General features: G+C 69.1%; 50 protein-coding genes (1 of these 50 running past the window's edge). 21 read left to right on the forward strand and 29 right to left on the reverse strand.

Going from position 1 to position 56,551, the window contains the following annotated elements:
- Nucleotides 1–40 precede the first annotated feature (40 nt).
- On the reverse strand, nucleotides 41–1,066 hold the full coding sequence (locus WS64_RS24060) for an ABC transporter substrate-binding protein (RefSeq protein WP_059580061.1): 1,026 nt from the start codon (nucleotides 1,064–1,066) through the stop codon (nucleotides 41–43).
- A 237-nt stretch (nucleotides 1,067–1,303) separates the two neighbouring features.
- On the opposite strand from WS64_RS24060, the gene WS64_RS24065 reads away from it, so the two are divergent.
- Together WS64_RS24065 and WS64_RS24070 are read left to right on the forward strand one after the other, a co-directional pair.
- Entirely contained in the window at nucleotides 1,304–1,969 is a 666-nt protein-coding gene (locus WS64_RS24065) for a response regulator transcription factor (protein ID WP_060967921.1), read from the forward strand.
- Nucleotides 1,956–3,377 carry a sensor histidine kinase gene (locus WS64_RS24070; protein WP_060967922.1) on the forward strand — a complete coding sequence of 474 codons (1,422 nt, stop codon included), beginning with the start codon at nucleotides 1,956–1,958 and terminating at the stop codon, nucleotides 3,375–3,377. The genes WS64_RS24065 and WS64_RS24070 overlap by 14 nt, the downstream gene beginning before the upstream one ends.
- A 54-nt stretch (nucleotides 3,378–3,431) precedes the next feature.
- Here the strand turns inward: WS64_RS24070 and WS64_RS24075 are convergent, their stop codons facing one another.
- Entirely contained in the window at nucleotides 3,432–3,881 is a 450-nt protein-coding gene (locus tag WS64_RS24075) for a hypothetical protein (RefSeq protein ID WP_060315796.1), read from the reverse strand.
- Nucleotides 3,882–3,929: 48 nt separating this feature from the next.
- On the opposite strand from WS64_RS24075, the gene WS64_RS24080 reads away from it, so the two are divergent.
- Nucleotides 3,930–4,178: a DinB family protein gene (locus WS64_RS24080; protein ID WP_230961935.1), complete on the forward strand. Its 249-nt coding sequence runs from the start codon at nucleotides 3,930–3,932 to the stop codon at nucleotides 4,176–4,178.
- A gap of 6 nt (nucleotides 4,179–4,184) precedes the next feature.
- Here the strand turns inward: WS64_RS24080 and WS64_RS24085 are convergent, their stop codons facing one another.
- The 4 genes from WS64_RS24085 to WS64_RS24100 are packed head-to-tail and all read right to left on the reverse strand — an operon-like array spanning nucleotide 4,185 to nucleotide 8,859.
- On the reverse strand, nucleotides 4,185–4,949 hold the full coding sequence (locus WS64_RS24085; RefSeq protein ID WP_059580051.1) for an ABC transporter ATP-binding protein: 765 nt from the start codon (nucleotides 4,947–4,949) through the stop codon (nucleotides 4,185–4,187).
- Nucleotides 4,946–5,803, reverse strand: a complete 858-nt coding sequence (locus WS64_RS24090) for an ABC transporter ATP-binding protein (protein ID WP_060967923.1) — start codon at nucleotides 5,801–5,803, stop codon at nucleotides 4,946–4,948. Before WS64_RS24090 ends, WS64_RS24085 begins: the two co-directional genes overlap by 4 nt.
- 11 nt (nucleotides 5,804–5,814) lie before the next feature.
- Nucleotides 5,815–7,626: an ABC transporter permease gene (locus tag WS64_RS24095; protein ID WP_060967924.1), complete on the reverse strand. Its 1,812-nt coding sequence runs from the start codon at nucleotides 7,624–7,626 to the stop codon at nucleotides 5,815–5,817.
- 39 nt (nucleotides 7,627–7,665) lie between these two features.
- Nucleotides 7,666–8,859, reverse strand: a complete 1,194-nt coding sequence (locus WS64_RS24100; RefSeq protein ID WP_060967925.1) for an ABC transporter substrate-binding protein — start codon at nucleotides 8,857–8,859, stop codon at nucleotides 7,666–7,668.
- Nucleotides 8,860–9,214: 355 nt separating this feature from the next.
- Between WS64_RS24100 and WS64_RS24105 the strand changes: the two genes are divergently transcribed.
- The 4 genes from WS64_RS24105 to WS64_RS24120 are packed head-to-tail and all read left to right on the forward strand — an operon-like array spanning nucleotide 9,215 to nucleotide 12,802.
- Nucleotides 9,215–10,228, forward strand: coding sequence for a LysR family transcriptional regulator (locus tag WS64_RS24105; protein ID WP_060967926.1), 1,014 nt, complete (start codon nucleotides 9,215–9,217; stop codon nucleotides 10,226–10,228).
- A complete protein-coding gene (locus tag WS64_RS24110; protein WP_060967927.1) occupies nucleotides 10,225–11,685 on the forward strand; it encodes an NAD(P)-binding domain-containing protein in 1,461 nt (486 codons plus the stop codon). Before WS64_RS24105 ends, WS64_RS24110 begins: the two co-directional genes overlap by 4 nt.
- Nucleotides 11,682–12,212: a CMD domain-containing protein gene (locus WS64_RS24115; RefSeq protein WP_060967928.1), complete on the forward strand. Its 531-nt coding sequence runs from the start codon at nucleotides 11,682–11,684 to the stop codon at nucleotides 12,210–12,212. Before WS64_RS24110 ends, WS64_RS24115 begins: the two co-directional genes overlap by 4 nt.
- The gene (locus tag WS64_RS24120) at nucleotides 12,209–12,802 is read left to right on the forward strand and encodes a peroxidase-related enzyme (RefSeq protein WP_060967929.1); all 594 of its coding nucleotides are present in this window, start codon (nucleotides 12,209–12,211) and stop codon (nucleotides 12,800–12,802) included. Before WS64_RS24115 ends, WS64_RS24120 begins: the two co-directional genes overlap by 4 nt.
- A gap of 266 nt (nucleotides 12,803–13,068) precedes the next feature.
- On the opposite strand, the gene WS64_RS24125 is transcribed toward WS64_RS24120, so the two are convergent.
- The 4 genes from WS64_RS24125 to WS64_RS24140 all read right to left on the reverse strand — a co-directional run bounded on the left by WS64_RS24125 (nucleotide 13,069) and on the right by WS64_RS24140 (nucleotide 18,950).
- On the reverse strand, nucleotides 13,069–15,825 hold the full coding sequence (locus WS64_RS24125; RefSeq protein WP_060967930.1) for an Hsp70 family protein: 2,757 nt from the start codon (nucleotides 15,823–15,825) through the stop codon (nucleotides 13,069–13,071).
- 5 nt (nucleotides 15,826–15,830) lie between these two features.
- Nucleotides 15,831–17,672: an Hsp70 family protein gene (locus WS64_RS24130; RefSeq protein ID WP_059640351.1), complete on the reverse strand. Its 1,842-nt coding sequence runs from the start codon at nucleotides 17,670–17,672 to the stop codon at nucleotides 15,831–15,833.
- The gene (locus tag WS64_RS24135) at nucleotides 17,669–18,259 is read right to left on the reverse strand and encodes a DUF2760 domain-containing protein (protein WP_060967931.1); all 591 of its coding nucleotides are present in this window, start codon (nucleotides 18,257–18,259) and stop codon (nucleotides 17,669–17,671) included. The genes WS64_RS24130 and WS64_RS24135 overlap by 4 nt, the downstream gene beginning before the upstream one ends.
- Nucleotides 18,260–18,509: 250 nt before the next feature.
- Nucleotides 18,510–18,950 (reverse strand): Rrf2 family transcriptional regulator, encoded by a 441-nt coding sequence (locus WS64_RS24140; protein WP_060967932.1) that lies wholly within the window; start codon nucleotides 18,948–18,950, stop codon nucleotides 18,510–18,512.
- Between the two features lie 141 nt (nucleotides 18,951–19,091).
- Between WS64_RS24140 and WS64_RS24145 the strand changes: the two genes are divergently transcribed.
- From WS64_RS24145 to WS64_RS24165, 5 genes are all read left to right on the forward strand, one after another.
- Nucleotides 19,092–20,006 (forward strand): NAD(P)/FAD-dependent oxidoreductase, encoded by a 915-nt coding sequence (locus WS64_RS24145; protein ID WP_060967933.1) that lies wholly within the window; start codon nucleotides 19,092–19,094, stop codon nucleotides 20,004–20,006.
- A 108-nt stretch (nucleotides 20,007–20,114) separates the two neighbouring features.
- Nucleotides 20,115–21,074, forward strand: a complete 960-nt coding sequence (locus WS64_RS24150) for a LysR substrate-binding domain-containing protein (protein WP_060967934.1) — start codon at nucleotides 20,115–20,117, stop codon at nucleotides 21,072–21,074.
- Between the two features lie 129 nt (nucleotides 21,075–21,203).
- Nucleotides 21,204–22,334: a DSD1 family PLP-dependent enzyme gene (locus tag WS64_RS24155; RefSeq protein WP_060967935.1), complete on the forward strand. Its 1,131-nt coding sequence runs from the start codon at nucleotides 21,204–21,206 to the stop codon at nucleotides 22,332–22,334.
- A gap of 109 nt (nucleotides 22,335–22,443) precedes the next feature.
- Entirely contained in the window at nucleotides 22,444–23,415 is a 972-nt protein-coding gene (locus WS64_RS24160) for an ornithine cyclodeaminase family protein (protein WP_060967936.1), read from the forward strand.
- Nucleotides 23,416–23,439: 24 nt separating this feature from the next.
- A complete protein-coding gene (locus WS64_RS24165) occupies nucleotides 23,440–24,162 on the forward strand; it encodes an HAD family hydrolase (RefSeq protein WP_060967937.1) in 723 nt (240 codons plus the stop codon).
- A gap of 60 nt (nucleotides 24,163–24,222) precedes the next feature.
- On the opposite strand, the gene WS64_RS24170 is transcribed toward WS64_RS24165, so the two are convergent.
- Both WS64_RS24170 and WS64_RS24175 read right to left on the reverse strand, forming a co-directional pair.
- Entirely contained in the window at nucleotides 24,223–24,840 is a 618-nt protein-coding gene (locus WS64_RS24170; protein ID WP_059580010.1) for a glutathione S-transferase family protein, read from the reverse strand.
- 93 nt (nucleotides 24,841–24,933) lie between these two features.
- Nucleotides 24,934–25,302 (reverse strand): YciI family protein, encoded by a 369-nt coding sequence (locus WS64_RS24175; RefSeq protein ID WP_060967938.1) that lies wholly within the window; start codon nucleotides 25,300–25,302, stop codon nucleotides 24,934–24,936.
- 81 nt (nucleotides 25,303–25,383) lie between these two features.
- Here WS64_RS24175 and WS64_RS24180 point away from each other — a divergent pair, with 81 nt between their 5' ends.
- Nucleotides 25,384–25,851 (forward strand): MarR family winged helix-turn-helix transcriptional regulator, encoded by a 468-nt coding sequence (locus tag WS64_RS24180; RefSeq protein WP_059640363.1) that lies wholly within the window; start codon nucleotides 25,384–25,386, stop codon nucleotides 25,849–25,851.
- 146 nt (nucleotides 25,852–25,997) lie between these two features.
- Nucleotides 25,998–26,759, forward strand: coding sequence for an isocitrate lyase/PEP mutase family protein (locus WS64_RS24185; protein WP_059640365.1), 762 nt, complete (start codon nucleotides 25,998–26,000; stop codon nucleotides 26,757–26,759).
- 152 nt (nucleotides 26,760–26,911) lie between these two features.
- On the opposite strand, the gene WS64_RS24190 is transcribed toward WS64_RS24185, so the two are convergent.
- A complete protein-coding gene (locus WS64_RS24190; RefSeq protein WP_060967939.1) occupies nucleotides 26,912–27,811 on the reverse strand; it encodes a LysR family transcriptional regulator in 900 nt (299 codons plus the stop codon).
- A gap of 101 nt (nucleotides 27,812–27,912) precedes the next feature.
- On the opposite strand from WS64_RS24190, the gene WS64_RS24195 reads away from it, so the two are divergent.
- A complete protein-coding gene (locus tag WS64_RS24195; RefSeq protein ID WP_060967940.1) occupies nucleotides 27,913–28,791 on the forward strand; it encodes an aldo/keto reductase family oxidoreductase in 879 nt (292 codons plus the stop codon).
- A 50-nt stretch (nucleotides 28,792–28,841) separates the two neighbouring features.
- Here the strand turns inward: WS64_RS24195 and WS64_RS24200 are convergent, their stop codons facing one another.
- Nucleotides 28,842–30,044, reverse strand: a complete 1,203-nt coding sequence (locus WS64_RS24200) for an MFS transporter (protein ID WP_059640369.1) — start codon at nucleotides 30,042–30,044, stop codon at nucleotides 28,842–28,844.
- Between the two features lie 70 nt (nucleotides 30,045–30,114).
- Between WS64_RS24200 and WS64_RS24205 the strand changes: the two genes are divergently transcribed.
- On the forward strand, nucleotides 30,115–31,164 hold the full coding sequence (locus tag WS64_RS24205; protein WP_060315850.1) for an AraC family transcriptional regulator: 1,050 nt from the start codon (nucleotides 30,115–30,117) through the stop codon (nucleotides 31,162–31,164).
- 43 nt (nucleotides 31,165–31,207) lie between these two features.
- On the opposite strand, the gene WS64_RS24210 is transcribed toward WS64_RS24205, so the two are convergent.
- Together WS64_RS24210 and WS64_RS24215 are read right to left on the reverse strand one after the other, a co-directional pair.
- Nucleotides 31,208–31,444 (reverse strand): hypothetical protein, encoded by a 237-nt coding sequence (locus tag WS64_RS24210; protein WP_060967941.1) that lies wholly within the window; start codon nucleotides 31,442–31,444, stop codon nucleotides 31,208–31,210.
- A complete protein-coding gene (locus WS64_RS24215) occupies nucleotides 31,441–33,357 on the reverse strand; it encodes a DUF3857 and transglutaminase domain-containing protein (protein WP_060968574.1) in 1,917 nt (638 codons plus the stop codon). Before WS64_RS24215 ends, WS64_RS24210 begins: the two co-directional genes overlap by 4 nt.
- Before the next feature lie 697 nt (nucleotides 33,358–34,054).
- On the opposite strand from WS64_RS24215, the gene WS64_RS24220 reads away from it, so the two are divergent.
- Complete coding sequence (locus WS64_RS24220; protein WP_059640373.1) at nucleotides 34,055–34,918, forward strand: crotonase/enoyl-CoA hydratase family protein; 864 nt, start codon at nucleotides 34,055–34,057, stop codon at nucleotides 34,916–34,918.
- A 48-nt stretch (nucleotides 34,919–34,966) separates the two neighbouring features.
- On the opposite strand, the gene pdeR is transcribed toward WS64_RS24220, so the two are convergent.
- The 4 genes from pdeR to WS64_RS24240 form a co-directional block, all read right to left on the reverse strand.
- Nucleotides 34,967–36,970 (reverse strand): cyclic di-GMP phosphodiesterase, encoded by a 2,004-nt coding sequence (pdeR, locus tag WS64_RS24225; protein ID WP_060967942.1) that lies wholly within the window; start codon nucleotides 36,968–36,970, stop codon nucleotides 34,967–34,969.
- 574 nt (nucleotides 36,971–37,544) lie between these two features.
- Nucleotides 37,545–41,201 (reverse strand): hydantoinase B/oxoprolinase family protein, encoded by a 3,657-nt coding sequence (locus WS64_RS24230; RefSeq protein WP_060967943.1) that lies wholly within the window; start codon nucleotides 41,199–41,201, stop codon nucleotides 37,545–37,547.
- 121 nt (nucleotides 41,202–41,322) lie between these two features.
- Nucleotides 41,323–42,621 carry an MFS transporter gene (locus tag WS64_RS24235; RefSeq protein WP_059579978.1) on the reverse strand — a complete coding sequence of 433 codons (1,299 nt, stop codon included), beginning with the start codon at nucleotides 42,619–42,621 and terminating at the stop codon, nucleotides 41,323–41,325.
- Nucleotides 42,622–42,705: 84 nt separating this feature from the next.
- Nucleotides 42,706–43,479 (reverse strand): putative hydro-lyase, encoded by a 774-nt coding sequence (locus WS64_RS24240; protein WP_059640380.1) that lies wholly within the window; start codon nucleotides 43,477–43,479, stop codon nucleotides 42,706–42,708.
- A gap of 205 nt (nucleotides 43,480–43,684) precedes the next feature.
- On the opposite strand from WS64_RS24240, the gene WS64_RS24245 reads away from it, so the two are divergent.
- Nucleotides 43,685–44,617 carry a LysR family transcriptional regulator gene (locus tag WS64_RS24245; RefSeq protein WP_059579973.1) on the forward strand — a complete coding sequence of 311 codons (933 nt, stop codon included), beginning with the start codon at nucleotides 43,685–43,687 and terminating at the stop codon, nucleotides 44,615–44,617.
- Between the two features lie 155 nt (nucleotides 44,618–44,772).
- Complete coding sequence (locus WS64_RS24250; protein WP_060967944.1) at nucleotides 44,773–45,630, forward strand: hypothetical protein; 858 nt, start codon at nucleotides 44,773–44,775, stop codon at nucleotides 45,628–45,630.
- Between the two features lie 10 nt (nucleotides 45,631–45,640).
- Here WS64_RS24250 and WS64_RS24255 read toward each other — a convergent pair whose 3' ends face one another.
- From WS64_RS24255 to WS64_RS24275, 5 genes are all read right to left on the reverse strand, one after another.
- Entirely contained in the window at nucleotides 45,641–45,967 is a 327-nt protein-coding gene (locus WS64_RS24255) for an antibiotic biosynthesis monooxygenase family protein (RefSeq protein ID WP_059579967.1), read from the reverse strand.
- Nucleotides 45,968–46,031: 64 nt separating this feature from the next.
- Complete coding sequence (locus WS64_RS24260; RefSeq protein ID WP_060967945.1) at nucleotides 46,032–47,018, reverse strand: YkgJ family cysteine cluster protein; 987 nt, start codon at nucleotides 47,016–47,018, stop codon at nucleotides 46,032–46,034.
- On the reverse strand, nucleotides 47,012–47,824 hold the full coding sequence (locus tag WS64_RS24265) for a MetQ/NlpA family lipoprotein (protein ID WP_060967946.1): 813 nt from the start codon (nucleotides 47,822–47,824) through the stop codon (nucleotides 47,012–47,014). The genes WS64_RS24260 and WS64_RS24265 overlap by 7 nt, the downstream gene beginning before the upstream one ends.
- Nucleotides 47,821–48,870 carry a formylglycine-generating enzyme family protein gene (locus WS64_RS24270; RefSeq protein WP_060315880.1) on the reverse strand — a complete coding sequence of 350 codons (1,050 nt, stop codon included), beginning with the start codon at nucleotides 48,868–48,870 and terminating at the stop codon, nucleotides 47,821–47,823. The genes WS64_RS24265 and WS64_RS24270 overlap by 4 nt, the downstream gene beginning before the upstream one ends.
- A 15-nt stretch (nucleotides 48,871–48,885) precedes the next feature.
- On the reverse strand, nucleotides 48,886–50,835 hold the full coding sequence (locus tag WS64_RS24275; RefSeq protein ID WP_060967947.1) for an arylsulfatase: 1,950 nt from the start codon (nucleotides 50,833–50,835) through the stop codon (nucleotides 48,886–48,888).
- Nucleotides 50,836–51,110: 275 nt separating this feature from the next.
- Here WS64_RS24275 and WS64_RS24280 point away from each other — a divergent pair, with 275 nt between their 5' ends.
- A complete protein-coding gene (locus WS64_RS24280) occupies nucleotides 51,111–51,824 on the forward strand; it encodes a hypothetical protein (protein WP_060967948.1) in 714 nt (237 codons plus the stop codon).
- Nucleotides 51,825–51,917: 93 nt separating this feature from the next.
- Here WS64_RS24280 and WS64_RS24285 read toward each other — a convergent pair whose 3' ends face one another.
- Nucleotides 51,918–52,847, reverse strand: a complete 930-nt coding sequence (locus WS64_RS24285; RefSeq protein ID WP_060967949.1) for a LysR family transcriptional regulator — start codon at nucleotides 52,845–52,847, stop codon at nucleotides 51,918–51,920.
- Nucleotides 52,848–52,978: 131 nt separating this feature from the next.
- Here WS64_RS24285 and WS64_RS24290 point away from each other — a divergent pair, with 131 nt between their 5' ends.
- The gene (locus tag WS64_RS24290) at nucleotides 52,979–53,998 is read left to right on the forward strand and encodes a zinc-dependent alcohol dehydrogenase family protein (protein WP_059640399.1); all 1,020 of its coding nucleotides are present in this window, start codon (nucleotides 52,979–52,981) and stop codon (nucleotides 53,996–53,998) included.
- Between the two features lie 72 nt (nucleotides 53,999–54,070).
- On the opposite strand, the gene WS64_RS24295 is transcribed toward WS64_RS24290, so the two are convergent.
- The 3 genes from WS64_RS24295 to WS64_RS24305 form a co-directional block, all read right to left on the reverse strand.
- The gene (locus WS64_RS24295; RefSeq protein ID WP_060967950.1) at nucleotides 54,071–55,255 is read right to left on the reverse strand and encodes a porin; all 1,185 of its coding nucleotides are present in this window, start codon (nucleotides 55,253–55,255) and stop codon (nucleotides 54,071–54,073) included.
- A gap of 136 nt (nucleotides 55,256–55,391) precedes the next feature.
- On the reverse strand, nucleotides 55,392–56,174 hold the full coding sequence (locus WS64_RS24300; protein ID WP_059579942.1) for an ABC transporter substrate-binding protein: 783 nt from the start codon (nucleotides 56,172–56,174) through the stop codon (nucleotides 55,392–55,394).
- Between the two features lie 50 nt (nucleotides 56,175–56,224).
- A protein-coding gene (locus WS64_RS24305) for a M20 aminoacylase family protein (RefSeq protein ID WP_432206258.1) crosses the window boundary here: on the reverse strand, nucleotides 56,225–56,551 show its 3' end. It continues 795 nt past the right edge of the window; the window shows 327 of its 1,122 coding nt (coding positions 796–1,122); its start codon lies beyond the right edge, outside the window; the stop codon is at nucleotides 56,225–56,227.

Below are 56,551 nucleotides of genomic sequence, written 5' to 3' on the forward strand. Positions count from 1 at the left end.
CGTGGTTCGATGAATGGAATCGGCTCGCGGCCCGCGTGGCTCAACCCGACCGGTAGTCGTCGAGCATCGGCGCGAACATCTCGTGCCACGCGCGCGGCTTCGCCTTGATCGTGCCGGCGAGGTACAGGAATTCGACGTAGTCCATCAGCTGGTTCGGCCGCACCGAGAAGCGCGTGTCGGGCGCGGCCAGCATGCGCATCACGTCGTCGTGCGACACGCCGACGCCGGACGACGCCGCATAGAGCGCCGCCGCCGCGCGCGGGTCCTGCGCGATCAGGCGGTTCGCTTCGTCGAGCGCGCCGAGAAACGCCGCGGCCAACGCGGGCTCCGCATCGACGAGCCGCTTCGGCGCGAACACGACGTCGAGCGTCATCGGCCCGAGCACGTCGACCGAGCTCACCACGCGATGGATGCCCGGCTGCCGCAGTTCGAGCGTCGAGAACGGCGGCGACGTGAAGTGCGCGGTCACGCCGTGCTCGCGGCGGATCAGCGCCTGCATCGCCTGCGGATGCGGCAGGTTCACGGTGATCGAATCGAGCTGCGCGAAATGCGTGGGGCCGAGCTGCCGGCTCGCGACCATCTGCAGCACGACCGCCGACAGCGACGTGCGGATGCCCGGCACCGCGATCCGGTCGGACGGCGTGAAATCGCGCAGCGACACGAGACCCGGCCGGTTCGCGTTCAGCGACAGCGACGTGGTCGACAGCCCGCTGATGCCGATCACCTCGACATTCGGAATGCCGCGCGCCCGCGCCCACAGCTCGATGAACCCCGGCGCGCCGGCGCCCGCGAAATCGAGCGTGCCGGCCATCATCGCGTCGTTGACGGAATTGCCGCCGTCGAGCAGCACCCATTCGACCGCGACGTCGCGCACGCCGTGGCGCGCCGCATGCCGCTCGAACAGCCGCTGCTTCTCCATCACGAGCAGCGGCAGGTACAGCACGCCATAGCCTTTCGAGATCCGCACCGTGCGCGGTTTCGCGCGCACGAGCGCCGGGGCCCCGAGCGCGCCCAGCACGCCGAGGCCGGCGGCGATCAACGCGCGGCGGCGCGGCGACGTCGTCATGCGCGCACCGCCGCGCGGCGGACAGCCAGCGGCGACGCGCCGGCCGGCGTGGCGCGGCGGCGCGCGTTCGTCGTGCCCGTGACATGCTGCATGTTGCCGTCTCCTTGAATATTTCTGGTATTAATGCCGTCCTTGCATCCTGCTTCCGGCTCGACACAGGTTATCGACCGAGTCTGAGAAAATGCTGACATCCCGCCCCCGGGAAAACCCCTAATCCACCTACCAGCAAACGGCACCATGCGCATTCTCGTCGTGGAGGACGATGCCGAAATCGGCGCGGCGATCCGCAGCCGCCTGGCGCGGCTCGGCCATGCCGTCGATCTCGAAACCGACGGCGCGACCGCGAACGGGCTGCTGCGCATCGAGCGCTTCGATCTCGTCGTGCTCGATGCGAACCTGCCCGGCATGGACGGCTTCACGGTGCTGCGCAACCTGCGCGCGGCCGGCAGCACGACGCCCGTGCTGCTCGTCACCGCGCGCTCGGCGATCGACGACCGCGTGAGCGGCCTCGGCCTCGGCGCCGACGACTACCTCGTGAAGCCGTTCGACTACCGCGAGCTCGACGCGCGCGTGCAGGCGCTCTTGCGCCGCAACAGCGGCCACGCGAACGACGTGCTGACGCTCGGCGGCCTCGTGATCGACCGCAGCAGCCGCCTCGCGGAACTCGACGGCCAGCCGCTGTCGCTGTCGCGCCAGGAGTTCGCGCTGCTCGAAATCCTCGCGAGCCGTCCGCAGCGCATCTTCTCGAAGGAAGAACTGCTGAACCAGTTGTTCAGCTTCGGCAACGAGCCCACGGCGAACGCGGTCGAGCAATACGTGACGCGCGTGCGCAGGAAGCTGCAGGGCAGCTCGGTCGAGATCCGCACCGCACGCGGGATGGGATATCAGATTGCCGCGCATTGACTGGTTCCCGAAGACGCTGTTCGGGCGCACGCTGCTGTTCATCGCGCTCGTCGTCGCGACCGGCGCGCTCGCGCTCGCGGCAATCGCGCGCTACTACGCGGGCGTCGCGGCCGAACGCGCGTACGACCAGTTGCTGGCGGGCGCGTCGATCCAGGTCGCGGAAAACCTCTACGTGCAGGGCGGCGTGCTCGCGCTGAATCCGCCGGTCGCCGCGCTGTCGACGCTGTCGCGCTACGACCTCGTCTACTACAAGGTGCTCGATTCGCGCGGCGTCGTCGTGGCCGGCTATCACGATCTCACGAGCCCCGCGACACTCGCCGCCGCGAAGCAGGGACCCGCGTTCGCGAACGCCGTCTATCAGGGGCATCAGGTCCGCACCGCGACGATCGCACGCTACATGCCGGAGGAAAGCACGCCCGGCTGGGCGCTCGTGACGGTTGCGCAGACCACCAACGCGCGCCAGCAACTGACGAACGACATGAGCATCAAGGTGTGGACGCTGATCCTGCTGATGAGCGTGCTCGCGATCGGTGCGAGCGGCCTCGCGATCCGGCGCGGCCTGCGCCCGCTCGCGCGGATCGGCGCGATCATCGCCGCACGCGACCCGGCCGACCTGCGGCCCGTGGCCGTCGATACGCCGAGCGAGATCGACGCGATCATCGGGTCGATCAACGGGTTGATGCGGCGGCTCGCCGAGCGGATCAACGCGATGCAGCGCTTCATCGCCGACGCCGCGCACCAGATGCGCACGCCGCTCGCGCGGCTCGACGCGCAGATCGAGCTGCTCGACGGCGAATCCGATCCCGCGCGTCACGCGGCGCGGCTCGATGCGCTGCGTGCGACCTCGTCGGACGTCGGCCGGCTCACCGGGCAGTTGCTCAATCACGCGATGGTGATTCATCGCACCGAGGCCGTGCCGCTGCAACCGGTCGACCTCGTCGCGCTCGCGAAAGAAGTGCTGGGCCGCACGATTCCGCTCGCCGGCGAACGCGACGTGGCGGTTGCGTTCGCGAGCGACGCGCCGCATGCGTGGATCGACGGCGATGCGATCAGTCTTCAGGAAGCGCTGTCGAACGTGCTGCACAACGCACTGCTGCACGGCCATGCGGACGACATCGTCGTGTCGGTCGCGACCATGGGTAACGCGGATCAGGCGGTGACGCTGACCGTCACCGACAACGGGCGCGGGATACCGCGCGAGCACTGGGACGCGGCGTTGCAGCCGTTCGTGCGGATCGCGCCGGACGGCAGCGAGCGGCGCACGGGGTCGGGCCTCGGGCTCGCGATCGTGCAGGAAGTGATGAAGGCGCACGGCGGGCGCGTGGGGTTCGCGTTTCCCGAGGCGGGCGGGTTCGCGGTGGTGTTGACCTTTCCGCGCGCGGTGACGGTGTACGCAAGCGACACTTAGGCAACGGCATCCGGCGCAGGCACGCTCCGTTGAACGCCGCCGGGCGACACGCGTTCAGCCGTCGCTGTCCCGACCGTCGTCGGCGTTTCGCCGCGCATGCCGCGCCACCAGTTGGTCCAGTTCGTCATACCGGCGGTCGCAGAACAACCGGCACAACGTATCGACGTCCACGCGCTTCCTCACGTCGATCGTCTCGACGTGCTGCTCCAGCTTGCCCTTGCCGATGCCGAAGAGCCCCTTCTTCATCCGCATGGACACCGCATTCAGCTGGAAGCCGTCCGAATGCGCATCCGTCAATGCCGTCACCCACAGCTCGCGCTGATCGTCGGCATGCTGCAACACGAGCGCCGGTAGCGGGCCGTCCTGCGTCTCGTTCCATTCGATGTGCTGGGCCGCCCAAGGAAACGCCTCGAACGCATGAACGAACGACGCGTAGTCGGTCGCGCCCTGCTGATCGAGCTGATTGAAATCGTAGCCGACTCTCTGGATGGAATAGGTCAACATGGCGCGGCAACCCCGTGGCGTTCGAGATCAGGAGATCGTCAATCTACCGTGAATTTCGGTATCGGTGACGATTTTTCAGGGCAGCTCATGCGCGAAGAGATGCTGACCCATGTTGTCACGCACGGCGGCTATCATCGCGGCGAAGCGGGCAGATTGATGATTCAGGCGGCCGCGCTCACGGCACAGGATATCGAACTCCCTTGGGATACCTACGCGGTTCACTTGCATCGGACAGAACCCGACCGACGGCTGCACGGCAAGGTCGACGACGCGAACCCGCCGAATGCCGGGCGATGAAACGCCCTACGCCGCCACCGCCTCCCCACCGAGATACGCATCGCGCACGCGCTCGTCGTCGAGCAACGTTTTCGCGGGCCCTTCCAGCACCACACGCCCCGTCTGCAGCACGTACCCGTAGTGCGCGATTTCCAGCGCGAGGCTCGCGTTCTGCTCGACCATGAACACCGTTACCCCTTGCGTGTTGATCGCGTCGATCAGTTCGAGCACCTTGTCGACGTAGAGTGGCGACAGCCCCATCGTCGGCTCGTCCATGCAGATCAGTTTCGGCCGCGCCATCAGTGCGCGCGCCATCGCAAGCATCTGCTGCTCGCCGCCCGACAACGTGCCCGCACGTTGCGTCAATCGTTCTCGCACACGCGGAAACAGGTCCAGCACGCGCTCATAGTCCTCGGCCACCGCCGCACGATCGCCGCGCGTGTACGCGCCCATCAGCAGGTTCTCGCGCACGCTCATGTCGCCGAACAGCCGCCGCGCTTCGGGCACGGCCGCGATCCCGCGCCGCACGCGCTGCGGCGTCGCGAGCGCGGTCACGTCGTCGCCGTCGAAACGCACGACGCCGCGGCGCGGACGCATCAGCCCGAGAATCAGCTTCATCGTCGTCGACTTGCCGCTCGCGTTGCCGCCGAGCAGGCTGACGATCTGCCCACGGGCGACTTCGAAGTTCACGTCGAAGTGCACCTGCACGGGCCCGTAGAACGTGTCGAGGTGTTCGAGTTTCAGCAGCGCGTCGGTCATGGTCGTATCAGGCACGGAAGATTGCACGGTCATGCGGCCGCCTGCGTAGTGCGGTCCGCCGGCGCACCGATCGCGTGGCGGCGACCGAGATAGGCTTCGATCACGCGCGGATCGTGCCGCACGTCGCGCGGCGCGCCTTCGGCGATCTTCACGCCGTTGTCGAGCACCATCACGCGGTCGGACACGCGCATCACGAGTTCGTGCTTGTGCTCGATCAGCAGGATCGTCAGCCCGCGCGCCTTCAGCGACTGGATCAGTTGCAACATCTCGGCCGTCTCCGTCTCGTTCATCCCGGCCGTCGGCTCGTCGAGCAGCAGCAGGCGCGGATGCAGCGCGAGCGCGCGGCCGATCTCCACGCGCCGCCGGTTCGCATACGACAGGCTGTGCGCCGGATGATCGATGCGCGGCGTGAGCCGTTCGCCGAACCCGGCGACGATCGCGCGCGCCTCGTCGCGCAACGCCGCTTCCTCGCGCCGCACCGACGCAGGCCGCACGAGCGCGCGCAGCACTTCGGCCGCCGCACCGAGCGCGGGCCAGCCCGGCCGCGCCGCACGCAGCCGCGCATGTGCGCCGATCAGCACGTTGTCGAGCACGCTCAGGTTGCCGAATACACGGCCGTGCTGGAACGTACGCGCGATGCCGAGCGCCGCGAGCCGTTCGGGCGCGGTGCCGGTGATGTCGCGGCCGTCGAACGTCACGCGGCCGGCATCGGGCCGGTCGGCGCCCGCGATCAGGTTGAACAGCGTCGATTTGCCCGCGCCATTCGGGCCGATTACGCTCAGCAGTTCGCCGTCCGCGAGCGTCAGGCTCGCGCCGTCGAGCGCGGTCACGCCGTCGAAGCGGCGCGTCAGGCCCTGCACGTCGAGCAGGGGTCGAGTCGTCGTCATCGCATTCCTCCTCACACCGTGCCGAGCAGGCCCTGTGGCCGGAAACGAACGAGCAGCAGCAGCACGAGGCCGTAGATCAGCATCCGGTAATCGGCCGCCCAGCGGAACAGCTCGGGCAACCCGATCAGCGCGATCGCGCCGACGATACCGCCGAGCACGTTGCCGAGCCCGCCGAGGATCACCATCGTCAGCGCGAGGATCGACACCTGCGAATCGAAGGTCTGGTGATTGATGTAGCTGTACAGATGCGCGGCGATCCCGCCGCTCACGCCCGCCGCGACGCCGCCGACCGCGAACGCGATCGCCTTGTAGCGGTTCGGCGCGATGCCGTGCGCGCGCGCGGCGACATCGTCCTCGCGCACCGCGCGCAGCGTGCGGCCCAGATGCGAGCGCAGCAGCCGCACCTGCACGAGCGCGAACACGACGAGCACCGCGAACGTGAACCAGTACGCGGCGCGCGCGGTCGTCGCCCACGGCAGCGGCGCGATGCCGGTAATGCCGAGCGGGCCGCGCGTGAGGCCATCCCAGTTCAGGATCACGAGGCTCACCACTTCGCCGATGCCGAGCGTCGCGATCGACACGTAATGCCCACGCAGCCGGAACGCCGGATAGACGAGCAGCGTGCCGAGCACGGCGGTGATCACACCCGCGCACGGAATCGTCACGGCCGGCGACCAGCCGAGATCCGACGACAGCAGCGCCGACGCATACGCACCGATCACGAGCAGCGCGGCGTGGCCAAGCGAGATCTGCCCGACCGTGCCCGCGACGAGCGTGAGGCTCAGCGCGAGCAGCCCGTACAGCCACGCGTTGGTCAGCGTCTGCAGCACGTACGGCGATGCACCGAGCCACGGCAGCACGGCCGCCGCCGCGATCAGCGCGACGAGTACGGGTCGCGGCACGCGCACGGCTTTCGCGGCGGCGAGGAAGGTGCCCGTCATCGGTTCGGGCGGCAACGCGCGGTTCGCGCTGAACAAGCCGTTCGGCCGCCACACGAGGAACACGATCAGCAGCCCGAACGCGAACAGGTCGCGGTAGCTGGTGCCGAACAGCGCGACACCGTAGCTTTCGACGAGACCGAGCAGCAAGCTGCCGGCGATCGCGCCGGGCACGTTGCCGAGCCCGCCGATCAGCAGCGCGACGACGCCCTTCAGCGTCGCCTGAAAGCCCATCGCCGGATCGAGGCTGTTGTAGTACATGCCGACCAGCAGCCCGCTCACGCCACCGAGTGCGCACGCGATCGCGAATACGGTCTGGTTCACGCGATCGACGTCGACGCCCATCTGCAACGCCGCGTCGCGATCCTGCGCGGTCGCGCGCACGGCCCAGCCGAGCCGCGTGAAGCGCAGGAAGCCGTACAGCAGCGCGGCCGCCGCGATGCCGATGCCCGCGATCAGCAGGTCGAGCGAGCCGAGCGTCGCGCCGGCGATCCGCAGGTGCCAGTCGGGCAGCGGCGTCGGCACCGCGCGCGGGTCCGCGCCGAACGCGAGCTGCGCGAGCTGATCGAGGATGAAGCTGATGCCGATCGTCGCGAGCAGCGGCGCGATGCGCGCGGCATGGCGCAGCGGCCGCAGCCCGATCCGCTCGATCGCGATGCCGAGCGCGCCGCAGCCGACGACGACCGCCGCGAGCGCGACCGGCAGCGGCAGCCCAAAGCGCGTCAGGCACAGCCAGCCGATGAACGCGCCGACCATGTACACCGAGCCGTGCGCGAAGTTGATCAGGTGCGACACGCCGAAGATCAGCGCGAGCCCGACCGCGAGCAGCGCGTAGATGTTGCCGACGATGAGGCCGTTGAGCGTGTAGTCGAGCCAGGAAGCCATCACGATGCGTCCGTCAGGTGCAGGCGGTTCATGTCGGGTTCAGCGCGCCGCGAGCTGCGGCTTCGCGCCGTCCCACAGCGCCCACTGCCCCTGCTTCACGACCAGATACACGGTGCGCGCGCCCGCGACGCGGCGCGTCTGCGGATCGAAACGCACCTTGCCGAAGATCACGCTCGGCACGTCGCTGATCTTCGCGAAGCCGTCGTGCGCGGCCTCGCGCGTCGTGCCGTAGCGGCGCAGTACTTCCGCCGACAGGATCAGCGCATCGTACGCCCGCGCGACGAACGAATCGGGATCGGCGTGGAATTTCGCGCGATAGCGCTGCACGAACGCCTGCACCTCGGGGCGCGGCTCGGCCGGGAAGAAGTTCGATTCCGTATAGACGCCTTCGACGGCCGTGCCGCCCAGTTCGAGGAACTTCGGCGAATACACGGAGCCCACCGCCGCGATCGGCAGCGCGACGCCCGACGTGCGCGCCTGGCGCACGATCTGCGCGCCGTCCGCGTAGTAGGAAATCAGCACGATCGAATCGGGCTTCGATGCGCCGATCCGCACGAGCGTCGAGCGGAAATCCTTCTCCGCCGGCTGGTAGCCTTCGGCCGCGACGACCTGCGCGCCGAGCCCCGTCACCGCCTTCGCGAAGATGTCCTTGCTGGTGCGGCCCCAGTCGGTGTTCAGGTACAGCACCGCGATCCGCTTGAAGCCGAGTTCCTTCACCGCGTAGCGGGCGAGTAGCGGCTGCTCCTCGGCCTGGCTCAGCGCGGTGCTCCACAGATAATCGCCGCCCTTCGTGAAATCCGGATGCGAATTCGTGAAACCGAACTGCACCAGTTGCCCGCGCTGGTAGATCGGCGATGCGGCCATCGACGTCGCGCTGGAAAAATCTCCGAGCTCGATCGCGATGCGCGGATCGGCGACGAACTTCTGCGCGATCGCCACCGCCTGGCGCGGATCGCTGCGGCTGTCCTGGAAGTCGATCGCGAGCGGCCGGCCGTGAATGCCGCCGCTGCCGTTGATCTCGTCGAGCGCGAGATCGAAGCCGCGCTTCCACTGCTCGCCGTATTGCGCGTCCTGGCCCGTCAGCGGCCCGCTCACGCCGATCACCACCGGCTCGCCCGACACGCCGGCCGCAAGCGCGCCGCCCGCCGACAAGCCCCATGCGGCGGCGAGCGCCGCCACCGTGCCCAGCACGCGCCGCCATGCGCCGCGCGCGTCGTTCCCCGAAACCTTCATGCGTCCCCCAGCTTCCGTCAATCGAAAAGAGTGAGGGCATGTAACCATCCGGTTCAGGACGATCCAACGAAGTTTTGCGCATATCGATATCGCATGCGGCGCGAAGCCGATGACGAGCGCGAACGGCCGCCGATACCCGCCGCATCGATCGACATGCCGGCATGCATCGCATCGTGTTGATTCGATTGGCGTTTCGTTCGGCGCACCGTGCACCACCGGTGCGAATGCACGCACGACGGGCCGCCGCGGCCGTTACGCCCTTCGCAGTTTTCCCGCTGTCGATAGCAAAAATCATTATATGAATCGTGCATGCTGGCACTCCTACAATGCGCAAATCGCATCATCGGAACGCGTCATGGAGTTGCATCAACTCGAAGCCTTTTCCGCAGTCATGTCGGCCGGCAGCGTCACCGGCGCGGGCGAGCTGCTCGGCCGCTCGCAGCCGGCCGTCACGCGGCAGATCCAGGAGCTCGAAGCCGATCTCGGCTACGCGCTGTTCGACCGGCACGGCCCGCGCGTCACGCCGACGCGGCGCGCGTTCCTGCTGTACGAGGAAGTCGAGCGCTCGCTGGTCGGCCTGCGCGCGATCGAGGCGCGCGCGCGCGCATTGGGCGACGAAACGGCCGAACCCGTGCGCATCGCGGCCACGCCGTCGCTCGCGGCCACGCTCGTGCCGGCCGCGCTCGCCGCGCTGCCCGACGACGCGCATGCGCCGCACTATCAGTTGCGCAGCGAATCGGCCGAGCACGTCGTGCACGAGGTGCTGGCCGGCACGGCCGATGTCGGCGTCGTCACGCTGCCGATGGCGCATGCCGGGCTCGACGTGCACTGGATCGCGCAAACGCCGTGCGTCGCCGTGCTGCCGGCCGACGATCCGCTCGCGGCGAAACCGCGCATCGCGCTGCGCGAGCTCGCGCGGCGCCGCATCGTGACGGTCGCGAACCGGCACCGGCTGCGCCAGCGGATCGACGCGGCGTTCGCGGCCGCGCGTGTCGATGCGCACGTGTTCATCGAAACCAACGCGTCGCTGAATGCGGTGATGGCCGCGCGCGCGGGCATCGGGGTCGGCATCGTCGATCCGGCCACGGGCGTCGCGCTGCCGGTGGACGGTGTCGTCGCGCGCGCGCTCGACGTCGACATCCCGTTCGCGTTCGGCGTCGCGACGCCGGCCGGCAAGGCGCGCACGGCGGCCGTCGACGCACTGCTCGACGCGCTGCATCGCACGACGCGCGCGCTGCTCGACGACGTAACCTTTCACGATGCCGCCGCGCACGATGCGCTGCTGCGCGGCGACCGGCTGCGGGCCGACCGCGCGACGCGCGCGCCTCGCCCGGCACGTACCCGCCGCGTGCGCCCGGAGGCCGCATGACGCCCCCGCTCGACGCACTCGAGGCGCGGCTCGCGCAGGACCTGCGCTGGCTCGACCTGCCCGCGCCGTCGTGGGTGCCGCCGCGCGAAGCGGACGGCGCGCGCGTGCTCGACGTCGCGATCGTCGGCGGCGGCATGGCCGGGCTCGCGGCGTCGGCCGAGCTGCGCCTGCTCGGCATCGACAACCAGTGCGTGATCGACCGCGCGCCGGCCGGCTACGAAGGCCCGTGGGTCACGTTCGCGCGGATGGAGACGCTGCGTTCGCCGAAGCAGCTTGCGGGCCCCGCACTCGGCCTGCCCGCGCTGACGTTCCGCGCGTGGTTCGAAGCGCAATACGGCCGCGACGCGTGGGACGCGCTGTACAAGATTCCGCGCCCGCAATGGATGGACTACCTGCGCTGGTATCGGCGCGTGCTCGACCTGCCGGTGCGCAACGACACGACGCTCGTCGCGCTGCGCCCGCGCGACGACGGGCTGCTCGCGCTCGACGTGCGCGGCAACGGCGAAGCGCACACGCTGCTCGCGCGGCACGTCGTGCTCGCGACCGGCCGCGACGGCCTCGGCGGCCCGTACGTGCCGTCCGTCGCGCGGCGCGCGCCGCGCGCGCGCTGGGCCCATTCGTCCGAGCCGATCGATTTCGCCGCGCTCGCGGGCAAGCGCGTCGGCGTGGTCGGCGCGGGCGCGTCCGCGTTCGACAACGCGGGTACCGCGCTCGAAGCGGGCGCCGCGCGCGTCGACCTGTTCTTCCGTCGCGCGGACATTCCGCGCATCAACAAGCTGACCGGCATCGGCAGCCCGGGCCTCGTGCACGGCTACGCCGATCTCGACGATGCGACGAAGTGGCGTTTCATGCACTACGCGCTGACGTCGCAGACGCCGCCGCCGCGCGACAGCGTGCTGCGCGTATCGCGCCACGACCATGCGCATTTCCATGCGGGCAGCCCGATCGAAATGCTCGCCGACCACGCGGACGGCCTCGAGGTGACGACGCCGCGCGGACGCTACACGGTCGACTTCCTGATCTTCGCGACGGGCTTTCATTCGGACTGGACGACGCGCGAGGAATTCGCGTCGTTCGGCGCGCACGTGCGGCGCTGGAAGGATCGGTATCGGCCGAAACCGGCGCTGTGGCTCGACGAGCTCGCCGAGTCGCCCGATCTCGGCCCCGCGTTCGCGTTCCAGGAGCGCGAGCGCGGCGCGTGCCCGGCCGTCACGCGCATTCATTGCTTCAACCATGCGGCGAGCCTGAGCCACGGCAAGCTGTCCGGCGATATCCCGGCGATCAGCGCGGGCGCGCAGCGGCTCGCGCGCGGCATTGCGAGCCGGCTGTTCGATGCCGATCGCGACCGCCACTACGATGCGCTCGTCGCATACGCGAATGCCGAACTGCAAGGCGACGAATGGCGCGACGCCGACGCCATCGATCACTTTGACGACGAAGGGAAACCGAAACGATGACTGACTCCATCACGCCGGCCGCCGGGCCGGACACGATCGACGCGGCAGCCGGCCTGCGCGCCGGCGACGCCGTCGCCGCGCTGCGCCGCGCGCGCGACAAGGTGCTGTTGCATACGCAACTGAGCGAAGCCGCGCTGTTCGATCCCGCGCTGCCCGATCTTTCGCTGATCGAGCGGCTGCATGCGGCACGGTATGTCGCGCGGCAGTCGAATGCGCACGCGCTGGCCGACATCTATCGCGCCCGTCTGCTCGACGCAGGCGGCACGACCGACGACATCGAGCACGCAGATGCCGACGCGTTCGACGCGCTGCCTCGCCGCCTCGGCGCGATCCTGCTGCACGCGAAGCGCCTGACGCACGCGCCGGTCGATGCGCGCGCATCCGATCTCGACACGTTGAAGTCGGCCGGGCTCACGACGCCCGCGATCGTCGCGCTGTCGCAGCTCGTCGCGTTCGTCGCGTATCAATTGCGCGTCGCCGCGGCCGCGCGGGCGCTTCAGGCACGCGCCGCACAGGAGGCCGCATGACGACTGCCACCCACGGCTTCACCTCCGACACGCTCGGCTGGCGCGCGTGGCTCGACACGGTCTCGCTCGATGCGGCGACGCCCGATCAGCTCGCGGTGCTCGAAGCGAGCCACCCGCAAGCGAAGACGTCCGACTATTACCTGCTGCTCGTCCACCTGCCGGACATCCTGCGGCAGCGCTCGGGCGTGTTCAACGCGATCATGTACGGCCCCGGCGGGCTGTCGCGCGCGGAGCGCGAACTGGCGAGCACGGCGGTATCGCGCGTGAACGGCTGCGTGTATTGCGCGTCGGTGCACGCGCAGCGTTTCGCGCAGCTCGCGAAACGCACCGATGCGATCGAACAGGTGTTCGACGACCCTGCGACGGCCGGCACCACGGCGCGCGAACGCGCGATCGTCCGCTATGCGATCGCGCTGACCGAACGGCCCGACGCGATCGACGAAAGCGACATCGCCGCGCTCGAAGCCGAAGGGCTGACGCATGAGGAAATGCTCGACCTGTCGCACGCGATCGCGATCTTCGCGTGGGCGAACCGGTTGATGCTGACGCTTGGTGAGCCGGTGTTTCCGGAGCCGGCGGCCGGCGCCTGACCGCACGCAGGAACGCGGCGCGGAACCGGCCCGTGTCGCGCCTTGCGCGTCAACGGTCGGTGCGCTGCATGCTCGCGGGAATTCATCTCGCGCGGCGTTCGGGGCGGCGCAGGAGGGCGCGAAATTCGAATCAATGGAAAAACGACGCGAAGCAGCGTCGGTATCGCACGCCTGAATGGAACGGGCGTCGCGGTCGCGCCATGGTTGGCGCGACCGCGACCGGATGCTTCGACCTTCCAACGAGATCGAAACATCCTGTACTGCCATCAATCGCCCAGCAGCTTCAACCCGGCCGGCAGCGTTTCGCCGAACACGCGCACCGTATCGGCTTCGTCGAACGCGATCGCCTCACGCACCATGTCGATCCACGCCGCCGATGCATTCGCGGCCGACAGGCGCTTGATCACCGCCTCGCGCGTGTCGTCCGGAAGATCGCGCGAGCGGTCGCCCGTCATCCGCGCAATCTGCGCAGCCGCGAACGCAGCCGGCTCGACCTGCTTCCAGTCGAGCGCGAACAGCGCATCGAGCCAGCCGATGACGATTTCCGCCGGCACGACGCCGTGCGCGCTGCCGTAGAACGGCCGACGCGCGCCGATCCGCCCGAGCGCCCACGCGCACAGCGTGCGTTCGGCCGGCTTCTGCAGTTGCGCGATCAGGCGCTCGGCCAGCTCGACCTTGCGCTCGACCGGCAGCCGTTCGAGCGACGCGGACAACCGCGTCATGTCGGCCGGCCCGACCTTGGCCGGATCGAACGGCAGCTTGCGCCGCTTGTCGTCGGACGGTTCGAGGAACGCGATCGCATCGCGCACCTGCGTCTGCGCATCGTCGTCGAGCCCGCCGGCCACGCGCCGCCACAGCGTCCACCACTCGGACCACACCTGCGCGTCGGTCACGTATTGAATGCCGTCGTCGAACAGCGGCCACAGTTGCTCGATGCGCCACGCGTCGAGCGGATGGCCGAAACCCGGACGCAGGCAATACCCGGCGAGATTCAACCAGGCGCGCTCGTGATCGGCCGAGCGGCGCCGCCGCCGCGCCCGCGCGAGCAATGCGTCGAACAGTTCGCGTGCAAGCGCGACGTCCCAGTCTTCGCGCGCGCCGAGCACGTGTTCGAGTTGCGCGCGCAACCGGCGCGTGTCTTTCGGCGTCACGCCCGCGGCCTTGCTGCCGAACGAGCGCTCGATCAGCTCGATCGCCTGGTCGAGCCGCGGATGCCGCGTGGGCGCGGCAGCGTCGCCGTGCACCGGCGCGTCGCCGCGCAACTGGAATTCGAGCCGCCAGCGTCGCGCCGCATCGTCGATCGCGATGCAGTGCATTTCGAGCGTGCCGACCTCGGTCAGCGACGCGGTGAGCGTCACCGGCGTTTCGCGCGCGTCGCCGCCCGCCTTCGCGTCGACGACCGTCGCGATCGGCGGCAGCCGCACGAAATCGCCACCGTCGAGATCGACGAGATCGCCGGCTTGATACTTCGTGTCGGCCACGGTCGATACGAGGTGGAAGCGCACTGGCTGCCCAAGCTGTAGCGCGAACGTGCGATCGTCGAGCCGGATCTCGCGGCCCTCTTCCGCGCCGCGCGGCAGCAGGCAGACGCCGCGTGCGGCCGCGCCATCGGCGCCATCGTCGAGCACGAGGAAATAGCTGCGCGCGGAGCCGCCGCCGATGCGCGGCGCATGCCCGGCGCACGCGAGCCCGTAGGCCACCGCGCCGCGCGCGACGGCCACATCCGGGTGCGCGTTGTGCAGCACGTCGAGCGGCGCGCCGCGCCACGCGCCGAGCGTCTGCGCGAGACGGCCGGCAAGCGCATCCGCGCGGAACACGCCGCCGTTGAGCAGCAGCGTGTCGGGCAGCGGCCCTTCCGCATGACGCTTCAGGAACGCGGCGACGTGGCGCGTAATGGCCGCGTCGCTCGCATACGGCAAGCCGAATTCGACGATCGCCGCGCGCGCCCGGCGCGGCAATTCGTCGGCGTCGACCTGCGGAAAGAACCCGTCGACGACGATCTGCTCGACTTCCTGCCGGGTCAGCTCGGCCGAGCGCGCGCCGCCCACCAGCTTGCTGCCCGCGCCGAGCAGCGTGACGGTGACGGACGCGGGTGCGTCGTCGCCGAGCAGCCGCTCCTTCGCCGCGCGGCAGCGCTCGACGAGTTGCGACAGGCTCGCCGCCGACAGCCGCGTGCCGGGCTCCGTCAGCCGCGTCTCGACGAGGCGCGCGAGCGCGAGATCCATGTTGTCGCCGCCGAGCATCAGGTGGTTGCCGACGCCGACGCGCGTAAAGGTCGGCTCGCCGTCGTCGCCCGGCGCGACGTCGACGAGCGTGAGATCGGTCGTGCCGCCGCCCACGTCGCAGATCAGCACGCGCCGTGGATGGGCGAACGTCTCGCGCAACGTGTCGCGTTGCCCATACAGCCAGTCGTAGAACGCGGCTTGCGGCTCTTCGAGCAAGCGCAGCGCCGGCAGCTTCGCGCGTTTCGCGGCCTCGACCGTCAACGCGCGCGCGCCGTCGTCGAACGACGCGGGCACCGTCAGGATCACGTCCTGCCGCGCGAGCGGCGCATCGGGAAAATGCGCGTCCCATGCGTCGCGCACGTGCGCGAGATAACTCGCGCTCGCGTCGACCGGCGACACCTTGTCGACACCGTCGGCCGCGCCCCATGGCAGGATCGCCGCGAGCCGGTCGACCGCGGCATGCGACAGCCAGCTCTTCGCGCTCGACACGAGCCGGCCCGGCACCTGAGCGCCGAGCGTGCGCGCGTAGCGGCCGATCACGGCCGGCGGTGCGCCGGCCGCGTCCGCTTTCGTGTTGGCCTTCGGATCGGCCGCCCACGGCAGCCGCAGCGCATCCGGCGGCAGTTCGCCCGCCGCCGGGTGATACCGCACCGACGGCAGCAGCGGCTGCGCGGCCACCGCGCCGGGCCCGACCAGTTGCTCGACGTCGAACACGCGGATCGCGTCGGAACCGGCCTCGACGTACGCGACGACCGTATTGCTCGTACCGAGGTCGATGCCGACCGTATAACGCTTCATCGCGCTCAGGCGGCGCCGCGCACGTCGAACTCGACCTTCCAGCGCTCGTTCGTGCCGCTCGGAATCGCCTCGAGTTCGAGCGTGCCGGCTTCGGTCACGCGCGCATGCAGCTTCACCGGCACGACTTCGCCGACGGTGCGCCCTTCGGCCGGCAGCGTCGCCTGGATTTCCTCCAGCTCCTGCAGCTCTTCCGGCGACCAGTAGTCGAGCAGCGTGCCGACCTGGTCCTGGCGCCGCACCGACGAGCCGAAGAAGCGGAACTGCACCGGTTCGCCGACGACGAGCCCGAACTCCTGCGGCGGCAGCGCCGCGTCCGAACCTTCCTCCATCCCGAACGGCGCGACGCACAGCGCCTGCACCGGCGGCTCCAGCCCCGGCACCGCGGGCATCGCCGATTCGATCGCGACGTAGTACGCGCGCGCCGTGCCGCCGCGAATGCGCACGCCGCGGCCGCGCTTCACGTAGCCGTAGTACGCCGCGCCACGCGCGACCGCGAGATCGAGATCCGCGCCTTCGAGCAGGCGCGCGGGCGGCGCGCCTTCGGCGGCGAGCCAGCCGTTGAGCGTGTCGAGCACGCGCTGCGTGAGCAGCGTCGACTTGAACACGCCGCCGTTGAACAGCACGGCGGTCGGATGCAGGAACGTCGCGCCCTGCGGCAGCGTGCGCTGCACGCCTTCGAGCGTGTCGAGCGCCGCGACCTGGCGGCCGAGGAACGCCGCGAGATGGCGCGTGATGCCGGCGTCCTGCGCATACGGCAGGCCGAGCTGCGTCAGGCCGACGCGCGCGCGGCTCACCGGGCGCGCGGCCGCATCGACCTGCGGGAAGAAGCCTTCGAGGATCGTCTGCGTCAGTTCCGCGCGCGTCAGTTCGGTGCGGATCGAGCCGCCGATCAGCTTCGAGCCGCGGCTCGGCACGACGAGCGGCACCGCGTCGGCGCTCGGGTCGGACAGCAGCGTTTCCTTGGCCGAGCGGCACGCGTAGGTCAGCGCGCGCAGTTGCCACGGATCGGGCTGCGTGCCCTGCTGCGCGAGCTTGCGCGCCACCACGTGCGCGAGCGCGAGGTCCATGTTGTCGCCGCCGAGCAGGATGTGCTCGCCCACGGCCACGCGATGCAGTTCGAGATTGCCGTCGCGCTCGACCACCGCGATCAGCGACAGGTCGGTCGTGCCGCCGCCGACGTCCACGCACAGGATCAGGTCGCCGACCTGCACCTGCTTGCGCCAGCCGCCTTCGCTCTTCTGGATCCAGCTGTACAGCGCCGCCTGCGGTTCCTCGAGCAGCGTCATCCGCGAGTAGCCGGCGGCGCGTGCGGCTTCCGCCGTGAGCTCGCGCGCGGCCGGATCGAACGACGCGGGGATCGTCACCGTCACGTCCTGGTCGGCGAACGGTGCGTCGGGATGCGCGTGGTCCCACGCTTCGCGCAGGTGCGTCAGATAGCGGATCGAGCTTTCCAGCGGCGACACGCGCGTCACTTCCGGCGGCGCATCGCTCGGCAGGATCGCCGCGCGGCGATCGACGCCCGGGTGGCACAGCCAGCTCTTCGCGCTCGACACGAGGCGGATCGGCGTGCCGGCGCCGCGCGTGCGCGCCATCTCGCCGACCGCAAAGGTGCGCGAGGCCGTCCACGGCAGCGTCAGGTCGCCCTGCGTCAGCTCGCTTTCATGCGGCAAGTAGAGAAACGACGGCAGCAGGTCGCGCGATTCCAGCGCGCCGGGCGCGGTGAGTTGCGCGATCGGCAGCACCTGCTGCGTGATCTTCTCGCCGTCGCTCGTGCTGCTGTCGACGTACGACAGCGCGCAATGGGTCGTCCCGAGGTCGATACCGATCGAATAGCGCGGATCGCTCACAGTTCCACCTCCGCCGGTGCGATGACCGATGCGTCGTGGCTGCCCGTCAGCTTCGGCAGCCGCACGTCTGCGACACGCCAGCCGCGATGGCTGACCGTGCCCGTGAACGGCGCGGAACCGACCACGTTGCCGGTCACGCGCACGGCCGTCGCGTCGAAGCCGGCCGGCAGCGTCACGCGGCTGCCTTCGGCTTCGTCGCGCACGGGCACGATCGTGAAGTGCTCGCGCAGCGCGGCGCGGCAGCCGTCGTGCACGAGGCGCGCGGCCGCGCCGATGTCGGCGTCCGCGTAGCCGGCGATGTCTTCCTCGACGAAATCGATGAAGCGCGCATCGCGCTGCAGCAGGCCGAGCAGCTGCAGCGCGGCCTGCGGGCTCGCTTCGCGCAGCTCGGGCGCCGGCGCCTTCACGGGCGCGGGGGCGACGGGCGCGGCAGCCGGTGCCGGCGTCGGAGCGGGCGCGACCGGCGCCGCGGCGCCATCGCGCACGCGCAGCACGTCGGCGGCGAACTCGCGATTGCCGAGCACGGAGAAGAACGTGCCGACGGCCAGCGACAGCCGGCCGAAGAAGGACAGGTTGGATTCGGGCATGGGGTCTGGACTCCTGTGGGCTCGCAGCGTGGCGAGCGATCTTGCCTGGGCGCCGGGCGGCCGCGTGCGGCATGCGCACTGCCGCCGCCCGGCGCGTGATTCGAACGCGCCCTCGCGGGTGCGGAAAACCCGTATTTTGCCCTGTGGCGGGCGAACCGGGCAGAAGTTGGGGGACAGAACATGACGGCGCGACGGTTTCGATCGCACCGGAGCGCACGTCACGCGTGTACGGCGGACGTGCTGCGCCGCGTCAGCGCGGCTTGCGCGGCCGCGCCGCCTTCGCGTCGAAATCACGCGACAGCATGCCGAGCGTGACTTCGCCGAAGCGCGCGAGCAGCGAGGCTTCGGCCTCCTTCAGCGTCGCCGACAGATGCGCGTTGACGGCCTGTTCGACCAGACATTCGGGCGCGTCGTCGGACACGAGATCGGAAAACAGCGGCGGCTCGCCCACAGCGCGATAGACGTCGAGCAGCGTGATGTCGTCGAGCGCGACGCTGAGCGCCCAGCCGCCGCCGTGCCCCTTCTCCGACTGCACGTACCCGCGATCGCGCAACCCGCCGAGCAGGCGCCGCACGACGACCGGGTTCGTGCACAGCATCGTCGCGATCGTCTCCGACGTCAGCGGGCCGTCGGCCTGGTCCATGTGGATCAGCGCATGCAGCATGCGCGACAAACGGCTGTCGGTTCTCACGGGTAGAACTCCCCTCTCTCTCGAAACTTCTGAAGTTGCATGAATGATACCACCGCCCTATCATGCAACTTCTCGTGTTTCATGAGTTACCGTCAGCGGAGCACATCCGTCATTCACGCAGTTTCAGAAAGGAGCGGACGCATGCATTCTCATCATGAAGTGATCGTGATCGGCGGCAGCTTTGCCGGGTTGTCGGCCGCGATGCAACTGGCGCGGGCGCGCCGCCGCGTGCTCGTGATCGACGCCGGCCGGCCGCGCAACCGCTTTGCCGAACACGCGCACGGCTTCCTCGGGCACGACGGCAAGCCGCCGGCGCAAATCGTCGCCGATGCGCGCGCGCAGCTCGACGCGTATCCGACGGTGCGGCGCATCGACGGCACGGTTCGCACGGCCGAGCGCGACGCGGACGGGCGCTTTCACGTGGCGCTGGCTGACGGCGGCCGCGCGAGCGCCGACCGGCTGATTCTCGCCACCGGCATCCGCGACGAACTGCCCGCGCTGCCGGGGCTCGCCGAACGCTGGGGCATCAGCGTGCTGCATTGTCCGTACTGCCATGGATATGAAGTAAGCGGCCAGCGGCTCGGCGTGCTCGCCACGCATCCGCTGTCGGTCCATCAGGCGATCCTGATTCCGGACTGGGGCCCGACGACGTGGTTCACGCAGGGCGTGGTCGAAGCGAACGACGAAGAAGCCGCGTTGCTCGCCGCGCGCGGGGTGCGGATCGAACGCTCGCCGGTCGCAGAGATCCTCGGCGATGCGCCGCGTATCGACGCGCTGCGGCTCGCCGACGGCCAGGTCGTGCCGATCGACGCGTTGTTCATCGGCGCGCGCACCGACATGGCGAGCGACCTCGCGCAGCAGCTCGGCTGCGCGTTCGACGAAGGGCCGCTCGGCCCCGTCGTTCGCGTCGATGCGTCGAAGCAGACGAGCGTCGCCGGCGTATTCGCGGCGGGCGATGCGTCGACGTCGATGAGCAACGCAACCTTCGCATCGGCATCGGGCGTGATGGCCGGAGTGGCCGCGCACCGGTCGCTGATCTGGGGGCTGCACGCGTAGGCGGGCAGGCGCCGGGCGTCACGATCGATCGGACGATTCAATGTATCGGCGAATGCGGCAGGCGGGCGCCGGCCACCCCGATGGCGGCGGCACCGAATGTGCGGTTTAATGCCGGATACCCTCTGCATTAAGAGCCATGAAATGCTCGACCTCGACGACCTTCGACTCGTCCGCGCGATCGGCACGTCCCGATCCCTGGCCGCTGCCGCCCGGCTGCTCGATCTCACGCCGCCCGCGGTCACGATTCGCCTGCAGCGGATGGAAGCGCGCCTGAACGCGCGGCTCGCCGTGCGGCAACCGAAAGGCATCGCGCTGACCGACGAAGGGCAGCGGCTGTACCAGGAAGCCGTGGGCATTCTCGAGCGCGTGGAGGCGCTGCCGGTCAGCATCGCGGGCGATCACGGCGACGTGCAGGGCACGCTGCGCGTCGTCGCCCCGCTCGGCTTCGGCCGCAAATATGTCGCACGAATCGTGCGCGACGTGCAGCGCGCACATCCGAAACTTGAGATCTCGCTCCATCTGTCGGAAAGCCCGCTGACCAGCGCAGCGGGGGCCGACGTGGTCGTCCATGTCGGCAGTCTCAAGTCGTCTTCGTGGATCGGCTATCCGCTCGCGCCCAACGAGCGCTTCCTCTGTGCGAGCCCCGCGTACGCGCGTCGCATCAAGGATCTGAAGCATCCGTCCGACCTGGCGCGATACGACTGCCTGTGCCTGCGCGAGAACGACGAGGACATCCCGCGCTGGCGCTTCTCGCCTGTTGGCGGCGCCAAGGGCGATTCGCGGCGGTCCACCGTCATCCGCGTCACCGGCGCGCTGTCGTCCAACGACGGCACCGTCATCACCGAATGGGCGCTGGCCGGGCTCGGCATCGTCGAGCGCTCCGAGTGGGACGTCGCACCGCTGCTCGCGAACGGCAAGCTCGTCCGGTTGCTGCCCCGCTGGCGCCTGCCGCCCGCGCCGGTGACGGCGCTCCTGCCATCGCGTACCGGCCGCTCCGCGCGGCAGCGGGTGTTTCTCGACGCCGCGCGGCAGTTTCTCGATCCGCCGCCCTGGCGCGGCAAGGCCTGAGTTCCGGTGCGATCCAGGGGGACTTCGTTGATTAAATTCTGCTTAATGGCAGATTAGCCGTGCATTAAACACGGCGCTGCTCCCCTCCTCTACAGTGTCCGTATCGGCAACTTCGCAAACGGACGCATCGTGCCCCTTCACACCCTCAACACCCCGGCCGCATTGATCGATATCGGCCGCATGCACCGCAACATCGCACGCATGCAGGCGCATCTGGACGCGCTCGGCGTGCGGTTCCGGCCGCACGTCAAGACCACCAAATGCCGGCAAGTCGTCGACGCGCAGATCGCGGCGGGCGCGCAGGGCATCACGGTGTCCACGCTCAAGGAAGCCGAGCAATTCTTCGCCGACGGCATCGTCGATATCGTCTATGCGGTCGGCATGGTGCCCGCCAAGCTCGGCCAGGCGCTGGCGCTGCGCCGGCAGGGCTGCGACCTGAAGATCGTCGCCGACAGCCTGCCGGCCGCGCACGCGATCGCCGCGTTCGGGCGCGAGCACGGCGAACGTTTCGACGTGTGGATCGAGGTCGACGTCGACGGGCACCGCTCCGGCATCCCGCCCGATGCCGACCTGCTGATCGACGTCGGCCGCGCGCTGACCGACGGCGGCATGCTGCTCGGCGGCGTGCTCGCGCACGCAGGCTCCAGCTACGAATACGACACGCCCGAAGCGCTGGTCGCGATCGCCGAACAGGAGCGCAGCCGCACCGTGCGCGCCGCCGAGCGCCTGCGGGCCGCGGGCTTGCCGTGCCCGGTCGTCAGCATCGGATCGACGCCCACCGCGCTGGCGGCGCAACGGCTGGACGGCGTGACCGAAGTGCGCGCCGGCGTGTACGTGATGTTCGACCTCGTGATGCACAACATCGGCGTGTGCACACTGTCCGACATCGCGCTGTCGGTGCTGACCACCGTCGTCGGCCATCAGGAAGAGAAAGGCTGGGCGATCGTCGACGCGGGCTGGATGGCGATGAGCCGCGACCGCGGCACGCAGCGCCAGGCGCGCGATTTCGGCTACGGGCAGGTCTGCACCGAAGACGGCGAGGTGCTCGGCGGCTACCTGATGAGCGCCGCCAATCAGGAACACGGGATCGTGTCGCGAACGGGCGCGCCGGATACGGACATCGCGCAGCGGTTTCCGATCGGCACGCGGCTGCGCATTCTCCCGAATCATGCGTGCGCCACCGGCGCGCAGCATCCCGAATACCAGGCCATCGGCGGCGACGGCGCCGCGCAGACGTGGCCGCGGTTCTACGGGTGGTGAGCGTCGTCCGGCATCCATGCCGTGCCGTCCATGCATTGACTATTTGTCCATATCTGGACAAACTTTAAACACTCTTGATTCGTCTCGTGCCGAACAGGCGCCCCCGACCATGCCGACCGACGCCCGCCTTCTTCTCCTCGACCGTGATGCCGTCGAGCCCGCCCTGCAGGTCGAGCAAGTGATGGCGGCCGTCCGCGAAGCGTTCGTGCTGCACAGTCAACGGGCGGGACGCGTGTTCCCGGTCGTGCGCGAGAAGCTCCATACCGGCGGCGTGTTCGGCATCAAGTCGGGCGACGTCGCCGGTCAGGACTTGCTCGGCTTCAAGGCGGCCGGGTTCTGGCCGGGCAACCGTGCGCTGGGCGGCGAGCCGCATCAGGCCACCGTCGCGCTGTTCGATCCGGCGACGGGACGCCCGCTGTGCATCATGGACGGCAACGCGATCACCACCGCGCGCACCGGGGCCGCCGGCGGCCTCGGGTTGCAACTGCTCGCGCGCCGCGACAGCACGCGGCTCTGCGTGTTCGGCACGGGCGTGCAGGCGCGCGTGCAGCTCGACTACGCGCTCAGGCTGCTGCCGCGGCGATGCACGGTGCAGTACGTGACCGTCGGCGGCGAGCCGGACCCGGCGTTCGAAGCGCACTTCGTCGATCGATGCACGATCGGCGTGGCGCGCGACCGCAACGACGCGGTGGCCGATAGCGACGTGGTGATCACGGCCACGCCGGGCGGCGGCGCGTTGTTCGACGCGGATGCCGTGCAGCCCGGCACCCACCTGACCTGCGTGGGCACCGATACCGCGGGCAAGCGCGAACTTCCGGCGGGCGTGCTGGAACGCGCGCGCATCGTCGTGGACGATCACGAGCAGGCACGCGGCATCGGCGAGTGCCAGTGGGCGCCGGATTTGCCGCGCACGGAAATCGGTGACATCCTCGCGGGTACGACATCGATCGATCGTGCCGCGCACGAGATCACCGTCTTCGACATGACAGGGCTCGCGCTTCAGGATCTGACCGTCGCGCGCTTCCTGTATCGGCACGCCCTCGACCACGGCACCGGCACTGCCGTTCCGTGGCCCTGGTAAAACGACTTCCCGCTTTCAACCGCCATGCGTCTCGCCAAAGTCTCCGCCCTCTCGTTCGACCTCGACGACACCCTGTGGCCGTTCGGGCCGTCCGTCGTACGGGCCGAGGCGGCGCTTCGCGCATGGTTGATCGACCACGCGCCGAACACCGAGCGCGTGCTGCCCACGCAACAGGCACTCGGTGCGCTACGTGACGAATACGAACGTTTGTGCCCGGAGCTTGCCGGCGACTTTCGCGCGATGCGAATCGGGTCGATCCGGCTGGCGCTGGAACGCGCGAACGAAGATGTCTCGCTGACCGATCGTGCGTACGACGTGTTCTATGCGGCGCGCAACCGCGTCGAATTCTACGAAGACGCGCTGCCGGCGCTCGCGTGGCTGAGCGAGCGCTTTCCGTTGATCGCGGTCACCAACGGCAACGCGGATCTCCGGCTGACCGGCGGCGGCGAATTCTTTCGCACGACGCTCAGTGCGCGTGAGTTCGGCTTCGCGAAGCCGGAACCCGAGATCTTCCATGCGGCGGCGGATGCGCTCGACGTACGGCCGGGCGAATTGCTGCATGTCGGCGACGATTTTCACCTCGATATTGTTGGTGCGCTGAATGCGGGGCTGCAGGCGGCGTGGGTCGTACGCGAGCCGCGGGCGCAAGGAGAACAGGCTTCACGGCACGCGGTGACGCCGCATCTTACGTTGCGAGATCTGGCGACGCTGTGTCACGCGCTGGGTGGGCCCGATACGGTTTCGTGATCGCAGGCGGGCGCGGCGGGTCATGCCGATGCGGCACACGACCCGGCACCCGTTTCACTTTCACGCCGCCTTCCTCGCCTCCGCGATCCGCTGCGGCGCCTTCGGCCGCGCATACAGCCGTTCCAGATACGCGCGCAATTGCGGGAACGGCTCGATCAGGTGGCATTCGCTCGCCCAGTCGATCAGATAGGCCGTCACGCAATCGGCCACCGTCAGCGTATCGCCGACGATGAACGCGCGCCCTTCGAGATGCGTGTCGAGTATCGCGGCCATCGTCGTGAAATCCTCGCGCGCGAGTTCGATATCGGCCGGCGAGCGCTTCTCCGGCGGATAGAGGAACGTATGCCGCGTGATCCGCCACAGCGGCTGCTCGAGCTCCGTCACCGCGAACATGATCCACCGATAGGCCTGCGCCCGCAGCGCCGGATCGACGGGCAACAGCGCCTTCTCCGGATACTTGTCCGCGAGATACAGCACGATCGCGGCCGATTCGGGAATCACGAGGTCGCCGTCCACCAGCACGGGCACCTTGCCGGCCGGATTGAGGCGCAGGAATTCGGGCCGCTTGTGCTCGCCCTCGAGCAGGTTGACCGACACGAATTCGAAGTCCGCATCCAGTTCCTTCAGCCCCCACAGCGCGCGTTGCGAGCGGGTGCCGGCAAATCCGTAAAGCTTCATCGCGAGTCTCCATCCAGAACGTCGTGAAAATGTCCGCATCCGGGCCGCGCGCATCGAACCAGGCGACACGCAGCGCCCCGCGTCACGCGTCGCTCATGCGCCGGGAATCGCCAGCACCGGCATCACGTCGACCGACACGCCCGGGAACAGCGTGAAATGCGGATGACCTTCGAACAACGCGGCGGCCGCGTCGGGCGACGCCGCGCGCACGACGGTAAAGCCGGTCAACGCGTTGGCCGTGTCGCGGATGCCGCCTGCATCGATGGCCTTGGTCTTGCCGAGCGGCCCGCCGAGCTCGACGATCGCGTCGCGATGCCGCTCGACCCACGCATGCCATGCGGCGATGCCGTCGCGCTCGCGCGTGCGCCGTTCTTCATCCGGCAGCGCGAGCCATGCCTTCATCGCCGGGCTATCCTGGGTCCCGAGAAATACGGCGAGATACAACTGTTGTTGCGCACTCATGCCTTCCCCTCCGATGACGGACACGGCGGGTTGCCGCGCCTCGACCTTGACAAGATAGGTTGATATCAACACAATTGCAACATGGCACGAAAAGAAAAGCTTCCCTTCGAGACGACGCTGATGGTGCGCGATTGCTGCCTGTGCCTGCACATGCAGCGCGCGGCGCGCAATCTGGCGCGCATCTTCGACGATGTGCTGCGCCCGCTCGACCTTACCAACGGCCAGTTTTCGCTGCTGATGTCGTTGAACCGGCCGCAACCGGCCCCGATGAAATCGGTCGCGTCGCTGCTCGCGATGGACCGCACCACGCTCACCGCGGCGCTCAAGCCGCTCGAGCGGCGCGGCCTCGTCACGATCGTGCAGGATCCGGACGATCGGCGCAGCCGCCTGCTCGAACTGACGCCGGCCGGGCACGACCTGCTGGCCGAAGCGTTCCCGCTGTGGCGGCAGACGCATGCCGAGATCGAGCGGCCGTTCGCGCCCGGCGAAGTCGACCAGCTGCGCGGCCAGTTGCGCACGCTGTCGATCGATCCGGGTTCGCGCGGCTGAGCCGGCGCGCCGATCGCCGCGCGGCGCTCATGCCTACTTCCTGCCACGCGCTGTCAGCAGACATTGCCGGCCCGCGTCGCACCGCCCGATTCGGTGGCAATATCGCTCGGCACGACAACCGATCCGGTATTCACAAGGAGACGAGCATGGGCAACAACGAGAAAGGCGCGGCTTTCCGGTCGCTTCACCGCGCGGGTCAGCCGCTGGTGCTGTTCAACGTGTGGGACGCCGGCAGTGCGCGCACGGCGGCCGATGCCGGCGCCGTCGCGCTGGCCACCGGCAGTTGGTCGGTCGCGGCAGCCAACGGCTTCGTCGACGGCGAGCAGATGCCGCGCGCGCTGATGATGGACGTGCTGGAGCGGATCACGCGCGCGACGGCGCTACCCGTCACCGTCGACCTCGAAAGCGGCTACGGCGAGCGGCCGGAGGATGTCGCCGAAACGATCGCGCTCAGCATCCGGGCCGGCGCGATCGGCTGCAATCTCGAAGACAGTTTTCCGGCGACGGGCGAACTGCGCGACGCCGACGAAGCGGCGGCCCGTCTCGCGGCGGCCCGGCAGGCGGCCGATCGCGCGGGCGCCGACTACTTCATCAACGCGCGCACCGACGTGTTCTTCAAGGCGTCAGCCGATACGCATGACGAACGATTGCTCGACGCGACGCTGGCACGTGCGCGCGCTTATGCGGCGGCCGGCGCCGACGGCCTGTTCGTGCCAGGCCTGCGCGCGCCGGCGCTCATTCGCGCGCTGACAGCCGCGTCGCCGCTGCCGGTGAACGTGATGCGCGTGTCGGAAACGCCGACGCTCGCGGAGCTCGCCGATTACGGCGTGGCGCGCATCAGCCACGGGCCGTATCCGTATCTGCAGGCGATGAAGACGCTGGCGGCGCTGGTCAGGCAAGGCGGCTGACGGATCCGCGGGGGCGGCGCGGCACGCCCGCTCCCGCGCTTCGGCCGTCGCGCCGCTTGCTGCAGCGCGTGCATCGCGCATCGGCCGGCCATATGAGCGGCGATGGCACGCGGCCCGCTGGGCGCGCCCCCCCCGGGGGCGCGGTCGAACGCTCAGGATGCCTTGATGAAATCGATGAACGCGCGTAGCGCCGGCGGCACGAGACGCCGCCCCGGATAATACAGAAAGGGCCCCGAAAACGGCCGCCACCACGGATCGAGCACGGGTTCGAGCGCGCCGCTGTCGAGATGCGGACGCAGCCAGTCTTCGAACAGATGCACGATGCCCGTCCCGGCGATCGCCGCGTCGACCAGCAGCTCCGTCGCCCCGCCGATCTGGACCAGCAGCGGCCCGGCGGCCGGCTCGACCCGCACGACCTCGCCGTCGCGCTCGAACTCCCACGGCGGCATCGCGCCGCTCGCGAAGCGCCCGCGCAGGCACCGATGGGCGAGCAGGTCGCGCGGATGCCGCGGCCGGCCGTGCCGGTCGAGATAGCCGGGCGCCGCCGCGGTCGCGAACCGCTGGATGCGCGGGCCGATCGGCACCGCGATCATGTCCTGTTCGAGCCGTTCGTCGTAGCGGATGCCCGCGTCGCATCCGGCCGCGAGCACGTCGACGAAATTTTCGTCGGCAGTCACTTCCAGCCGGATGTCCGGATACGCATCGAGAAAGCGCGGTACGATCGCCGGCAACACGAGCCGCGACGCGCTGACCGGCACGTTGAGTTTCAGCGTGCCGGCCGGTCGGCCGCGGAATTCATCGATACCGTCGAGCGCCGCCGCCACTTCGGTCAGGGCGGGCCCGAGCCGCGCGAGCAGGCGCTCGCCGGCTTCGGTGGGCACGACGCTGCGCGTCGTACGGTGCAGCAGCCGTACGCCGAGCCGCGCTTCCAGCCGGCGCACGGCCTCGCTCAGCCCCGACGCGCTGAGGCCCGTCATGCGTGCGGCGTCGCGGAATCCGCTCGCGCGTGCGACGGTCATGAATGCGTTCAGATCGCCCAGATCGGTTTGCATTGTTCGCCTTTTCGTACAACCCGTGCGAATTATGCCCGCTTATCGCGCAGCCGACTCGTCCTTATGCTGAACGCATTCATCTCTTCGACAGGAGTAAGGTCATGCCCGATATTCGCCACATCGCCACCTTCAGGCTCGGCGATCGCCCCGTCAGACGAATCGGCTACGGCGCGATGCAGCTTGCAGGCCCCGGTGTATTCGGCCCGCCGAAAGATCGCGAAGCCGCATTGAACGTGTTGCGCGAAGCCGTCGAATCCGGCGTCGACCATCTCGACACCAGCGACTTCTACGGCCCGCACGTGACGAACCGGCTGATTCGCGACGCGCTGCATCCGTATCGCGACGATCTCGTGATCGTCACCAAGATCGGCGCACGCCGCGGCGACGACGCGTCGTGGCTGCCCGCCTTCGCGCCCGACGAACTCGAACGGGCCGTGCACGACAACCTGCGCAACCTCGGGCTCGACGTGCTCGACGTCGTGAACCTGCGCATCATGTTCGACACGCACGGGCCGGCCGAAGGATCCATCGAGGCGCCGCTGGCCACGCTCGCCGAGCTGCAGCGGCGCGGGCTCGTGCGGCACATCGGCCTGAGCAACGTCACGCCCGCGCAGGTCGCCCAAGGCCGCCGGATCTGCGACATCGTGTGCGTGCAGAACCACTACAACATCGCGCACCGGGGCGACGATGCGCTGATCGACGCGCTCGCCCGCGACGGCATCGCCTACGTGCCGTACTTCCCGCTCGGCGGCTTCTCGCCGCTGCAGTCGTCGACGCTGTCCGGCGTGGCCGCGCGCATCGGCGCGACGCCGATGCAGGTCGCGCTTGCATGGCTGCTGCGCCGCGCGCCGAATCTCCTGCTGATTCCGGGCACGTCGTCGGTCGCGCACCTGCGCGAGAATCTCGCGGCAGCCGACGTCGATCTGCCGGCCGACACGCTCGCGGAACTCGACCGCATCGCGGGCGCCGACGCCGCGTGACGCGCGGATAATCCGCCTGGCAGCCCGTGCAACGCGGGCCGCCACGCCCGTCAGGACGCGGCCACGCCGACGCGCTTCGGCACGCCGGTGACGATCGTCGCGACCGCCACCGCCAGCACGATCGCCGCGCCGACGAACACGCCCGCCGCGCCGTTCGCGTCGAACACGACGCCGCCGGCCGCGGCGCCCGTCGCGATCGCGAGCTGGATCGCCGCGACGATCAACCCGCCCGCGCTCTCGGCCTCGTCGGGCACGGTGCGCGTGACCCACGTCGACCACGCGACCGGCACGCCGCCGAACGCCATCCCCCACAACGCGACCAGCACCGCGTCGATCATCGGCGCACGGCCGAGCACGACGAGCGCGATGCCGAGCACGACCATCAACGCGGGCATGCCGATCAGCATCGGCCGCAGCCGGTGTTCGAGCACGCGGCCCGCGAGCGACGTGCCGACGAAGTTCGCGATGCCGTAGCCGAGCAGGATCGCCGACAGCCCGTTCACGCCGACGCCCGCCACCTGTTCGAGGAATGGCCGCAGATACGTGAAGAACGCGAAATGGCCGGTGAACACGAGGATCGTCGCGAACATCCCGAGGCCGACGGTCGGCCGGCGCAGCACGTCGATCAGCGTGCGCAGCCGCGTCGTGCCGCTCGGCGGCATCGACGGCAGCGTGAGAAGCTGCGACACGAACGCGATGCCGCCGAGCACGGCCGCGATCAGGAACACGTTGCGCCAGCCGATCAGGTGCCCGAAGTAGCTGCCCATCGGCGCGGACGCGATGGTCGCGACCGCCACGCCGCTGAAGATGATCGACAGCGCGCGCGGCACCATCGCCGTCGGCACGAGCCGCATCGCGGTGGCGGTGGCCATCGTCCAGAAACCGCCGAGCGCGATGCCGAGCACGACGCGGCCGAACAGCAGCACGCCCAGGTTCGGCGCGAACGCGACGGCGAGGTTCGACGCCACGAGCAGCACCGAAAACACGAGCAGCACGCGCCGCCGGTCGATCGTGCGCGTGAGCGCCGAGATCAGCAGGCTCGTGACGAGCGCGACCGTGGCGGTGGCCGTGACGGCCTGCCCGGCCACGCCTTCGGTCACGCCGAGGCTCTCGGCCATCGGCGTGAGCAGGCTCGCCGGCAGGAATTCGGCCGTGACGAGCCCGAACACGCCGAGCGCCATCGCGAATACCGCGCCCCAGGCCGGTTCGCGGGGGGCCGCCGTCGAGGCGGCCGAGGAGATTCCGGGATTCATGCGGGATTCCGTGTCGGTTAGGGAAAGTACTGATGAGGGCGTATCGTAAGGAACAGCGGCAGGACGGTCTATGACGTACAATCCGTTCCTGTTGATCGATCGTCCGTATCTCACGATGTCCGAGCCCCTTCTGCCGCCGATTCCCGATGCGCACGACCTCGTCAGCGAGCTGCTGCTGGGGATGCGCCTGAGCGGCGTCCAGTACCGCCGCATCCAGGTCGCGCGGCCGTTCGGGCTGAATTTCGGCCATGCGCCGGGCCGCGCGCAATTCCATTTCGTCGTGCGCGGGCCCGTGCTGCTGCGCGACGCGTCGGGCGAGACGATGCGGCTCGAGGCCGGCGACGCGATCCTGTTGCCGCACGGCGGCATGCATGCGCTGGTGTCCGATCCGGATGTGCCGTGCCGCGAGATCAACGGCTTCGAGGCCAGGAAGATATGCGATACGGTCGCGTCGGTGGCGTCGGCCGGCATGTCGCCCCCGACCTGCGCGACGACGGAACCCGGCGCCGGCGATGCGCTGATCTTCAGCGCGTGCATGGAACTCGACCTCGGCGGCATGCAGCCGCTCGTCGGCACGATGCCCGCATTCATGCACGTGGGCACGCTGCTCGCGCGCTACCCGGAAATCCGGCCGATGCTCGACGCGATGGAGCGCGAGGCGTGCACGGCGCGCGCGGGCTTCGCGGGCATCCTCGCGCGGCTCGCGGACGTGGTCGCGGCGTTCATCGTACGCGGCTGGGTCGAGTGCGGATGCGGCGATGCGACCGGCTGGGTGCAGGCGCTGCGCGAGCCGAAGCTCGGCCGCGCGATCGTCGCGCTGCATCGCGACCCGGGCCGCAACTGGAGCGTCGCGGAGCTCGCGACCGAAGCGGGCGTGTCGCGCTCGGTGTTCGCCGAGCGTTTTCTCGCGGCCACCGGGATGACGCCCGTGCGCTACCTGACCGAGCTGCGGATGCGGCTCGCCGCGCAATGGATCGCGCGCGACCGCGAGACGATCGAAGCCGTCGCGTACCGGCTTGGCTATGGTTCGCTCGCCGCGTTCAGCCGTGCGTTCAAGCGCGTGGTCGGCAAGCCGCCGGGCGCCGTGCGCGCGGACGGCAACGTGCACGCCGAAGCGTAGCGCGCCGACGCGCGGCGCCGGTGGCGGCGGTGGCCCGCGAGCGTCACTTCAACGCGTCGAGCCGGTCGACCAGCGCCGTCGCGCACCGCACCGCGAGCGCCGCGCACTGCTCCGCGTCGACTGCCGCGCCGGTCGCGACCGTGCCCTGCACGATCCTGCCCAACAATTCCTTCGAGAGTTCGGCGATCTCGTGATCCCGTTCCGTGATGATGTCCTCCTGCGCGTCGGCGATTCCGGTGATTCGCCCGTTCGGAGCGAATGCCGTGCCCGCGCCGCTCAACGCTGCTTCGCCCGCACGACGATCTGCGCCTGCGTGTCGCGCTCGATGCGCTCGAGCGACGCGCGCAGCGCCGTGAATTCGTCCGGCGTACAGACCTGCCGGCCGAAATCGGCGTTCATCCGCCGCGTGACCTGCACGACCCGCGCGGCCGCATCGAACACGTAATGCGACGTGAAATCGACGAAGCGGTCGTGCACCGCCGTATCGGCCGGCAGGTCGGTCACGGCGACGCCCGCCGGCAGCGCGATCTGGCCGGTCTCGTCGAACGTGCCGCCGAGGCAACCCCACGGCTGCGTGCGCACGGGCTCGGCCAGCCACGTCTCGACCTGTGTCGCGATGCCGCCCGTGACGCTCGACAGCGCGGGCAACGCGGTCGTGCCGTCGGGCCACACGAAATGATCGAGCGTGCCGGTAATCGTCACGTCGAACGGGTCTGTCGACACGCGCCGGTCGCTGGTCGACAGTTGCGCGCGGCCGCGCAGGCCGCTTTGCCGCAGGCGCTCGTTCGCGAGTTGCGCGATGCGCTCGCGCGACGCGCGGCGAAACAGGTTGCGTTCGAGCTCGGCCGTCCAGCCGTCGTCCTCGACATAGGCCTGAACGCGCGCGGCGCCGGGCTGCGCGGCATCGATCGCGATCCGTGCGGTGCGGCCGCGCGGCTGCGTGGCCGGCGTGCGCGACAGCACGCCCGTATCGACCAGCAGCGCGGGGCGGTCCATCACGATCGGCGGCAGGTAGCCGAACGCGATGCCGGCCGTCGTCGTATCCGCGTAGAGGCCGAGATCGGGCAGCCATGTGATCGCATGATTGATCGCGCCGGCGCCGTAGCCGGGCACCGACGGCAGCGTGTACACGGCGCCGAGATTGATCAGCACCGGTTCGCTGCGAATGCCGACCGCCGCGAGCAACGCGCCGAACAGCGCGACGTGATCCTTGCAGTCGCCGTAGCGGTTGCGCAGGATGTCGGCGACGCGGTGCGGCGCGGCGGCCGTTTCGCCGAGAAACAGCCCGACGTAGCGCACGTTCGCCTGCACCCAGTCGTACAGGATGCGCGCCTTGTCGCGCGGAGCGACGGCATCCGCCGTGAGCGCACGCGCCAGTTGCACGACGGCCGGATCGTTCGCGCCCGGATCGACGGCCGCGTTGCGGTAGCGCGCGGCGAATGCCGCGTAGTCGGGCAGCGTCGATACGACGAGCCGGTCGCCGTAGGTCGGGTAGCCGACCGCGCCGCTCTCGATGCGATCGTACGCGCCGTGCCGGTAGTCGAATGCGTAGCGCGTGCGGCCGTTCGCCGTGACGGGCGGCAGCGCGACGTAGCCGCGCGCATCCGCGTACAGCGGCATGTCGGCCGGCACGTCGAAGATCAGCCGCTGGCTGTCGACCGGCTCGCGCGACGGCTCGACGGTGTAGCCGAAGTAGCCGCGATTGACGGGCTTCGTGCGGGTCTTGCGGAACGCGACGCGCGTGCTCGACCCGGCTTCGACGCCGGGGAACACGACGGTGCGCAGCAGCCCGTCCTGGAACGTCGGCGCGCCGGCCGAGCGCGGCTCCTGCACGTCGCGGATGCCGTCCGCGCCGACCGGATGCGCGACGCCGTCGCGATCGATCGTCTCGGCCGCGAGCAACTCCACCTTCTCGAGATTCTTGTCGAACCACACGTAGCGCTGCGCGACCGCGTCGATGCCGTTCGCGTCGTTCGCGCGCAGCGTCGAATCGTCGTGCTCGTCGAGCGAGCCGTCGCGCTGGATCACGAATTCGTGGACGTCGCTGACGAGCGTGACGGGCGCCGTATCGCCCGCGTCGCGAGCATCGCGCGTGTCGTGTGAGTCGCGCGTGTCGGCCACGGCCGTCCCCACGCCGAGCGCCGTGGCGCACGCGAGCAGGCAGCCGGTCCATCGGGAAGGAAAACGCACCACGTCGAAGCTCCCCGCGCGTTCGTTGCCGGGCGTCAGCACCGCGCGCCGGCACGGTGGCCCGACCCGCATGACGCGCGCATGACGGCCGCCCGCGCCACCCTCACGCGTGGCCGTCGTGCGACCCAGTGTGGGCGACGTGCCGGCAAGCGTCAAGCCGCGCCATCGGGAAGCAGACATCATGCGGAGCAACACCGATTTCAAAATCGGCGACCTCGTGATTGCGTTCGCATGGCTGCGCGTGATCCCGTTCGGCCTCTTGCCGACGGCGTCGCATCTCGAACGGCGGCACCCGACGCCGATCGGCGCCGCGCGGCCATATGCGCTGCGCGGTCGCTCACGGCGAATCGGCGGGCCGCCACGCCGATCGGCCCGACCCGCAACCGTTGATCGGCGTCCCGACGTCATATTCGGCGCGCAAGCGACCGGCGTCGCCGGCCGCCTCATCGCCGGCGCGCCGCTCCGCTCGCGCCGCCTTCCCCCGCCGACCTCGGCCCCTCATCCCCATCCGCCGCCCCCCGCCCCGTCGCGCGGACGCGATCCGCACCGGCGTCCCGCTCGTGCGTTGTTCCCCGCATTTCGACATTTGTGCGCGCGCAACAATGGCGATGCCTCGCGCCTGGCGCCCGGCGGGCAACCCGATTCCCGCAGGGCACCGGGCGCGATGGTCTTCAAAAACCACATCTCACGAGGACATACCATGCAACTCCAATCCCATCCGGCGTGCCGCCCGTTTTACGAAGCCGGCGAACTCTCGCAACTGACGGCCTTCTACGAAGAAGGCCGTAACGTCATGTGGATGATGCTGCGATCGGAGCCGCGGCCGTGTTTCAACCAGCAACTCGTCACCGACATCATCCATCTCGCGCGCGTCGCACGCGACTCGGGCCTCACGTTCGACTTCTGGGTGACGGGCTCGCTCGTCCCCGAGCTGTTCAACGTCGGCGGCGACCTGAGCTTCTTCGTCGACGCGATCCGCAGCGGCCGGCGCGATCAGCTGATGGCCTACGCGCGCTCGTGCATCGACGGCGTGTACGAGATCTACACCGGCTTCGGCACCGGCGCGATCTCGATCGCGATGGTCGAGGGCAGCGCGCTCGGCGGCGGCTTCGAGGCCGCGCTCGCGCATCACTACGTGCTCGCGCAGAAGGGCGTGAAACTCGGGTTCCCGGAGATCGCGTTCAACCTGTTCCCCGGCATGGGCGGCTATTCGCTCGTCGCGCGCAAGGCGAACCGCGGCCTCGCGGAATCGCTGATCGCGACCGGCGAGGCGCATGCGGCCGAGTGGTACGAAGACCAGGGGCTGATCGACGAGACGTTCGACGCCGGTGACGCGTATCTGGCGACGCGCACCTTCATCGACGTGACCAAGCCCAAGCTGAACGGCGTCCGCGCGATGCTGCGCGCGCGCGAACGCGTATTCCAGTTGTCGCGCTCGGAGCTGATGGACATCACGGAAGCGTGGGTGCATGCGGCGTTCACGATCGAGCCGAAGGATCTCGCGTACATGGAACGCCTGGTGATGCTGCAGAACCGGCGCGTGTCGAAGCTGCGCACGGTGTAATGCGACGGCGCCGCCGGCCGTCGGCGGCGCCTTTTTCCGGAACGAAGCTCAGGCGATCAGCCTGAGCTTTCTCGTCTCCGCGAGCCACGCCTCGAACGCCTGCGCCGGCATCGGCCGCGCGTAGTAGTAGCCCTGCGCGTGATCGACGTCGAGTTGCTTGAGGAATTCGGCCTCCGCATGCGTTTCGACGCCTTCGGCGATCACCGCGAAATTCAGCGCCTTCGCGAGCGACACGACGGAGCGCACCAGCGCCTGCGAGCGCGGATTGCGGTCGATGGCCGTGATGAAGGTGCGGTCGAGCTTGATCGCGTCGAGCGGCAGGCGCGACAACTGCGACAGCGACGAATAGCCGGTGCCGAAATCGTCGAGGTGGATTTCCGCGCCGAGCTGGCGGAACTGCCGCATCAGCCCGATCGCCGCTTCTTCGTCCTCGATGAAGCTGCTCTCGGTGAGCTCGATGTCGACGAGGCTCGGCTTGAGCCCCGCGCCGTCGAGAATCGACGCGAACTGGTGCACGATGTTCATGTCCTGCAACTGCCGCGCGGACACGTTCACCGCGATCCGGATGCCGAGCCCCTTGGCCTTCCACGCGGCGGCCTGCGCGGCTGCGGTGCGCATCACCCAGCGTCCGAGCGGCGCGATCAGCCCCGACTCTTCCGCGAAACGGATGAACTCGACCGGCGCGACGAGCCCGCGATCGGGCGACTGCCAGCGGATCAGCGCCTCGACGCCGTGCACGTCGCCCGTCGCGATGTCGACGACCGGCTGGTAGTGCAGCACGAACTGCTCTTCCTCGAGCGCCTTGCGCAGGTTCGTGTCGAGCCACATGTACTTCGCGACCTTCTGGTTCATCTCCAGCGAGAACACGCGGTACGTATGCTTGCCTTCTTCCTTCGCGACGTACATCGCGGTATCGGCGCTGCGGATCAGCGTCTCGAGCGAATCGCCGTGCTGCGGATACATCGCGATGCCGATCGAGCAGCTCGTGTAGACCTCCACCAGCCCGAGGTGGATCGGCGTGCGCAGCCGCTCGAGGATGATCTGCGCGGTCGCCTCGAGCAGCGGCCGCGTGCCGTGCTCGAACAGCACCAGGAACTCGTCGCCGCCGAGCCGCGCGAGCGTCGCACCGGACGGCAGGCAGCCGCCGATGACCGCGGACACGTCCTGCAGCAGCCGGTCGCCGGTGATGTGCCCGTAGTGATCGTTGACGCGCTTGAAGTTGTCGAGATCGAGGAACAGGATGCCGACCTGGCCGCGCGTATTGGCGTCTTCCTCCGCGATCGCCGCGTGGATGCGCTCGCTGATCGCATGGCGGTTCGGCAGCCCGGTGAGCACGTCGGTATTCGCGAGCTCGGTGAGCCGCTGCTGCGCGTTGCGCTCCTCGGTGATGTCGATGCCCGAGCAGATCAGGAACTGCTCGTCGACGCCGCTGCCGCTCTGCACGAACTTGTTGCGGAACTGGAACAGGCGCGGCCCGTTGACCGTGTTGATGTAGCGCTCGACCGCGAACGACTGGTTGCTCGCGAAAAAGCCCGTGATGTTGCTGCGCGACTGCGCGCCCTGCTCCGGGCTCATGAACAGCTCGAACGCGCTGCGGCCGATCACGTCGACCTCGCGCTTGCCCGTCACTTCCTCGCACAGGCGGTTGAAGCGCTGCACCATCCCGTTGCGGTCGAGGATCACGACGAGCGAATTCACCTCCGACACCACCTGCTCGGCGAACGCGAGCCCGTGCGACAGATCGCCGGCGACGGATTCGGTATCGGAATAGGCGGACGCCGTGCCGGCCCAGTCGACCGTGTTGACCTTCCTGCCGACGAGATGGAGGCTGACCGGACTGCCGAACAGCACGATGTCGAGCACGAGGTGCGACGTGACGCCGGTCAGCGCGCGGATGCGCGCGGCCTGCTCGGCCGTCAGCGCGACCGCGACGTTGGTCAGGCCGCGCACCGCGGCGAGTTCGAGCGCGTTGCTGTCGCTGCCGAGACGCCAGCAGGGGCTGCGCGTACCGACATGCGCCTCGAGCACCGCGCTATCGTTTTCGTCATCCATGGACACGCCCCGATCCAGAAAAAACGCACAGTGTAGACGGAGGCGAGCCGGCCGGCCGCCTTCCCGGGACGCGCGGTGCGCGGGCCGGCAGGGCGGACGTGATTGCCGTGACGGCGAGTCTCGTCCCGTACTTGTTTGCAGCTGATGCGACCGGCGTTCGCGCGTGATGCGCAGGTTCTGCCTTACGAATGAATGATGAGAGCCATCTTATCAAATGACGATGAGGATTGGCACTCACATTTAGAGCAGAGTGTCAAGGAATTGGGACTCGATTGGCAAGCCGGATTTTTCATGATTGGTAGCGTGCGAATGGGCGGGCGACGCGGCGCGTGCCGGGCGCCGCGTGCCACGCCGCGCGGCCCGACAGGCGGGCGGTCGCGGCCGATCCGCAAATATCGGGCCAGATCATTTGGCGACGCCGTGGCGGCCAGGGCGACCCGGATGCCGCGATTCCGTTTTTTGCTGTTTTTGATTCAATTTGTGCGCGAATGCGCGGCTTTATTCCACAGTTCGTTGCAATGTCGTCCACCCGCCGCCCGCACCCGGCGCGAGACGTTCGCGCCGGGTGCACAGCTCAGCCTGCCGCGCCGTAGCCGCCGCCGCCCGGCGTTTCGACGACGAACACGTCGCCCGGCGCCATCTGCGCGCGGCCGATGTGATCGAGCGTCTCGATGGTGCCGTCCGCCCGCTCGATCGTGTTGCGGCCCAGCGCGCCGGCTTCGCCGCCCGCCGCGCCGAACGGCGCGTGGATCCGGTTGTTCGACAGGATCGACGCCGTCATCGGCTCGAGGAAGCGAATCCGCCGCACCGCGCCGTCGCCGCCGCGCCAGCGCCCGCCGCCGCCCGAGCCGGCGCGGATACGGTGCGAATCGAGCCGCACCGGGTAGCGCCATTCGAGCACCTCCGGATCGGTGAGCCGCGAGTTCGTCATGTGCGTCTGCACCGCGCCGACGCCCGCGAAGCCGTCGCCCGCGCCGCTGCCGCCCGCGATCGTCTCGTAGTACTGGTAGCGATCGTTACCGAATGTGAAGTTATTCATCGTCCCCTGGCTCGACGCGACGCAGCCGAGCGCGCCGTACAGCGCGTTGGTGATCGCCGACGACGTCTCGACGTTGCCCGACACGACGGCCGCCGGATACTCGGGGTTCAGCATCGAGCGGGCGGGCACGATCACGGTCAGCGGCTTCAGGCAGCCGGCGTTCAGCGGGATGTCGTCGCCCACCAGCGTGCGGAACACGTACAGCACGGCGGCCATGCAGACGGCCTTCGGCGCGTTGAAGTTGTTGTCGAGCTGCGCGGACGTGCCGGTGAAATCGATCTCCGCGCGCCGCGCCGCGCGATCGACGCGGATCGCGACGCGAATCTGGGCGCCGTTGTCGAGCGGGTAGCGGTACGCGCCGTCCTGCAGCGCGCCGATCACGCGCCGCACGGCTTCTTCCGCGTTGTCCTGCACGTGCCCCATGAACGCGAGCACGACGTCGCGGCCGAACTGCGCGACCATCCGGCGCAGCTCGTCGACGCCCTTCTGGTTCGCGGCAACCTGCGCGCGCAGGTCGGCCATGTTCTGCTCGACGTTGCGCGCCGGGTAGCGGCCCGACGCCAGCAGCGCACGTGTCTCGGCATCGCGCAGCACGCCGGCCGACACGAGCTGCCAGTTGTCGATCAGCACGCCTTCCTCGTCGATATGGGTCGAATCGGGCGGCATCGAGCCCGGCGTCGTGCCGCCGATGTCCGCGTGGTGGCCGCGCGAGCCGACGTAGAACAGCGGCGCGTCCGAGCCGTCCGCGAACACCGGCGTGATGACCGTCACGTCCGGCAGGTGCGTGCCGCCGTGATACGGGTCGTTCAGCATGAACACGTCGCCGTCGCGCATGCGGCCGCGGTTGCGCTCGATCACCGTGCGGATGCTCTCCCCCATCGAGCCGAGGTGCACGGGCATGTGCGGCGCGTTCGCGATCAGGTTGCCGTCGCCGTCGAAGATCGCGCACGAGAAGTCGAGCCGCTCCTTGATGTTTACCGAGTACGCGGTGTTCTGCAGCCGCAGCCCCATCTGCTCGGCGATCGACATGAACAGGTTGTTGAAGATCTCGAGCCGCACCGGGTCGGCGTCGGTGCCGAGCGAGCGGCGCGTCGGCAGCGGCGTCGTGCGCGTCAGCACGAGGTTGCCCTGCGCGGTCATCCCGGCGCGCCAGCCGGGCTCGACCACGGTCGTGCCGTTCTGCTCCGCGACGATCGCCGGGCCGTCGATCGCGTCGCCGGCGAGGAGCGTGTCGCGCACGTACAGCGCCGCGTCGTGCCACTGGCCGCCGGAATAAAAGCGCACGGCCGCGTGCGCTTGCGGCGCCTCGCCCGCCTCGCCCGCCTCGCCCGCCTCGCGCGGCGCGAGCGGCGCGATATCGACCGGCGCGTCCGAGCGGCCGATCGCCTCGACTGACGCGAGTTCGGCCACGAGCGGCGTGCCGGGCATCAGGAACGCGTAGCGCTGCCGATACGCGGCCTCGAACGCCTGCTGCATCGCGGCGACGCTGCCGGCCGGCACGTCGAGCGCCGAATCGGTGCCCTGGTAGCGCAGGTGCACGCGCCGTTCGGTCGCGATCCGCTCCGGCGGCACGCCCTGTTCGAGCAGCGCGCCGACGGCCTCGTCGGCCAGCCGGTCGAGCGCGGCATTCAGCGCCGGCAGCGATTCGTCGGACAACACGGCTTCCACCGCGCGCTCACGCATCGCCGTCTGGTCGGCAAGCCCCATCCCGTACGCGGACAGCACGCCCGCGAGCGGATGCGCGAACACCTGTGTCATCCCGAGCGCATCGGCCACGCCGCACGCATGCTGGCCGCCCGCGCCGCCGAACGTCGTCAGCACGTAGCGCGATACGTCATGGCCGCGCTGCACGGAAATCTTCTTGATCGCGTTCGCCATGCTGCCGATCGCGATCTCCAGGAACCCTTCGGCGAGCGCCTCGGGCGTCTCGCGCCGCCCGGTCGCCGCATGGATCTCGTCGGCGAGCGCCGCGAACTTCGCGACCACGCCGTCGCGGTCGAGCGGCTGGTCCGCCTGCGGGCCGAACACGCGCGGGAAATGATCGGGCTGGATCTTGCCGAGCATCACGTTGCAGTCGGTCACCGTCAGCGGGCCGCCGCGCCGGTACGCGGCCGGCCCCGGGTTCGCGCCGGCCGATTCGGGCCCGACGCGCAGCCGCGCGCCGTCGAAGCCGAGCACGGAGCCGCCGCCCGCCGCGACGGTATGGATGCTCATCATCGGCGCGCGCATCCGCACGCCGGCCACCTGCGTCTCGAACACGCGCTCGAATTCGCCGTTGTAGTGCGACACGTCGGTCGACGTGCCGCCCATGTCGAAGCCGATCACCTGGTCGAAGCCGGCCGCGCGGGCCGCGCGCACCATCCCGACGATGCCGCCGGCCGGGCCCGACAGGATCGCGTCCTTGCCCTGGAACGCATCGGCGCGTGTCAGCCCGCCGCTGCTCTGCATGAACTGCAGGTTCACGCCCGGCATCTCGTGCGCGACCTGCTCGACGTAGCGGCGCAGGATCGGCGACAGATACGCGTCGACGACGGTCGTGTCGCCGCGCGACACCATCTTCATCAGCGGCGACACCTCGTGCGACACCGACACCTGCGTGAAGCCGATGCGGCGCGCGAGTTCGGCCAGCGCGCGTTCGTGCGCGGTATGGCGGTAGCCGTGGATCAGCACGATCGCGAGCGCGCGCACGCCGCTGTCGAACACGCGGCGCAACGACGCTTCGGCGCCCTGAACATCAAGCGGCACGACCACGTCGCCATGCGCGCCGACGCGCTCGTCGATCTCGACGACCGTCTCGTACAGCGCGTCGGGCAGCACGATGTCGAGATCGAACAGGCGCGGCCGGTTCTGGTACGCGATGCGCAGCACGTCGCGAAAGCCGCGCGTCGTCGCCAGCGCGGTACGCTCGCCCTTGCGTTCGAGCAGCGCGTTGGTCGCGACCGTCGTGCCCATCTTCACCATGTCGACGCGCTCGGGCGTGATCGGCTCGCCGGCCGCGAGGCCGAGCAGGTGGCGGATGCCGGCCACGGCCGCGTCGCGGTATTGCTCGGGGTTCTCCGACAGCAGCTTGTGCGTGACGAGCGTGCCGTCCGGCCGGCGCGCGACGATATCGGTGAACGTGCCGCCGCGGTCGATCCAGAATTGCCAGCGTGCGGCGTCGGAGGAAACGGGGGAAAGGTGTCGATCGGTCATGATGTCGGGTCGATGCGTCGTTGATTCGAGGGACGAGCGCCGCCGCACGGCGCGCGTCGCGCGCCGTGTCACGGTGTCGATGAAAGGGGAAGAAAAACGAACGGCCGGCCGCCGCCGTCGGTCAGGCGGCGTCGAGTTCGCGGCCGCGGGTCTCGGGCAGCGTCAGCGCGGCGACGATCACCACGCCGTAGGCGGCGACCGCGAAGATGCCGATGCTCGTGCCGAGCCCGTACTGCCTGGACAGCGCGCCGATCAGGAACGGGAACAGCGCACCGATCGCGCGGCCCACGTTGTAGCAGAAGCCCTGGCCGGAGCCGCGCACGCGGGTCGGGAACAGCTCGGTGAGGAACGCGCCCATCCCCGAGAAGATGCCCGAGGCGAAGAAGCCGAGCGGGAAGCCGAGCCACAGCATCGACGCGTTGGTCAGGTTCAGCGACGTGTACGAGAATGCGATCACCATCGAGCCGACCGCGAACAGGATGAAGTTCGGCTTGCGGCCGAGGCGGTCGGTCAGGTACGCGCTCGTCAGGTAGCCGACCCACGAGCCGAAGATGATCATCGCGAGATAGCCGCCGGTGCCCATCACGGTGAGATGCCGCTCGGTCTTCAGGAAGGTCGGCAGCCACGTCGTGATCGCGTAGTAGCCGCCCTGCGCGCCGGTCGTCAGGAGCGCCGCGCGCAGCGTCGTCGTGATCAGCTTCGGCGCGAAGATCTCGGTGAGGCGCGGCGCGTCGGCCACTTTCGCCTGCGCGGCCTTTTCCTTCTCGTAGACGTCGGGCTCCTTCACGTAGCGACGGATCGCGACGACCAGCAGCGCGGGCGCGAGCCCGACGAGAAACAGCGCGCGCCACGCCTGCTCGGCCGGCAGCACCGAGAACAGCAGCGCATACAGCAGCGCGCAGAGCCCCCAGCCGATCGCCCAGCCCGATTGCACGAGGCCGACGGCCCGGCCGCGGTCGCGCGCGCGAATCACCTCGCCGATCAGCACTGCGCCGGCCGTCCATTCGCCGCCGAAGCCGAAGCCCATCAGCGCCCGCGCCGCGACCAGCTGGTGGTAGTTCTGCGCGAGCCCGCACAGCGCGGTGAACACCGCGAACCACAGCACCGTGAGCTGCAGCGTGCGCACGCGGCCGATCCGGTCGGACAGGATGCCGGCGATCCAGCCGCCGAGCGCCGACGCGAGCAGCGTGACCGTGCCGATGAAGCCTGCGTCGGCGAGCGAGATGCCCCAGGTCGCGACGAGCGTCGGGATCACGAACGACAGCATCTGCGTGTCCATCCCGTCGAGCATGTAGCCGACCTTGCAGCTCCAGAACGCGCGGCGCTCGCGCGGCTGCGCATCCGCGTACCACGAGAACAGGCCGCTGCGCTCGCGGCTCGCGGGCTCGGCGGCGGGCGCCGCGAAGGTCTTGCTTTCCATGGTGGTGCTCCTGTCGTTGTGCGCCGTCAAAGGGCGTGGGGTGCGGTGTGTCGTATGTGCGTGGCGTACCGGATGCCGGCCGCGTCAGAACACGGCCAGCGACGCGTTCGGGATGTCGGTCATCAGCATGTGGCCGGGCGTATGCGCGATCGCGATCGGCAGCTTCGCGTCCATCAGCGCGGTTTGCGGCGTCACGCCGCACGCCCAGAACACCGGCAGTTCGCCGTCGCGAATCGTCACCGCGTCGCCGAATTCGGGCGCGTTCAGATCCTCGATGCCGAGTTCCCGCGGGTGGCCGATATGGATCGGCGCGCCGTGCACGCCGGGGAACCGGCTCGTGATCTGCACCGCGCGAATGGCGTCGGCGCCGCGCAGCGGCCGCATCGACACGACCAGCTGGCCGCCGAAGATGCCCGCGCGGCGGTTCGCGATCGACGTGCGGTACATCGGCACGTTGCGACCTTCTTCGACGTGGCGCAGCCCGATGCCTTCGCGGGCGAGCATGTCCTCGAACGAGAACGAGCAGCCGATCGCAAATACGACGAAATCGTCGCGCCACAGCGCTTCGAGCGACTCGACGCGCTCGGTCAGGCGGCCGTCCCTATATATGTTGTAGCTCGGCACGTCGGTGCGGATGTCGAGATCCTCGCCCAGCGCGTCGATCCGGAACGCACCCGGTTCGCCGACGCCCAGCAGCGGGCAGGCCTTCGGGTTGGCCTGGCAGAAGCGCAGGAAATCGTGCGCGTACGCGTCGGGCAGGATCGCCAGGTTCGCCTGGGCAAACGGGCCGCAATGGCCGGCGGTCGGGCCGCGGAATGCGCCGCGGCGCACGGACTGGCGGAATTCGGAAGGCGTCATGAGAATCGGTCTCGGGTCGGGATGACGTGGCGATGACGGTGGTGTGTCATCGGATACGGCGAAGAATAGAAAGGAAAAAATTTTGTCGCCAACGAGTTTTTTTGCGCCCGCTGTATAGAATTTCTTAACGGATCCGCGGGTTTTCCCCGGTCCCGTTCATTTTTCGTCGGCGGCAAGCTGCGCATCCACTGCTCGCTCGACCACCATGAACACGCGTTTTCTCGAAACCTTCGTCACGCTCGCGAAGCTGCGCAACTTCCGCACGACCGCGGCTGCGCTGCACGCGACGCCGGCCGCGATCTCGCAGCGCCTGAAGGCGCTCGAGGACGAACTGCATACGGTACTCGTCGATCGCGACAGCCGTGAATTCCGGCTCACGCCGAACGGCGAATACCTGCTCGGCTATGCGAAAGCGGTGGTCGAGGCGACGCAGGAGCTGCAGGCCGCCGCGTCCGGCGAGAGCGCCCTGCGCGGCAAGCTGCGGCTCGGCGTGATCGAGACCGTCGTGCACAGCTGGCTGCCGCACTACATGCGGCGGCTTGCGGCCGACTATCCGCAGCTCGAGATCGACCTGACCGTCGACGTCAGCGTCGTGCTGCAGCGCCGGCTGATGGCCGGCGAGCTCGACCTGATCATCCGCGTCGAGGGCAGCGACGAGGCGTCGGTCGTATGCGACGCGCTCGCGAACTACCCGGTGCGCTGGATCGCGCGCGCCGGGCTGCTGCCGAACACGCGCACGGGCCTTGCGCGGCAGGTGCTGCGCCAGCCGATCCTCACCTACGGGCGCGGCACCGCGCCCCATCGCGCGCTGGAAGACATCGTGCGCACGCTCGCGCACGCGCACGGCGTGCCGCTGTCGGAGACGCGCATCACCGGGTCGCCGTCGATCTCGGTGATCGTGCAACTGGTGCGCGACGGCTTCGGCGTCGCCGCGATTCCGGTGCTGTTCGTCGACGCGCTGATCGAAAGCGGCGAAGTCGTCGAGCTGCCGCTGCAGCCGTCGCCGCCGTCGATCGTCGTGTCGATGTCGCGGCGGGCGGACGCGCCGCGGTTCGTGCACGGCGCATCGATCGCCGCGCGCGCGGCATGTCACGAGTATTGCGAGAAGAGCACGCGGTTGCTGGTCGAAGCGCTTTGACCGTGACGCGCCGGATGACGCGTGTTCGACATCGCGGCGCGAATCGCCCACAATCGCGTTCGGCGCGTCGCCACATCGGCGCCGCGCGTCGTGAATGACGGCCCGGCCGTCCGGCATTCGTCGCTTCGCATGATCGTGCACCACGGGAAAGCAACATGCAGATTCGCTCCGCTTCGCCCCGCCTGACCCTCGCGCGCATCGTGATCGTCGCGCTATATGTCGCGTCGCTGCTGCTGCCCGTCGCCGCCGAACCGCCGAATGCGGCCGGCGCGGTGAGCTGGTGGCACGGCTACACCGTGCTCGCGCTGGGGCCGCTCGCGATCCTCGACCTGCAATTCGCATGGCTCGGCAACCCGCTGCTCGTCGTCGCGCTGCTCAGGCCGAGCCGTACCGTGTCGGCGCTGCTGGCCGTGGTCGTGGTCTTTGCGCTCGCGTGGCATACGATCCCGACCGACGCGAACTACGAAACGATCCGTACGTTCGGGGCCGGATACTACTTGTGGGTTGCAGCGATCGCGGGCGCCGCCGCGCTACCGTGGATCGACGGGCGCGGGGTGCAGGAGGACGGTGCGCCGGGCCCTGCCGCCGGCGCCGCGGATGCGGCCGTGCCGACCGGCACCGGCCCGCGCACCGCGGCCCGGCCGAATGCCCGGCCGCGCGGCTGGACCGTGACGGCAACCGATACGCGCATCGAGTCGACCGACCGGACCGGAGCGACGCGTGGCATCGCGCTGTCCGACCTCGGCGCGATCCTGATCGAAACCAACGACCAGGGGCCGTTCGCGTCGGATGTCTGGTGGGTCCTGTTCGATACGAGCAGGCAATTCGCGTGCGCATTCCCGCAGGATGCGGAGGGCGCGAAGGCGGCGGTCGACCGGCTGCTCGACCTGCCCGGCATCGATCACCGCAAGGTCATCGACGCGCAGACGTCGATCCAGAACGCGACGTTCCCGATCTGGGAGCGCCCGGCGCGCGAACCGGCCACGCCGGGAGACACCGGCGCGACCGCCTGACCGGCAGCCGTTACGCGGAGGGCCCCGCATGCGGCGGCGTCAGCTTGCCGTCGCCGTACTCGCGAAGCACCTGCGAAATCACGACGCGATACCCGTCCAGCCAGCGCGCGTGCTTCGCCTTGGCTTCGAGATGCGCGGGATGCTGCATCAATTGCCGCAGCGCCGCCTCGGATTCCCAGTAGTAGACGTTCTGGATCAGGCCAGCTTCCGCGTTCTCCCACGTTTCCTCGCCGAGATAGCCTGGCGTCGCGCGCGCCACGTCGGCGATCTGCCGGTCGAGCCGGTGGAATTCGTCGTCGTACTGCCCGGCACGGAAAATGAAGGTCGACGCGTACATGTCCGCTCGCTCTGCAACGATTGAAAGAGCGCAAGTGTAAGGCACGCGCGGCGTACCGCGATCGTCAGGCGGCGAGCGAATCGGTGTCGACGCGATCGTCGAGCCACGCGTCGATGCGCGGCGCGTCCTCATGCGTTGCGGCTGCCGGAGCCGGCATGGCCGCAAGCGCGCGTCGCGCCCGTTCCAGCGCCTGCGCGAAGCCGCGCAATTCGCTCGTCGCCGGCCGGTCTTCGGCTCGTCGGCGCGCGAGCGCCGCTTCGATGCGGGTGCCGATCAACGCGAGTTGAGCATCGATGAAGTCGATGCACAGCGCGCGACAACGTCCGGAAACCGGTGCGACGGCCAGCAACACCGGCACGATCGACACGGTCAGGTAGCCGCCGGGCGCAAGCCGCGACAGCGCATGGCGCACGTCGTCCCCGCCGTCGGTCAACGACGCGAACACGGCGTCGCGCCACACCCCACGCTCGAACACGAGCGCATCGCGATGCGCGTCGAGCGCCGCACGATCCGCGACCTGCCCGGCCGTCACCAGCGGAATCGAAAACGCCCGCTCGCCGGCGGGTTGCCCGCTTCCCGCCGTGACGATGCAGTTCGCACCCAGCCACGCCGCATCGTCGCGCCGTGCCGCGAGCACGCGCGACTGCAACCGGTCGGGCAGCATCGGATCGAGCGGCACCGCGCGGCAGATCGACGGCTTGTTCGCGTGCACGCTGCAACGGCCGTCGTCGGCGAGCGCCGCGCAGCGGCCCAGCGACGGATAGTCGTAGCCTTGCAGCGTCAGCGCGAGCCATTCGCCATGCACGCCGCCGCCGCGGTGGAACAACCGGTCCGCCAGCGCATCGGCGGCCGCGACGTCGGCCGCATCGAGCGCATGCTCGCGCCCGCCCGCCTGCCAGCGTTCGCCGATCCGCCGCTTCGGCACGCGGCGAATCGTCAATGCGCCGACGAAGCGATGCCGATGCCGGAACAGTTCGCGCAACGACAACGTGGGCGCGCTGTTGCAGCAGCGTCCGCACGCGTTGCACGCGAGCAGCCAGGTGTCTACCATGGCCGCCGCACCGAATCCTGGTAGCGCGTGAGGATGAAGCGCGCGACGTCGTCCGAGTGATACGCGGCGACGAGCTGCGCGACCCACGGCTTCGCGCGATCGGCGTCGCGCACCGTCAGCACGTTCGCATACGGCGAGCGGGCGTCCTCGAGGCTGATGCTGTCGCGCGCCGGCTGCAGCCCGAAGCGGGCCGCGTCGTCGCTGTCGATCGCGACGAACGCGGCCGTGTCGAGCGCCGCGTAAAGCCGGTCGCGGCGCAGCGCGACGAATTTGAGCCCGAGCCGGTTGCCCGTCACGTCGCGCAGCGTCGCATGCAGGCCGGCATTTTCGCGCAGCGTCACCAGCGTGTCGTTCTGCAGCAGCACGAGCGCGCGCGCCAACCCGCGCGGATCGGCGGGAAGCGCGACCGTCGCGCCGGGTTGCAGTTCGTTCAGGCGCTTCAGCTTGCGCGAATAGAACGCCATCGGCAGCGTGACCGTCGGCGCGACTTCGGTCAGCGCATAGCGCTTGCGCGCACGCGTCGCGGCAAGCTGTTGCGCATCCTCGAAGCTGGCCGCGTCGATGCGCCCGTCGGCCAGCGCCGTGTCGATGCGCGACGCATCGTCGAATTCGACGACGTCGACGCTCAACCCACGTGCGGCCGCCACCCGCTTCACTTCGTCGAGAATCTGCGCATGCACGCCGCGCGTGACGCCGACGCGCACGGCCGGAGCGGCGGCTTCGGCGGCCATCGCCGCGCCGTGATGCACGACGCCGCATGCGGCCAGCAGCCCGGCCGCCACCCAACGCCCGATGCGCGTCGTCATGACGCGTCCCTCAGGATCGTGCGGAAGCCGATATGCGACGCGCCGAGATCGGCTTCCTGCTGTTCGCGCGACGATGCGCGATAGCGCACGCAGTAATCGCGCGAGCACAGGAACGAGCCGCCCTTGATGACCATCGGCGTATCGTGCCGGCGCGTCGGCGGGGCGACGGCCGCCGTGTCGCCGTTCGTGTGCGACTGATGCGGGCCCGTGTACGCGTCCTTCGTCCATTCCCACGCGTTGCCGATCATGTCGTAAAGACGAAAGCCGTTCGCCGCATAGCAGCCGACCGGCGCCAGCCCCGCATGGCCGTCCTCGGCCGAGTCGAGCACCGGAAACGCGCCCTGCCAGTAGTTCGCGGCCGGCTTGCCGTGCGCATCGCGCGGCGCCGCATCGAGCGATGCGTCGTCGCGGCCGGCCTTGCCCGCGTATTCCCATTCGGCCTCGGTCGGCAGGTCGCGGCCGAGCCAGTGCGCATACGCGAGCGCATCGCGCTGCGTGACGAGCGTCACCGGCAGGTTGCCGAGCCCGTCCACGTTGCTGCCGGGCCCGCGCGGATGCCGCCACGACGCGCCCTTCACCCACGACCACCACGCGAGGTCGCGCGCATTCAACTCGTCGCGCGTCGGCACATGGAACACCGCCGCGCCGCCCTGCTGCTCGGCCTCGGTCACGTAACCGGTCGCCTGCACGAATGCCGCGAACTGCGCGATCGTCACGTCGGTCTGGTCGATCCAGAAGCCGCCGACGCGCGCGCGGCCGTCGCCCGCCGGACGCTCGTCCGCATAGCCGCGCGTGCTGCCGAACACGAACGCGCCGCCGCGCAGATGCACCATTCCGGCCTTCGGATCGTCGCGCCACTTCGCGGGCAGCCCCGAATAGCGTTCGCACGCGCGCTCCGAACCGAGCGGCGCGAGCGCGCGGCCGCGATTCAGCTCGTCGAACGCGTCGCCTGCCGGCGCCGCCGGATTCGCATAGCCCGCCGCGAACGCGGCGGCGAACAGCGTGGCGGCCAGCGCCGCGCCGATCGTCCAGAAACGCAACCGCATCGTCTCGCCCCGCGATCAGTAATAGCCGCGCGGACGCAGCGGCTCGACACCACCGACGTTGCTCATGTAGGCCTTCCACTGGTCGACGAGCGTGCCGACCACCGACGGGTTCTGCGCGGACACGTCGGTCGTCTCGCCGCGATCCGACGCGAGGTCGTACAGTTGCCAGTGACCGTCGAGCGGCCCGAGCGGCGGCTCGGTCCACAGCGCCTTCCAGCGGCCGTCGGCGCTGCGCAGGTACGCGCGACCGTACGCTTCGTCGCCGAACGGCGTCGTGTGCACCTCGCCCGTCGCCGAGCCAGTGAGCACGGGCAGCAGCGACTGGCCGGTGACCGGATACACGTAGCGGTTGTTGTAGACGACCTTGCCCTTGTTCTGGTCGACGCCCGTCAGCGTGTTGACGAGCGGCGGCGCCGGCTGCGACGGCGGCGTGACGCCCGCGACCGCGAGGAACGTCGCCGTGTTGTCGGTCACGTGCGTGAACGCGCGCAGCGTCGGCAACGGCTGCGACTGGCCCGGCAGGTGCACGATCGTCGGCGTCGATACGCCGCCTTCGCCCGAATAGCCCTTCGTGAGCCGGAACGGCGCCGCGCTCACTTCGGCCCAGCGCAGCCCGTACTGGAGGCGCTGCGCATTCTGCTTGCCATTGTCGGTGCCGAGCGCCGAATAGGTCGGCTCCTGCGCGTTCGCGGTGTCGGTGGCGGTCGGGTCCGCGCCGGAATCGATCGGCCAGCCTTCCGCGCCGTTGTCCGACTGGAACATGATGAACGTGTTGTCGTATTCGCCGATGTCCTTCAGATGCTGGATCAGGAGTCCGATGTTGTAGTCGAGGTTCTCGACCATCCCCGCGTAGATCTCCATGTAGCGCGCCTGCGCCTTCCGCTCGGCCGGCGACAGGCTCGACCACAGCTTGTCGACCTTGCCGCTGCCGTAGTCGCTGTAGCCGTCCGCGGCCGAATGTACCGCGCTGATGTACTTCGCGTTCGCGGTGCCGTTGTTCGCGGTCGCGGGCGATGCCGTCGTCGTCTCGGGCAGCCCGTCGAATGGCTTGAAATCGGCCGGAATCAGGCCGAGCGCCTTCTGTCGCGCGATCCGCGCGTTGCGGATCGCATCGTAGCCGGCGTCGTAGACGCCCGCATATTTGTGCAGCCACGGATCGGGCACCTGCAGCGGCCAGTGCGGCGACGTATAGGCCGCGTACGCGAAGAACGGCTTGCCGTCCTGCCTGTTCGCATCGATGTACGAGATCAGCTTCTGCGTATAGAAATCGGTCGAATAGAACACGGCCGGGCTGCCGCCCGCGCCGCCCGGCTGCCCGGGCTGGCCCGGTTGCACGTAGCGGCCGTCTTCCGTGTAGTTCGACGAGCCGGCCGGCTCGTGCGCGAAGTGGTTCGTCGCCGCGCCGCCGAGCAGCACGTAGCTGCGCTCGAAGCCCCACTGGTCGGGCGTCTGCCCGCTACCCGTCGTACTGCCGACGATTCCGGAGCCGATGTGCCACTTGCCCGCGATATAGGTGTGATAGCCGGCGTCCTTCAGCAGTTGCGCGAACGACAGCGCGCGGTCGTTCAGGTAGCCCTCGTAGCCGGGCAGCCCGCGCCGCTCGTCGGTCGGCACGCCCATCGTGCCTTCGCCGACGAGATGGTGATCGGTGCCCGACACCAGCATCGCGCGCGTGATCGCGCAGACGGTGCCCGTGTGATGGTTCGACAGGATGCGGCCCGATGCGACGAGCGCGTCGAGGTTCGGCGTATTGATCTCGCCGCCGAATGCGTGGATGTCGGAATAGCCGAGATCGTCGGCCATGATGTACAGGATGTTCGGGCGCTTGGCCGACGGCGTCGCGCTGGCCTGCGGCGGCGGATTGCTGTCGACGCCGCCGCACGACGCGAGCGACACCGCGCCGGCAATCGCGGCGCAGACGACACGGAAACGAACGGCATGCAACGGCGACGCGGACTTTTTCATTTTTGTTGACGCTCGAGCTACGGGAGCGGCGATCTTAGCGTTGCTCGCGCGGCGCCCAAAGTCGGATTCGTCACATGCTAACGGGGTGCGGGAATATGCGGCTCAAGCAGCGCGCGCTTGCCCATGCTTTCCAAACCGTAATCGAGACAGGAATGCGCATCCCGGCCCCATCATCCCGTCGTGCGCCGTCGTTCACGCGCGCAGCCGCATGTTGATGTCGCTTTCAAGACCATGCAGGCACGCCATCCAGCCATCGAATTTTCATCGGAGTCGTCATGTCGAAAATCACGGAACTACTGAAAACGCTCGATACTTGCGAGCCTTACCGTCCAATAAAAACGTTGTCTATGGAGCGCGCGCGGAAGGCCTCCACACTTCTCCTTGGCAGTGGCGGCTTCTGCTTTCTGCTGCTCCTCTTGTTAGCCGGGTGGCATAAATTGGCGGCTGCCGAGTGGCAGGTGATTCCGGCAGTCACACTCTATACCTCTACAGTCGTCCTCAGCCTGCTCTCTCTCGTTGTGGAACCCATCGTCGGCGTCGTAAAGATGTGTCACTGGAAGCAAGAAGCGCTGGATACGCTCATCCGCGAGATAGAAACCGACGAAAAGAACGCCCGATTGCTGAACAGCTATGCGGACGACACCCTCAAATGCGCGCAGCATTGCCTGCAGATCAAGGTGAAACGCCTCGATTCGCGTGTCGCTTCATTCTTTGGTAGCGGCGCGGCAGCATATGCGCTTCTTGCCATCACGTTCACCAACATTAAGGATGCCGGTGGATTGCCGTGGCTGGGGAATACGCTGGCGAGCGGATTCGTCTCCGGAAACTTCATCAACACGGCGATTCTCTGGGGTATCGCCCTCGTCTTTGGATTGTCCGTCGGCTCCATGATGATGAGGCGGGTCCAGTCGCGCTTCGCGTACCAACTCGAAGTGATCGAACTGACATTGTTACACCGAGCGTTGGAGACAATGGAAAAGAATACGTAGCGCCTTACCGGTTACCTTCTCGATATGTGAGACGAGAGCAAGCGCGACGTGCAGCCAACCGGATTGCGCGCCGTCATGGAGAACCGGCCGCCGTCATGCGCGCTCCCCATTCGCGTCGTCCGACGCCAGCATCCGCGGAATCTCGTCGACCAGCGCATCGACCACCACCCGCACCTTCGACGGCACGTGACGCGCAGCCGGCCGCACCGCGAACACCTCGGCGCCCGACACGCTGTCGCTGTCCATCACGAGCGCGAGACGGCCGTCGCGCACGTACGGCGCCATCAGCCAGCACGGCAGCCACGCGAGGCCCGCACCGGCGGCGGCCGCGTCGGCAATCGCCTGCAGGTCGTCTAACCGCAGGCGGCCGGCCGCGCGATGGTCGTGCACCGCGCCGTCCGCGCCGATGATCCGCCACGGCGCCGGCTGTCCGCCGCGCGAATACGCGATGCCGACGTGCGACGCGAGTTCGGTGAGCCCCGCTGGCCGGCCGTGACGCGCGAGATACGCGGGCGATGCGCAGATGCCCATGCGCTGCACGCCGAGCTTGCGGCCGACCAGCGCGCTCGTATCGGCCAGCTCGCCGATGCGCACCGCCAGGTCGAAACCGTCGTTGACGAGGTCGGCCACGCGATCGCTGAACGACACGTCGATTTCGAGCCGCGGATGGCGCTCGACGACGCGCCGCACGACGGGCGCCACGCATTGCCGCCCGAACAGCACGGGCACGCTGATGCGCACGCGCCCGACCGGCTCGCGGCGGCCCGCGTCGAGCGCGGCCTCCGTCTCGCCGAGTTCGGCGAGCAGCCGCCGGCACTGCTCGTAATAGACGTGCCCTTCGTCGGTCAGGCCGAGCTGGCGCGTCGTACGCTGCAGCAGCCTCGCGCCGAGACGCTGTTCGAGCCGCGCGACGATCTTCGCGACCGCCGAGCGCGTCATGCCGAGGCGCAGCGCCGCCGCCGCGAAGCTGCCCGATTCCACCACGTCGACGAATTCGGCGACGCCTCTGAGCCGTTCATCCATGCCGCTCCGCTCCGATGAAAGGGGATGACAGGGTTGTGTCCGCACCGGCGACAATCGTTGGCCGAATTCTCGCCAATGCGTCCCCGTGCGCGACACTATGATAGTCCCGACTATCTCGAAAAGGAGCCGACATGCATGCATGGCAAATCAAACCGGGCGACGGCATTGCCGGGCTCGGTCGCGTCGATGCGACGGAACATCCGGTCGGGCCGACCGACGTCGTCGTGAAGATCCACTCGGCCGCGCTGAATTATCGCGACCTGATGTTCGCGCGCGGCGACTATCTCGGCATCGGAAAGGAAGCGCTGATCCCGGTCGCCGACGGCGCCGGCGAAGTCGTCGAGACCGGCCGCGACGTCACGCGCTTCAAGCCGGGCGATCGCGTGATCAATACCTACTTCCCGCGCTGGATCGACGGGCCGCCGACGCCGCACAAAGTATCGGGCTCGCCCGGCGCGCAATTCGACGGCGTGCTGGCCGAACGCTTCGTCGCCGACGAAACGGCGCTGGTCGCGATTCCCGCGCATCTCGACTACGACAAGGCGGCGACGTTGTCGTGTGCGGGCGTCACCGCGTGGAACGCGCTGTTCGTCGACGGCGGGCTGGCGCCGGGCGCGACCGTCGTGCTGCTCGGCACCGGCGGCGTGTCGATCATCGCGCTGCAGCTCGCGCAGGCGGCCGGGCTGCGCACGATCGTGACCTCGTCGAGCGACGCGAAGCTCGAACGCGCCCTCGCACTCGGTGCGGACGCAACGATCAACTATCGTGCGACACCCGAATGGCAAAACGAAGTGCTGCGGCTCACCGGCGGCGCCGGCGCGGATCTGGTCGTCGAAGTCGGCGGCCGCGACACGCTGCCGCGCTCGGTGGCCGCGACGAAGCTGGGCGGCCTCGTGTCGGTGATCGGCGGACTCAGCAGCTTCGGCGGCCCGGAACTCGCGCTGCTGCCGCTGATCGGCGGCTTCCGGCGGCTGCACGGCTTCATGGTCGGCAGCCGCACGATGCTCGACGACGTCGTGCGGCTCGTCGACGCGAAACGGATCGAGCCGGTGGTCGATCGCGTGTTCGGCTTCGACGAAGCGCCGCAGGCGTATGCGTACCTGGAGTCGGGGCAGCACTTCGGCAAGGTCGTGATTCGCGTCGCTCAGTGAGCGACGCGAGATGCACGGGCGGCGAGCGACGGACGGTCTCGTGCCGCGCTCGCCGCTTCCCGGATGACCTCGTCAGAACTTGTGACGAATCCCGGCATGCACCATCAATTGCTTCGACGTCGACGACAGATCCGCCGCACCGGGAATGTAAGCCTGGTCGAGCGACGAGCCGGTCGCGTCGCCCGCCACGCGCTGGTATGCGCCCATCAGGTACACGTCCGTGCGCTTCGACAGGTTGTAGTCCGCCATCAGCCCGATCGAATGGATCTTCGGTTTCGCGGAGCCCGTCGTCGCGTCATAGCGCACCGTCGTGTACACGTACTGCGCACCGACGAACAGCGCCGGCGTGAACTGATACTTGCCGTTCACTTCGAAGTTCTGGTACTTGATCGACGTGACCGTGCCGCCCGCGAGCGGGCCCGTCACCGGCTCGATCGTTTCGTCGCCGAACAGATAGCCGACGTTCGCGCCCGGCCGCGTGACGTTGCTGTTCGTGTAAGCGAAGCCGACCGTCGCGGGCCCCGCCGTGTAGTTGATGCCAGCGCCGAAGATCCGCAACCGCGCCGACGCGAAATTGGCATCGGCGCCGACCGACCCCGAACCGGCGATCGCACCGCCCGACGTCGCACCCGGGTTGTCCGCGTTGAGAAACGCCGCGCCGACGAGCAGGCCGCCGTGCTCGTACTGCGCGCCGACGCTCCATTGCCGGTTGTTCGCGAAGCCCGTGTCGTTGCTGAAGCTGTACGTGCCGCCGAACGAAAAGCCGGAAAAATCCGGGCTCGCGTACTTGACCGTGTTGTTCACGCGAAACGTGTTGCCGGTATTGTCGTTGTCGAACGGATGCGCGAACGGATAGACGCCCCAACTGCCGTTCGCGGTGGTCGGCGCGAGATAGTCGACGAGCGCATCGTACTGCCGGCCGAGCGTCAGCGTGCCGAACCGTGCGCTGCCGAGCCCGACGTACGCCTGCCGCCCGAACATGCGACCGCCCTGCGCGAGGGTGCCGCTGTTGACGTTGAAACCGTTCTCGATCTGGAACAGCGCGCTGTAGCCGCCGCCGAGGTCCTCGGTGCCCTTCAGCCCCCAGCGGCTACCCTGTGCGAAGCCGCTTGCCATCTGCCACGCGCCGTGCCCGCCGACGTTGTTCGTATAGTCGATACCCGCGTCGACGAGGCCGTAAAGCGTGACGCTGCCTTGCGCGAACGCAGGCGCCGCGCACAGCGCCGGAATCGCGACGAAAACAAATCTCCATTTCATTATATGTAATCCTTATCGATGTGATTTACCGTGGCGGGCCGGCGGTTCATGGTCCGCCGCTCGCACAGGTGCGATGCTGCTTCCGTTTCCGGTGCGCGGCGCGCCGCGCACCGTCCCCTCGTGCCGGTCCCGCGCGTTACTTCGCGCCGTAGATGTCGAAGTCGAAGTACTTCCGGTTGATCCGTTGGTACGTGCCGTTCGCAAGAATCGTCGCGAGCGCGCGGTTGAATGCCTCGCGCAGATCGTTGTCCTGCTTGCGCAGCCCGAGTCCGTCGCCCTGCCCGAAGTACTTCACGTCGTCGATCGCCTGGCCGACGAACGCGAAGTCCTTGCCCTGCGGCTTCTTCAGGAAACCGTCGCTGGCCGCGATCGACGCCTGGAATGCCGCGTCGAGCCGGCCCGTCACGAGATCGGCGTAGACCTGGTCCTGGTTCTGATACGACACGATCTGCACGCCGGCCGGCTGCCAGTTCGCAATCGCGTAATCGGCCTGCGCGGAACCCTGCTCGACACCTACCCGCTTGCCCTTCAGCGCGGCGGCCGTCGGCAGCAGCGGCGAACCCTTGCGCGCGATCAGCCGCGCGGGCGCGTTCGAGATCCGGTTCGTGAACGCGATCTGCTGCATCCGCTTCGGCGTGATCGTCATCGACGATGCGATCACGTCGAACTTGCGGGCGAGCAGCCCGGGGATCATCCCGTCGAAGCTCGACTCGACCCACACGCAGCGCGCACGCAACTCCGCGCACAACGCGTTCGTGATGTCGATCCCGAAGCCCGTCAGCGTGCCGTCGGGCAGCTTGTATTCGAGCGGCGGATAAGTCGGATCGACCGCGAGACGAATCTCCTTGCCCGCCCAGTCGCCCGCCTGCGCCGTTCCTGCCGCCAGCGCCACCGCGAGCGCCGCCATCCATGTCTTCATTGCCAGTCTCCTTGCGTGTGTGAATCGTCGATCGAAAGCGTGCGGGCGCCTCAGGCGAGGTAGCGCTCCGCCAGCGCAATCCAGTAGCTCGCGCCGATGGCGACGCATGCGTCGTTGAAGTCGTAACCGGGGTGATGCAGCCCGCAACCGCCGACACCGTCGCCGTTGCCGATCGACAGGTAGCTGCCGGGGCACGCTTCGAGCATGAACGCGAAATCCTCGCTGGCCGCGATCGGCTTCAGGTGCGGAATCAGCGCGGCATCGCCGCCCCATTCGCGGGCGACGTCGCGCGCGAACGCGGTCTCCGCCGCGTGATTGACCAGCACCGGATAGTCGTGGCGGTAATCGATCTCGGCCGTCGCGCCGTAACTCGCGGC

Origin of the sequence: Burkholderia anthina, from assembly GCF_001547525.1 — a bacterium.
In the GTDB taxonomy this organism is placed as follows: Bacteria; Pseudomonadota; Gammaproteobacteria; order Burkholderiales; family Burkholderiaceae; genus Burkholderia; species Burkholderia semiarida.

Excerpts from the sequence above, each read along its gene's own strand:
- WS64_RS24060 (WP_059580061.1), bottom strand. The coding sequence starts at position 1,066 with ATGACGACGTCGCCGCGCCGCCGCGCGTTGATCGCCGCCGGCCTCGGC.
- WS64_RS24065 (WP_060967921.1), top strand. The coding sequence starts at position 1,304 with ATGCGCATTCTCGTCGTGGAGGACGATGCCGAAATCGGCGCGGCGATC.
- WS64_RS24075 (WP_060315796.1), bottom strand. The coding sequence starts at position 3,881 with ATGTTGACCTATTCCATCCAGAGAGTCGGCTACGATTTCAATCAGCTC.
- WS64_RS24085 (WP_059580051.1), bottom strand. The coding sequence starts at position 4,949 with ATGACCGTGCAATCTTCCGTGCCTGATACGACCATGACCGACGCGCTG.
- WS64_RS24090 (WP_060967923.1), bottom strand. The coding sequence starts at position 5,803 with ATGACGACGACTCGACCCCTGCTCGACGTGCAGGGCCTGACGCGCCGC.
- WS64_RS24095 (WP_060967924.1), bottom strand. The coding sequence starts at position 7,626 with ATGGCTTCCTGGCTCGACTACACGCTCAACGGCCTCATCGTCGGCAAC.
- WS64_RS24100 (WP_060967925.1), bottom strand. The coding sequence starts at position 8,859 with ATGAAGGTTTCGGGGAACGACGCGCGCGGCGCATGGCGGCGCGTGCTG.
- WS64_RS24105 (WP_060967926.1), top strand. The coding sequence starts at position 9,215 with ATGGAGTTGCATCAACTCGAAGCCTTTTCCGCAGTCATGTCGGCCGGC.
- WS64_RS24110 (WP_060967927.1), top strand. The coding sequence starts at position 10,225 with ATGACGCCCCCGCTCGACGCACTCGAGGCGCGGCTCGCGCAGGACCTG.
- WS64_RS24115 (WP_060967928.1), top strand. The coding sequence starts at position 11,682 with ATGACTGACTCCATCACGCCGGCCGCCGGGCCGGACACGATCGACGCG.
- WS64_RS24120 (WP_060967929.1), top strand. The coding sequence starts at position 12,209 with ATGACGACTGCCACCCACGGCTTCACCTCCGACACGCTCGGCTGGCGC.
- WS64_RS24125 (WP_060967930.1), bottom strand. The coding sequence starts at position 15,825 with ATGAAGCGTTATACGGTCGGCATCGACCTCGGTACGAGCAATACGGTC.
- WS64_RS24135 (WP_060967931.1), bottom strand. The coding sequence starts at position 18,259 with ATGCCCGAATCCAACCTGTCCTTCTTCGGCCGGCTGTCGCTGGCCGTC.
- WS64_RS24145 (WP_060967933.1), top strand. The coding sequence starts at position 19,092 with ATGCATTCTCATCATGAAGTGATCGTGATCGGCGGCAGCTTTGCCGGG.
- WS64_RS24150 (WP_060967934.1), top strand. The coding sequence starts at position 20,115 with ATGCCGGATACCCTCTGCATTAAGAGCCATGAAATGCTCGACCTCGAC.
- WS64_RS24160 (WP_060967936.1), top strand. The coding sequence starts at position 22,444 with ATGCCGACCGACGCCCGCCTTCTTCTCCTCGACCGTGATGCCGTCGAG.
- WS64_RS24165 (WP_060967937.1), top strand. The coding sequence starts at position 23,440 with ATGCGTCTCGCCAAAGTCTCCGCCCTCTCGTTCGACCTCGACGACACC.
- WS64_RS24170 (WP_059580010.1), bottom strand. The coding sequence starts at position 24,840 with ATGAAGCTTTACGGATTTGCCGGCACCCGCTCGCAACGCGCGCTGTGG.
- WS64_RS24175 (WP_060967938.1), bottom strand. The coding sequence starts at position 25,302 with ATGAGTGCGCAACAACAGTTGTATCTCGCCGTATTTCTCGGGACCCAG.
- WS64_RS24180 (WP_059640363.1), top strand. The coding sequence starts at position 25,384 with ATGGCACGAAAAGAAAAGCTTCCCTTCGAGACGACGCTGATGGTGCGC.
- WS64_RS24185 (WP_059640365.1), top strand. The coding sequence starts at position 25,998 with ATGGGCAACAACGAGAAAGGCGCGGCTTTCCGGTCGCTTCACCGCGCG.
- WS64_RS24190 (WP_060967939.1), bottom strand. The coding sequence starts at position 27,811 with ATGCAAACCGATCTGGGCGATCTGAACGCATTCATGACCGTCGCACGC.
- WS64_RS24195 (WP_060967940.1), top strand. The coding sequence starts at position 27,913 with ATGCCCGATATTCGCCACATCGCCACCTTCAGGCTCGGCGATCGCCCC.
- WS64_RS24200 (WP_059640369.1), bottom strand. The coding sequence starts at position 30,044 with ATGAATCCCGGAATCTCCTCGGCCGCCTCGACGGCGGCCCCCCGCGAA.
- WS64_RS24205 (WP_060315850.1), top strand. The coding sequence starts at position 30,115 with ATGACGTACAATCCGTTCCTGTTGATCGATCGTCCGTATCTCACGATG.
- WS64_RS24220 (WP_059640373.1), top strand. The coding sequence starts at position 34,055 with ATGCAACTCCAATCCCATCCGGCGTGCCGCCCGTTTTACGAAGCCGGC.
- pdeR (WP_060967942.1), bottom strand. The coding sequence starts at position 36,970 with ATGGATGACGAAAACGATAGCGCGGTGCTCGAGGCGCATGTCGGTACG.
- WS64_RS24230 (WP_060967943.1), bottom strand. The coding sequence starts at position 41,201 with ATGACCGATCGACACCTTTCCCCCGTTTCCTCCGACGCCGCACGCTGG.
- WS64_RS24235 (WP_059579978.1), bottom strand. The coding sequence starts at position 42,621 with ATGGAAAGCAAGACCTTCGCGGCGCCCGCCGCCGAGCCCGCGAGCCGC.
- WS64_RS24240 (WP_059640380.1), bottom strand. The coding sequence starts at position 43,479 with ATGACGCCTTCCGAATTCCGCCAGTCCGTGCGCCGCGGCGCATTCCGC.
- WS64_RS24245 (WP_059579973.1), top strand. The coding sequence starts at position 43,685 with ATGAACACGCGTTTTCTCGAAACCTTCGTCACGCTCGCGAAGCTGCGC.
- WS64_RS24250 (WP_060967944.1), top strand. The coding sequence starts at position 44,773 with ATGCAGATTCGCTCCGCTTCGCCCCGCCTGACCCTCGCGCGCATCGTG.
- WS64_RS24255 (WP_059579967.1), bottom strand. The coding sequence starts at position 45,967 with ATGTACGCGTCGACCTTCATTTTCCGTGCCGGGCAGTACGACGACGAA.
- WS64_RS24260 (WP_060967945.1), bottom strand. The coding sequence starts at position 47,018 with ATGGTAGACACCTGGCTGCTCGCGTGCAACGCGTGCGGACGCTGCTGC.
- WS64_RS24265 (WP_060967946.1), bottom strand. The coding sequence starts at position 47,824 with ATGACGACGCGCATCGGGCGTTGGGTGGCGGCCGGGCTGCTGGCCGCA.
- WS64_RS24270 (WP_060315880.1), bottom strand. The coding sequence starts at position 48,870 with ATGCGGTTGCGTTTCTGGACGATCGGCGCGGCGCTGGCCGCCACGCTG.
- WS64_RS24275 (WP_060967947.1), bottom strand. The coding sequence starts at position 50,835 with ATGAAAAAGTCCGCGTCGCCGTTGCATGCCGTTCGTTTCCGTGTCGTC.
- WS64_RS24280 (WP_060967948.1), top strand. The coding sequence starts at position 51,111 with ATGTCGAAAATCACGGAACTACTGAAAACGCTCGATACTTGCGAGCCT.
- WS64_RS24285 (WP_060967949.1), bottom strand. The coding sequence starts at position 52,847 with ATGGATGAACGGCTCAGAGGCGTCGCCGAATTCGTCGACGTGGTGGAA.
- WS64_RS24290 (WP_059640399.1), top strand. The coding sequence starts at position 52,979 with ATGCATGCATGGCAAATCAAACCGGGCGACGGCATTGCCGGGCTCGGT.
- WS64_RS24295 (WP_060967950.1), bottom strand. The coding sequence starts at position 55,255 with ATGAAATGGAGATTTGTTTTCGTCGCGATTCCGGCGCTGTGCGCGGCG.
- WS64_RS24300 (WP_059579942.1), bottom strand. The coding sequence starts at position 56,174 with ATGAAGACATGGATGGCGGCGCTCGCGGTGGCGCTGGCGGCAGGAACG.